The sequence below is a fragment of the Chelatococcus asaccharovorans genome, assembly GCF_003201475.1.
Taxonomy (GTDB): Bacteria; Pseudomonadota; Alphaproteobacteria; order Rhizobiales; family Beijerinckiaceae; genus Chelatococcus; species Chelatococcus asaccharovorans.
On the sequence record NZ_QJJK01000005.1, the window covers coordinates 173,015 to 230,685 of the forward strand.

General features: G+C 63.8%; 49 protein-coding genes (1 of these 49 cut by a window edge). 18 read left to right on the forward strand and 31 right to left on the reverse strand.

The features are described 5' to 3' along the window. The 5 genes from htpX to C7450_RS13035 all read left to right on the forward strand — a co-directional run. A protein-coding gene (gene htpX / locus C7450_RS13015; RefSeq protein ID WP_110374884.1) for a zinc metalloprotease HtpX crosses the window boundary here: on the forward strand, window positions 1-85 show its end. 857 nt of this gene lie to the left of the window's left edge; the window shows 85 of its 942 coding nt (coding positions 858-942); the start codon falls outside the window, past its left edge; its stop codon occupies window positions 83-85. A gap of 213 nt (window positions 86-298) precedes the next feature. Continuing rightward, complete coding sequence (locus C7450_RS13020; RefSeq protein ID WP_245449688.1) at window positions 299-1,717, forward strand: RsmB/NOP family class I SAM-dependent RNA methyltransferase; 1,419 nt, start codon at window positions 299-301, stop codon at window positions 1,715-1,717. A 150-nt stretch (window positions 1,718-1,867) separates the two neighbouring features. Continuing rightward, window positions 1,868-3,601 carry a heparinase II/III family protein gene (locus C7450_RS13025; protein ID WP_245449689.1) on the forward strand — a complete coding sequence of 578 codons (1,734 nt, stop codon included), beginning with the start codon at window positions 1,868-1,870 and terminating at the stop codon, window positions 3,599-3,601. Window positions 3,602-3,822: 221 nt separating this feature from the next. After that, on the forward strand, window positions 3,823-5,415 hold the full coding sequence (gene purH, locus C7450_RS13030) for a bifunctional phosphoribosylaminoimidazolecarboxamide formyltransferase/IMP cyclohydrolase (protein ID WP_110374886.1): 1,593 nt from the start codon (window positions 3,823-3,825) through the stop codon (window positions 5,413-5,415). 63 nt (window positions 5,416-5,478) lie between these two features. After that, entirely contained in the window at window positions 5,479-6,144 is a 666-nt protein-coding gene (locus tag C7450_RS13035; protein WP_110374887.1) for a carbonic anhydrase, read from the forward strand. Window positions 6,145-6,234: 90 nt separating this feature from the next. On the opposite strand, the gene C7450_RS13040 is transcribed toward C7450_RS13035, so the two are convergent. Continuing rightward, window positions 6,235-7,269 (reverse strand): aspartate-semialdehyde dehydrogenase, encoded by a 1,035-nt coding sequence (locus C7450_RS13040; protein ID WP_110374888.1) that lies wholly within the window; start codon window positions 7,267-7,269, stop codon window positions 6,235-6,237. Between the two features lie 494 nt (window positions 7,270-7,763). Here C7450_RS13040 and C7450_RS13045 point away from each other — a divergent pair, with 494 nt between their 5' ends. The 6 genes from C7450_RS13045 to C7450_RS13070 all read left to right on the forward strand — a co-directional run bounded on the left by C7450_RS13045 (window position 7,764) and on the right by C7450_RS13070 (window position 14,668). After that, window positions 7,764-8,807, forward strand: a complete 1,044-nt coding sequence (locus C7450_RS13045) for a hypothetical protein (RefSeq protein ID WP_110374889.1) — start codon at window positions 7,764-7,766, stop codon at window positions 8,805-8,807. Window positions 8,808-9,387: 580 nt separating this feature from the next. Continuing rightward, window positions 9,388-10,971, forward strand: coding sequence for an ABC transporter substrate-binding protein (locus C7450_RS13050; protein ID WP_245449734.1), 1,584 nt, complete (start codon window positions 9,388-9,390; stop codon window positions 10,969-10,971). A 9-nt stretch (window positions 10,972-10,980) separates the two neighbouring features. Further along, a complete protein-coding gene (locus tag C7450_RS13055; protein WP_110374890.1) occupies window positions 10,981-12,066 on the forward strand; it encodes an ABC transporter permease in 1,086 nt (361 codons plus the stop codon). A gap of 54 nt (window positions 12,067-12,120) precedes the next feature. Continuing rightward, window positions 12,121-13,047 carry an ABC transporter permease gene (locus C7450_RS13060; RefSeq protein WP_170147235.1) on the forward strand — a complete coding sequence of 309 codons (927 nt, stop codon included), beginning with the start codon at window positions 12,121-12,123 and terminating at the stop codon, window positions 13,045-13,047. Further along, window positions 13,044-13,925 carry an ABC transporter ATP-binding protein gene (locus C7450_RS13065; RefSeq protein ID WP_245449690.1) on the forward strand — a complete coding sequence of 294 codons (882 nt, stop codon included), beginning with the start codon at window positions 13,044-13,046 and terminating at the stop codon, window positions 13,923-13,925. Before C7450_RS13060 ends, C7450_RS13065 begins: the two co-directional genes overlap by 4 nt. Beyond that, entirely contained in the window at window positions 13,922-14,668 is a 747-nt protein-coding gene (locus C7450_RS13070) for an ABC transporter ATP-binding protein (protein ID WP_110374892.1), read from the forward strand. The genes C7450_RS13065 and C7450_RS13070 overlap by 4 nt, the downstream gene beginning before the upstream one ends. A gap of 197 nt (window positions 14,669-14,865) precedes the next feature. Here the strand turns inward: C7450_RS13070 and holA are convergent, their stop codons facing one another. From holA to leuS, 3 genes are read right to left on the reverse strand one after another with little or no spacing between them, the layout of a single operon-like run. Further along, entirely contained in the window at window positions 14,866-15,897 is a 1,032-nt protein-coding gene (holA, locus tag C7450_RS13075; protein ID WP_110374893.1) for a DNA polymerase III subunit delta, read from the reverse strand. 6 nt (window positions 15,898-15,903) lie between these two features. Further along, window positions 15,904-16,461 carry an LPS assembly lipoprotein LptE gene (gene lptE, locus C7450_RS13080; protein WP_110374894.1) on the reverse strand — a complete coding sequence of 186 codons (558 nt, stop codon included), beginning with the start codon at window positions 16,459-16,461 and terminating at the stop codon, window positions 15,904-15,906. Then, window positions 16,448-19,087: a leucine--tRNA ligase gene (gene leuS / locus C7450_RS13085; protein WP_110374895.1), complete on the reverse strand. Its 2,640-nt coding sequence runs from the start codon at window positions 19,085-19,087 to the stop codon at window positions 16,448-16,450. The genes lptE and leuS overlap by 14 nt, the downstream gene beginning before the upstream one ends. A gap of 227 nt (window positions 19,088-19,314) precedes the next feature. On the opposite strand from leuS, the gene C7450_RS13090 reads away from it, so the two are divergent. After that, window positions 19,315-20,031 carry a YggS family pyridoxal phosphate-dependent enzyme gene (locus C7450_RS13090; protein ID WP_110374896.1) on the forward strand — a complete coding sequence of 239 codons (717 nt, stop codon included), beginning with the start codon at window positions 19,315-19,317 and terminating at the stop codon, window positions 20,029-20,031. Between the two features lie 244 nt (window positions 20,032-20,275). Here the strand turns inward: C7450_RS13090 and C7450_RS13095 are convergent, their stop codons facing one another. Both C7450_RS13095 and C7450_RS13100 read right to left on the reverse strand, forming a co-directional pair. After that, the gene (locus C7450_RS13095) at window positions 20,276-20,941 is read right to left on the reverse strand and encodes an HAD family hydrolase (RefSeq protein WP_110374897.1); all 666 of its coding nucleotides are present in this window, start codon (window positions 20,939-20,941) and stop codon (window positions 20,276-20,278) included. Between the two features lie 22 nt (window positions 20,942-20,963). Continuing rightward, entirely contained in the window at window positions 20,964-21,494 is a 531-nt protein-coding gene (locus tag C7450_RS13100) for a L,D-transpeptidase family protein (RefSeq protein WP_110374898.1), read from the reverse strand. A 480-nt stretch (window positions 21,495-21,974) separates the two neighbouring features. Here C7450_RS13100 and C7450_RS13105 point away from each other — a divergent pair, with 480 nt between their 5' ends. Further along, window positions 21,975-22,661, forward strand: coding sequence for a response regulator transcription factor (locus C7450_RS13105; RefSeq protein ID WP_110374899.1), 687 nt, complete (start codon window positions 21,975-21,977; stop codon window positions 22,659-22,661). Window positions 22,662-22,771: 110 nt separating this feature from the next. Then, on the forward strand, window positions 22,772-23,266 hold the full coding sequence (locus C7450_RS13110) for a cyclic nucleotide-binding domain-containing protein (protein WP_110374900.1): 495 nt from the start codon (window positions 22,772-22,774) through the stop codon (window positions 23,264-23,266). On the opposite strand, the gene xth is transcribed toward C7450_RS13110, so the two are convergent. From xth to C7450_RS13125, 3 genes are all read right to left on the reverse strand, one after another. After that, window positions 23,250-24,065 carry an exodeoxyribonuclease III gene (xth, locus tag C7450_RS13115; protein ID WP_110374901.1) on the reverse strand — a complete coding sequence of 272 codons (816 nt, stop codon included), beginning with the start codon at window positions 24,063-24,065 and terminating at the stop codon, window positions 23,250-23,252. The genes C7450_RS13110 and xth overlap by 17 nt on opposite strands. 387 nt (window positions 24,066-24,452) lie before the next feature. After that, on the reverse strand, window positions 24,453-25,403 hold the full coding sequence (locus tag C7450_RS34885; protein WP_170147236.1) for an outer-membrane lipoprotein carrier protein LolA: 951 nt from the start codon (window positions 25,401-25,403) through the stop codon (window positions 24,453-24,455). 236 nt (window positions 25,404-25,639) lie between these two features. Then, entirely contained in the window at window positions 25,640-28,153 is a 2,514-nt protein-coding gene (locus tag C7450_RS13125; RefSeq protein WP_110374903.1) for an FtsK/SpoIIIE family DNA translocase, read from the reverse strand. A gap of 234 nt (window positions 28,154-28,387) precedes the next feature. Here C7450_RS13125 and C7450_RS13130 point away from each other — a divergent pair, with 234 nt between their 5' ends. Then, on the forward strand, window positions 28,388-28,930 hold the full coding sequence (locus C7450_RS13130; RefSeq protein ID WP_110374904.1) for an ATP-binding protein: 543 nt from the start codon (window positions 28,388-28,390) through the stop codon (window positions 28,928-28,930). 136 nt (window positions 28,931-29,066) lie between these two features. On the opposite strand, the gene C7450_RS13135 is transcribed toward C7450_RS13130, so the two are convergent. The 3 genes from C7450_RS13135 to tesB all read right to left on the reverse strand — a co-directional run bounded on the left by C7450_RS13135 (window position 29,067) and on the right by tesB (window position 31,903). After that, on the reverse strand, window positions 29,067-30,425 hold the full coding sequence (locus C7450_RS13135; protein ID WP_110374905.1) for an ammonium transporter: 1,359 nt from the start codon (window positions 30,423-30,425) through the stop codon (window positions 29,067-29,069). Between the two features lie 37 nt (window positions 30,426-30,462). Beyond that, window positions 30,463-30,801, reverse strand: a complete 339-nt coding sequence (locus C7450_RS13140; protein WP_110374906.1) for a P-II family nitrogen regulator — start codon at window positions 30,799-30,801, stop codon at window positions 30,463-30,465. 217 nt (window positions 30,802-31,018) lie between these two features. Next, entirely contained in the window at window positions 31,019-31,903 is an 885-nt protein-coding gene (tesB, locus tag C7450_RS13145) for an acyl-CoA thioesterase II (protein WP_110374907.1), read from the reverse strand. Between the two features lie 440 nt (window positions 31,904-32,343). On the opposite strand from tesB, the gene C7450_RS13150 reads away from it, so the two are divergent. After that, entirely contained in the window at window positions 32,344-33,549 is a 1,206-nt protein-coding gene (locus C7450_RS13150) for a ubiquinone biosynthesis hydroxylase (RefSeq protein ID WP_425351192.1), read from the forward strand. A 75-nt stretch (window positions 33,550-33,624) separates the two neighbouring features. Here the strand turns inward: C7450_RS13150 and C7450_RS13155 are convergent, their stop codons facing one another. The 3 genes from C7450_RS13155 to trxA all read right to left on the reverse strand — a co-directional run bounded on the left by C7450_RS13155 (window position 33,625) and on the right by trxA (window position 35,503). Further along, on the reverse strand, window positions 33,625-33,858 hold the full coding sequence (locus C7450_RS13155) for a Trm112 family protein (protein WP_110374908.1): 234 nt from the start codon (window positions 33,856-33,858) through the stop codon (window positions 33,625-33,627). Between the two features lie 6 nt (window positions 33,859-33,864). Beyond that, on the reverse strand, window positions 33,865-34,530 hold the full coding sequence (locus C7450_RS13160) for an LON peptidase substrate-binding domain-containing protein (RefSeq protein ID WP_110375129.1): 666 nt from the start codon (window positions 34,528-34,530) through the stop codon (window positions 33,865-33,867). Window positions 34,531-34,606: 76 nt separating this feature from the next. Further along, window positions 34,607-35,503 (reverse strand): thioredoxin, encoded by an 897-nt coding sequence (gene trxA, locus C7450_RS13165; protein WP_110374909.1) that lies wholly within the window; start codon window positions 35,501-35,503, stop codon window positions 34,607-34,609. A 585-nt stretch (window positions 35,504-36,088) separates the two neighbouring features. On the opposite strand from trxA, the gene C7450_RS13170 reads away from it, so the two are divergent. Further along, window positions 36,089-36,292, forward strand: a complete 204-nt coding sequence (locus C7450_RS13170; protein ID WP_110375130.1) for a hypothetical protein — start codon at window positions 36,089-36,091, stop codon at window positions 36,290-36,292. 69 nt (window positions 36,293-36,361) lie between these two features. Here the strand turns inward: C7450_RS13170 and C7450_RS13175 are convergent, their stop codons facing one another. From C7450_RS13175 to mnmE, 12 genes are all read right to left on the reverse strand, one after another. Continuing rightward, complete coding sequence (locus tag C7450_RS13175) at window positions 36,362-37,345, reverse strand: energy transducer TonB (RefSeq protein ID WP_110374910.1); 984 nt, start codon at window positions 37,343-37,345, stop codon at window positions 36,362-36,364. After that, window positions 37,342-37,854, reverse strand: coding sequence for a TonB system transport protein ExbD (gene exbD / locus C7450_RS13180; RefSeq protein ID WP_110374911.1), 513 nt, complete (start codon window positions 37,852-37,854; stop codon window positions 37,342-37,344). The genes C7450_RS13175 and exbD overlap by 4 nt, the downstream gene beginning before the upstream one ends. Before the next feature lie 6 nt (window positions 37,855-37,860). Further along, the gene (gene exbB, locus C7450_RS13185) at window positions 37,861-39,078 is read right to left on the reverse strand and encodes a tonB-system energizer ExbB (protein ID WP_245449692.1); all 1,218 of its coding nucleotides are present in this window, start codon (window positions 39,076-39,078) and stop codon (window positions 37,861-37,863) included. A 270-nt stretch (window positions 39,079-39,348) separates the two neighbouring features. Continuing rightward, on the reverse strand, window positions 39,349-40,437 hold the full coding sequence (locus C7450_RS13190) for a siderophore-interacting protein (RefSeq protein ID WP_110374912.1): 1,089 nt from the start codon (window positions 40,435-40,437) through the stop codon (window positions 39,349-39,351). A gap of 292 nt (window positions 40,438-40,729) precedes the next feature. Beyond that, a complete protein-coding gene (locus tag C7450_RS13195) occupies window positions 40,730-41,017 on the reverse strand; it encodes an Rdx family protein (protein ID WP_110374913.1) in 288 nt (95 codons plus the stop codon). Window positions 41,018-42,068: 1,051 nt separating this feature from the next. Further along, window positions 42,069-43,136 carry an enoyl-CoA hydratase/isomerase family protein gene (locus C7450_RS13200; RefSeq protein WP_245449694.1) on the reverse strand — a complete coding sequence of 356 codons (1,068 nt, stop codon included), beginning with the start codon at window positions 43,134-43,136 and terminating at the stop codon, window positions 42,069-42,071. After that, on the reverse strand, window positions 43,123-45,072 hold the full coding sequence (acs, locus tag C7450_RS13205) for an acetate--CoA ligase (protein WP_110374914.1): 1,950 nt from the start codon (window positions 45,070-45,072) through the stop codon (window positions 43,123-43,125). The genes C7450_RS13200 and acs overlap by 14 nt, the downstream gene beginning before the upstream one ends. A 204-nt stretch (window positions 45,073-45,276) precedes the next feature. Further along, the gene (locus C7450_RS13210; protein WP_110374915.1) at window positions 45,277-46,164 is read right to left on the reverse strand and encodes a ParB/RepB/Spo0J family partition protein; all 888 of its coding nucleotides are present in this window, start codon (window positions 46,162-46,164) and stop codon (window positions 45,277-45,279) included. A 30-nt stretch (window positions 46,165-46,194) separates the two neighbouring features. Then, window positions 46,195-47,067 carry a ParA family protein gene (locus C7450_RS13215; RefSeq protein WP_110374916.1) on the reverse strand — a complete coding sequence of 291 codons (873 nt, stop codon included), beginning with the start codon at window positions 47,065-47,067 and terminating at the stop codon, window positions 46,195-46,197. 8 nt (window positions 47,068-47,075) lie between these two features. After that, window positions 47,076-47,726: a 16S rRNA (guanine(527)-N(7))-methyltransferase RsmG gene (gene rsmG, locus C7450_RS13220; RefSeq protein ID WP_110375133.1), complete on the reverse strand. Its 651-nt coding sequence runs from the start codon at window positions 47,724-47,726 to the stop codon at window positions 47,076-47,078. Between the two features lie 85 nt (window positions 47,727-47,811). After that, complete coding sequence (mnmG, locus tag C7450_RS13225) at window positions 47,812-49,680, reverse strand: tRNA uridine-5-carboxymethylaminomethyl(34) synthesis enzyme MnmG (protein ID WP_110374917.1); 1,869 nt, start codon at window positions 49,678-49,680, stop codon at window positions 47,812-47,814. A 78-nt stretch (window positions 49,681-49,758) separates the two neighbouring features. Next, entirely contained in the window at window positions 49,759-51,093 is a 1,335-nt protein-coding gene (mnmE, locus tag C7450_RS13230; protein WP_110374918.1) for a tRNA uridine-5-carboxymethylaminomethyl(34) synthesis GTPase MnmE, read from the reverse strand. Window positions 51,094-51,199: 106 nt separating this feature from the next. Here mnmE and C7450_RS13235 point away from each other — a divergent pair, with 106 nt between their 5' ends. Continuing rightward, the gene (locus tag C7450_RS13235) at window positions 51,200-53,203 is read left to right on the forward strand and encodes a thioredoxin domain-containing protein (RefSeq protein ID WP_110374919.1); all 2,004 of its coding nucleotides are present in this window, start codon (window positions 51,200-51,202) and stop codon (window positions 53,201-53,203) included. A gap of 178 nt (window positions 53,204-53,381) precedes the next feature. Here the strand turns inward: C7450_RS13235 and C7450_RS13240 are convergent, their stop codons facing one another. The 4 genes from C7450_RS13240 to hemE form a co-directional block, all read right to left on the reverse strand. Then, complete coding sequence (locus C7450_RS13240) at window positions 53,382-54,317, reverse strand: DUF4214 domain-containing protein (protein ID WP_110374920.1); 936 nt, start codon at window positions 54,315-54,317, stop codon at window positions 53,382-53,384. A 214-nt stretch (window positions 54,318-54,531) separates the two neighbouring features. After that, window positions 54,532-55,797, reverse strand: a complete 1,266-nt coding sequence (gene rho / locus C7450_RS13245; RefSeq protein ID WP_110374921.1) for a transcription termination factor Rho — start codon at window positions 55,795-55,797, stop codon at window positions 54,532-54,534. 212 nt (window positions 55,798-56,009) lie between these two features. Beyond that, window positions 56,010-56,432, reverse strand: coding sequence for a protoporphyrinogen oxidase HemJ (hemJ, locus tag C7450_RS13250; RefSeq protein ID WP_110374922.1), 423 nt, complete (start codon window positions 56,430-56,432; stop codon window positions 56,010-56,012). A gap of 4 nt (window positions 56,433-56,436) precedes the next feature. Continuing rightward, window positions 56,437-57,501: a uroporphyrinogen decarboxylase gene (hemE, locus tag C7450_RS13255; protein ID WP_110374923.1), complete on the reverse strand. Its 1,065-nt coding sequence runs from the start codon at window positions 57,499-57,501 to the stop codon at window positions 56,437-56,439. Window positions 57,502-57,671: the final 170 nt, after the last annotated feature.

A 57,671-nucleotide genomic window follows, 5' to 3' on the forward strand; every position in this document is an offset into this window, starting at 1 on the left:
GCGCTCATCCTCCTTCCTCGGGGGCGCCGGGCGTGCCGCCGGCCCTTGGGGCAACGCGGCGCGTCCGCGCGGTCCCTGGGGTTGATCCCGGGGCCGGCAAACCACGTCCCGCGATTAAAGGTCGACAAACGCCGCCGCTTCGCGGAAAAGGCGTGCGGATGGCATGATTTGGTGCGCTTCCGGCATCTCCCGCCTGCAGGTATCGCACCGCCCCCTGCCGCCCAAGGTCCTCCTCAGCGTTCAATCGTCTCCTCAGAGTTCAATCCATGACAGATCCTGCCACCGGGGATCGGCCCAGTTGAAACCCTCTGTTCCCGCGCACCGCGGCCGCTCACGGCGGGATGATCCACCCGGCCTCGCCGCGCGCCGCATGGCGGCGGTCGCGCTCACGCGTATCCTCGGGCATAGCGAGGGCCTGGACGATCTCTTCGAGAGTGGCGCCGGCCGCCGTGGCACGGCGCGCGACAAAAAACCGGCCGGCAGCGGACCGGCCGGCACGGAGCTCGATCCGCGCGACAGGGCGCTGGCCCGCGCCATCACAACAGCGGCCCTGCGCCGTCTCGGCACCTTGCGCCAGGCGATCGGTGAGCGCCTGCAGAAGGGCCTGCCGCGCAACTCCGGCGCATTGGAAGCCATCCTGCTCGTCGGGGCGGCTCAACTTCTCCTTCTCGACGTGCCAGACCATGCGGCGGTCACAACCGCTGTCGACCTTGCTCGCCGCGACAGCCGCGCCTTCCCCTATGCCAAGCTGGTCAATGCCGTGCTGCGCCGCATCGCGGCCGACCGTGACGCCATCCTGGCAACGTCAGATCCCTTCGACATCGACACCCCGCCCTGGCTGCGCGCCCGCTGGAGCGACGCCTATGGCGAGGCGACAGCACGGCAGATCGCCAGCGCCCACGGACGCGAGCCCTCGGTCGACATCACCGTCAAGGCCGACGCGCCTTCCTGGGCGGAACAGCTCGGCGGCATCCTCCTGCCGACGGGGTCGATCCGCCTGACGGCGCGGACGCCCGTCGTCGACCTCCCCGGCTACGGCGAAGGCGCCTGGTGGGTGCAAGACGCAGCGGCGGCGCTTCCGGCGAAGCTCCTGAAGGTCAAACCTGGTGAGACGGTCCTCGATCTCTGCGCGGCGCCCGGCGGCAAGACGGCCCAGCTTGCGGCGGCCGGCGCCAAAGTGACCGCCGTGGACAGGGCCGAAGCCAGGCTCGACCGCCTCAAGGCCAATATGCATCGGCTCAAGCTCGCCGTGACGTGCCTCCGGGCCGACGTCGGCAGCCTTGACCACGCACCCGCCGATGCGGTGCTGCTGGATGCCCCGTGCAGCGCGACCGGCACCATCCGCCGCCATCCCGATGTCGCCTGGACGAAGCGCCCGGACGATATCCCGGCCCTCGCCGCCATCCAGTTCCAACTCCTCGACCATGCCGCTGGCCTTGTGAAGCGCGGTGGCGTTCTGGTCTATTGCACCTGCTCGCTCGAGCCCGAGGAAGGCGAATTGCAGATCAGCGCATTCCTTGCCCGGCACCCGGACTTCCATCGTGAGGCGATCACGGCAGCCGAACTCGGGGGTCTTGGCGATCTCGTGACCCGCGACGGTGATCTCCGCAGCCTGCCGAGCGCAAGCATTCCCCTGGCCGATGGAACCATCCTCGACGGTCTCGATGGTTTTTATGCCGCCCGCTTGCGGCGCGCCACCCCGGCGGAGATCAACTGAAACGTTAACTTCTGCCCGCTATCTTCGCCGTTTGGTAACGATGCTGGCGCATTGAGCGGTCATACGCATCGGCCGGTCGGACGATACGGGACGGGATGAGTGGACGCGGTCGCCGTGAGGAGAGCTGGAGTACAGAGGACCAAAGCGGTCGTGGCTCAAGGAACCGACCGTTGGCGTCTCTATGGCCTCGCCCTTGGCGAAGCCTGGCGGCGGCTGCGCTATTGCGCGGCCAGCACCTGGCGCAGCGTGTTCTCCCTGCACCGGTTTGTTCCCGACCGCATTCTCATTGTGCCACAGGACCTGCGCACCGCTGATCCGACGGTGGCCGGCGATATCTACTCCGGCTACTACGCCCTTGCCGGCCGGGTCGTTAACACGCGCGGATCCTCCCCCTTCAACGAGACCCCGCCGAGCCGCGCCTGGGCCGAGGCGCTCTACGGATTCGGCTGGCTCCGCCATCTCCGGGCCGCGGATTCGGCGCTGTCCCGGGCCAACGCGCGCGCCCTGGTCGATGATTTCTTCAATCACGCTTCGTCCCGGCGCGGCATCGCAATCCGGCCGCGCGTGGCCGCGCGTCGGTTGATTTCGCTGCTCGATCACTCGCCTCTTGTGCTGGATGGCGCCGACCGCAATTTCTATCGGCGCTTCACGCGGACCCTGGGGCGCACGGCAGGGCAGCTCCAACTCTCCGTCGCCGGTGGGCTGCGCGGCAACGACAGGCTCATCGCGGCCATCGCGCTCGCCTATGTCGGGCTCTGTCTGAACGCTCCGGGCCGCGTGTTGCGTCAGGCCAATCGCCTCCTGACCGACGAACTGAACCGTCAGGTCCTGCCGGACGGCGGCCATATCAGCCGCAATCCCCGCCTCGTGGTGGAACTGCTGACCGATCTCTTGCCGCTGAGCCAGACCTATGCCGCGCGCGGCGCCGAGCCGCCGCCCGGTCTCATCGGCGCTATCGACCGGATGATGCCGGTGCTGCGCATGTTCCGGCATGGGGAAGGGTCGCTCGGCCTGTTCAACGGCATGGGCCTCACCCAGCCAGACCTTGTCGCGACCTTGCTCGCCTATGACGACGTACGCGCCAAGGCGATGGAACATGCGCCCCACTCGGGTTACGAGCGCCTCGAGGCCGGCGAAACGATCGTGCTGATGGACGTCGGCGGCCCGCCTCCCGCCGAATTCTCGCACGAGGCTCACGCCGGCTGCCTGTCTTTCGAGATGTCCGTCAACGCGTTTCGCCTCGTCGTCAATTGTGGGGCGCCGCGCCCCGGCACAGGCCAGTCGACAGTCGCCGCGCGGTCCACCGCCGCCCATTCGACCGTCACCATCGGCGACGTCTCCTCATGCCATTTCGCAGGCACGACCAGCGCCGGCACGATCGGCCGATGGCTCGGCCGCTTCATCGGCACTCCAGTGCTGTCGGGCCCCCGTCACGTCGCGGCGACGCGCGAGACCATGCCGGACGGGCTCAGCCTCAAGGCCTCCCACGATGGCTATCTCGCCCGCTTCGGCCTCATCCACGAGCGCCGGCTCGATCTGGGCAGCCACGGCGACAGGCTCGAAGGCGAGGACAGCTTCATTTCGGAAGAGCGCCCGACGCCCCCAGGGACTGAGGCGACGCTGCGCTTCCATCTGCATCCTTCGGTGCGCGCATCGCGCATTGCCGACGGCCCCGGGATTTTCCTGGTCTTGCCGAACCAGGATTGCTGGAGCTTCGAGGTGGACGCCGGCGAGCTCAGTCTCGAAGAAAGCGTCTTTTTCGCCGCGTCCGACGGCATCAGGCGGACGGCACAAATTGTCGTGACCATAGACGTCAGCTCGACGCGGAGCGTACGCTGGCGCTTTCTCCACCTCGGCCACAGGTCCACGGCGGGTGACAGCTGAAGCCCGTTGGCCTTCGCCAGGGAGCCATTTCCAAGGGATAGTTTCCAAGGGATAGTTTCCAAGGGACCGCTTCCAAGGGACGATTTCCAAGGGACAGCATCCCACGGGTCAGATGCGGCACCCGCGTCGATGCAGCCGCTTTTGCCGAACATCGCTTTCGTGCTAATCCGCGACGCATCCACGCATAAGGTGGACCGCAGCGACATTTTCGACGGAAGCCGATGCTCGAACATCCAAAGCCTCTGACACGCGCCCTTTTATCGGTTTCGGACAAGACCGGCCTCGTCGATTTTGCCCGCAGCCTTGTCGAACTTGGCGTCTCGCTGATTTCGACCGGCGGCACATTCAAAGCCATCACCGAGGCCGGCCTGCCGGTCAAGGAAGTATCCGATGTCACGGGCTTCCCCGAGATGATGGATGGCCGCGTGAAGACCCTTCACCCCGCTGTCCATGGCGGGCTTCTCGCCATCCGTGAGAACCCGTCCCACCAGGCGGCCCTCCTGGCCCACGGCATCGCGACCATCGATCTCCTCGTGGTCAACCTCTACCCCTTCGAGGCGACGCTCGCGCGCGGCGGCTCCTTCGACGATTGTGTCGAGAACATCGATATCGGCGGACCCGCCATGATCCGCGCCGCCGCCAAGAACCATGCGGATGTGGCCGTCGTCGTCGAGCCGTCCGACTATGGTGCGATCATTGCGGAGCTCACGGCCCACGACGGCTCCACGACCCTGCCGCTACGCCGCCGCCTTGCGCAGAAGGCCTATGCCCGCACCGCAAGCTATGACGCGGCTATCTCCAACTGGCTGGCCCGTGAGATCGGCGAGGAGACGCCGGCGTTCCGTGCGCTGGGCGGTTCGCTGATCCAGCCGATGCGCTACGGCGAGAACCCCCATCAGTCGGGAGCGTTCTATCGCACAGCGGAGGTCCGCCCCGGCGTGGCGACCGCCCGCCAGCTCCAAGGCAAGCAGCTCTCCTACAACAACATCAACGACACCGACGCCGCATTCGAATGCGTCGCGGAATTCGACCCCGCGCGCACCTCCGCGGTGGTGATCGTGAAACACGCCAACCCCTGCGGCGTGGCGGAAGGCGCCTCGCTGCGCGAAGCCTATGAGAAAGCGCTGGCCTGCGATCCGGTTTCCGCCTACGGCGGCATCGTCGCCCTCAACCAGACCCTTGACGCCGACGCGGCCCGCAAGATCGTCGAGATCTTCACCGAGGTGATCATCGCCCCCGACGCGACCGAGGAGGCCATTGCGCTGGTCGCCGCAAGGAAGAACCTGCGGCTCCTCCTGACCGGCGGGCTACCGGATCCGCGCGCGCCCGGCCTCGGTTTCAAAACCGTGGCCGGCGGTTTCCTCGTCCAGGCCCGCGACAATGCCGTCATCGACGACATGCCGCTCGAGGTTGTGACGAAGCGTGCGCCGACGGAGGCCGAACGCGCGGACCTTATCTTCGCCTTCCGCGTTGCCAAGCATGTAAAATCCAACGCCATCGTTTACGCCAAGGGCGGCGCGACCGTGGGCGTCGGCGCCGGGCAGATGAGCCGCGTCGATTCCTCGCGAATCGCGGCCTGGAAGGCGGCCGAGGCAGCCCGCACCGCCGGATTGCCGCGGTCCCTGGCCGAGGGCTCGGTGGTCGCGTCCGACGCCTTCTTCCCCTTCGCCGACGGGCTGTTGGCAGCGGCCGAGGCGGGCGCCACCGCTGTCATTCAGCCTGGCGGCTCGATGCGCGACGATGAGGTGATCAAGGCGGCCGATGCGGCCGGCCTGGCGATGGTCTTCACCCGCCATCGCCATTTCCGGCACTGAGCCGGGCTTGCACCGATGCCGGTCGCAGGCCGGCATCGCGGTTTGCGTAACAGGGAGACGAGAATGTTTCCGGAACGACTGACGGCTGGCTATCGGGCTTTCCTCGATGGCCGTTTTCCCGGCGAGCGGAGCCGCTACAAGCAACTGGCGGAAAAGGGTCAGAAACCGGAGGTCATGGTCATCGGCTGTTGCGATTCACGCGTCTCGCCGGAAGTGATCTTCGACGCAAGCCCGGGCGAACTCTTCGTCGCCCGCAACGTCGCCAATCTGGTGCCGCCCTACGAGACGGACGGCGACTTCCACGGCACCAGCGCCGCGCTCGAATTCGCCGTGCAGGCGTTGAAAGTCAAGCATATCGTCGTGCTCGGCCATGCGAGCTGCGGCGGCATCCGTGCCTTCGCCGACGATGCCGAACCCCTGTCACCGGGCAACTTCATCGGCAAATGGATGGCCTTGATCGAGCCCGCCGCCGTCAAGCTCGGCCATCCCGCCGGCGACCGCAGCACTTACCTGACGAAGCTCGAACACGCCGCCATCGAGATGAGCCTCGCCAATCTCATGACCTTCCCGTGCATCGAAATCCTGGTGAACCAGGGCCGCCTGCAGTTGCACGGCGCCTATTTCGGGGTGGCGAGCGGCCAGTTGCTCGTACGGGACCCGGCAACCGGCGTCTTCGAGGCCGCCATACCCGGCCATCCGGGCCGGGCTTCGCTGTTCGACTGCCGTTAGACCTGTCCCGCCCGCCCGGAGAGGGACTCCAAAAAACAAAAGCGCGGCCATCACGCCGCGCTTTTCTCATGACAGCCCGGTGGCGGAATTTTACGCCGCCTTGGCCTTGGGCTTGATCAGCTTGCGGTTCACGAGCGCCTCGGCAATCTGCACCGCGTTGAGTGCTGCGCCCTTGCGCAGGTTGTCCGCCACAACCCACATGGCAAGGCCGTTCTCCACCGTGCCATCCTCGCGAATGCGCGAGATATAGGTCGCGTCCTCGCCGGCCGCCTCATGCGGGGTGATGTAGCCGCCGTCCTCGTGCTTGTCGATGACGACGCAGCCCGGCGCCGAACGCAGGATCTCGCGCGCCTCATCGGCGGTGATCGGCTTTTCGAACTCGATATTGACCGCTTCCGAATGGGAGATGAACACCGGAACCCGCACGGCGGTAGCCGTGAGCTTGATCTTCGGATCGAGGATCTTCTTGGTCTCCGCGACCATCTTCCACTCTTCCTTCGTGTACCCGTCCTCCATGAACACGTCGATGTGGGGGATCAGGTTGAAGGCGATGCGCTTGGTGAACTTGGTGGTCTTGAGCTCGCCGGCGGTGAAGATGGAACGGGTCTGGTTGAACAGTTCATCCATCCCGTCCTTGCCGGCGCCCGACACGGATTGGTAGGTCGCCACCACAACGCGCTTGATCACCGCGTGGTCGTGAAGGGGCTTAAGCGCCACCACGAGCTGCGCCGTCGAGCAGTTGGGATTGGCGATGATGTTCTTCTTGGTGAAGCCGGCGACCGCATCGGCATTCACCTCGGGCACCACCAGTGGCACGTCCGGATCCATGCGCCAGGTCGAGGAATTGTCGATGACGACAGCGGCCTTTGCGCCGATCTTGGGCGACCATTCCTTCGACACGGCACCGCCGGCCGACATCAGGCAGATGTCGACATCGGAGAAATCGTAGGTCTCGAGATCCTTGACCTTCAGCGTCCTGTCGCCGAAGGAGACCTCCTGACCGATGCTGCGACGGGAAGCGAGAGCGACAACCTCGTCGGCGGGAAAGGCCCGATCGGCGAGGATCTCCAACATCTCACGGCCCACATTGCCCGTGGCGCCGACCACGGCGACCTTGAACCCCATCATCATCTCCTGTTGCGCTTCTCTCCCCGTCACCTATCGGCGCCCTGGGGCACCGCCCTCTCGCCCCGCGGGAGAGAGAACGGGGAACGAGCGGAGGCTCAGCCGGTCGCTTTGGCGACCGTCGTGACGGTTTTCCGTTTCGTCGTGGTGTGAAGCGCCACCATGGCGTGTTCCGTCGCAATCCAGCTCAAGTCCGGTGAGTGAGCAACATCAGACGGAGGCTTCTGTCAAGGGGGCAGATGCGAAAGGGCCAGGCGTGCGGCACGGAATCGCAAGTCGATTGCATAACATGCCACTGGCGTCCGAACGGGGTGAAGCGCTCAATCCATATCTGATTATCCGCAATCATTTGTTCACCCTCCGCGACAAAAAGCGGGCACCAATAGGGGGTGAACAACGTTGAGGGTCCAAAGTCGTCGCGTCGATATGGCATGAGTGGGCAGTCACCCTTGGCTATGGCGTCTGGACCAACAGCAACGGATTTCGGTTACGCTATGAATTCTCGTTACGGCGATACGAATTGGGACGAGGATTCGGAATTCACCCGACTGGCCGACGCCATCGCCGGTAAACACGCTGCGTCCAAAGGCACGGGCAGCAACGCCCAAGGCCGCAACATCCAAGGCCGCAACATCCAAGATCGCAACGCCCAAGGCCGCAGCGCCCAAGGCAGCAGCGCCCAAGGCGCAAGACCCGAGCGGATAGCAACGCCGCATCATCCCCGCGTCCACCTGCGTGCCGGCTCTGGACGGCGTAACCCGATCAAGGCCGCCGCGCGCAATCGCGTCAATGGGGGGCTGATCGCGCTTGGCCTTCTGGCCGCCATCACCGGGGCGCTCGTCACCCATCAACTGCTCGACCAGCCCGTCGCGCCCGACGCCCAGGAGGAACGCAGAGATCCGCAAGACTACACGTTGAAACCGACGCCGGCGGTCGATGCGCTGGGCAAGGCGCTCCCCATATGGGTCCGCGTCGTGAAACCGGCGGTCACCGTGATCAATCCGGCCGCATCGCTGAAGGGCGTCGAGATTTCCTATGAAACCTGGCAGCACGGGCTCGGTGGCCAGCGCGACATCGCCATCTTCGGACGTTTCGTCAGCGGTCCCTATCTGTTCATTGCCTTCTACCGGCAGGGTGAGGAAGCACAGATCGCTCCCACCTTCTTCGTCGATGCCGCTCGCCAGGCGGCCGAAGCCGGCATCGGCGTCATCCGCACGGATGTTCCGGTGGCCCGCTCGACGAAATTCGGGCCTGCGGAAATTGCCAACGGCATCCTGACGAACGGTAAGCTGCGCCGGGACTGCCTGGTGTTCCGTAATCGCAGCTTCGACAGAGGCATGACGATATCAGGCTGGGCCTGCGGAACGACCGACCGCCCCATCGATGCCGACACCCTGGCTTGCATGATCGATGGTACGGGCTTCGCAGCCGGCGACAGCGCGCTTCACCAGCTGCTCGCGGCATCGGAGGCAAAGAGGCGATCGGCCTGCGTTGCCCCGCCAGCCGCGCCCGCGAAACCGCCCCAGCGCCGCTCCTGATCACGACGGTCTCTGCATGCCGCCCTGGCAGGCGATACATCCCGCGGCAGGCACGAAAACGCGCGATCTCTTTGTTCATCAGTCGTTTCAAGCGAAGGGCCGTTTCACGCAGTGTTGGAGCACTTCTCCTCGCATGCGCAATGCCAATCATCATTTCCACCGCGCGCCGCGTACCGTTTGACAACGATGCGCCAACGGTTACGATCGCATCAGAACAGTTGCATGGGTCGTAAGCATGCATCGGATGTATTAAAGCGAACGTGCATTAGGCTTTAGTATTAAGAACAATAGCTCAGCGCCTCGCTAAAGCGTTGATAACTGCCGTATTTGCGAATTGTTTTGACGATATACCCAAGGACAGCGGCGAAGAGTGAGCGATATTCCAGTATAGCTCCGCCATCCGGCTGGCAGGCGTCATCATTTTGAGCGCAACAGCCAGGACAGATTGTCCGCGATCGTCTTTGACAACCCACGCAGACGGCATTGATATTCGATGCGGCGAGGCGACCATCGTCAAAGCGAGGGGAATATTATGATCATGATGCGCAAGAACTGGAAAGGCGCCGCGATGGCCGGCGCCATGGCAGGCCTCTTGGTAGGCGTCCCGGCGGGGCTGCTGGCCAGCGCGTCGCCGGTTGCGGCCGCAACGCCCAAGGACACGCTGGTGCTGGCCTGGGCGATCGATGACATCATCACGCTCGACCCGGCCGAGGCCTTCGAGATCAGCGCCGGCGAGATCATGGGCAATACCTATGATCGTCTCGTCCGTTTCGATATCAACGACCCGTCAAAGCTTTATGGTGACATCGCCTCATCCTGGACAGTCTCCGACGACGGCAAGCTCTATACCTTCAAGCTGAAGCCGAATCTGAAATTTGCATCCGGCAACCCGCTGACGGCCGATGACGTCGTCTATTCGCTGCAGCGGGCCGTCAAGCTCGACAAGACGCCGGCCTTCATCCTGACCCAGCTCGGCTGGTCGAAGGACAACGTCGATGGCAAGGTCAAGAAGGTCGATGACCTCACGGTGACGCTCGAAACCGACAAGCCCTATGCGCCGAGCTTCGTCCTGAACTGCCTCACCGCCAACGTCTCGGCGATCGTCGACAAGAAGCTCGTCGAGGCCAACGCCAAGGACGGCGACATGGGCTATGGCTGGCTGAAGACCCATTACGCCGGGTCCGGTCCGCTCAAGATCCGCGACTGGCGGGCGAACGAAATCCTCGCCATGGAGCGCAACGACAACTACTACGGCGAGAAATCCAAGCTGCCGCGCGTCATCTACCGCCATGTGAAGGAGAGCGCCACGCAGCGTCTGCTCCTGGAAAAGGGCGACGTGGACGTCGCGCGCAACCTGGAGCCGGGCGATATCGAGGCCGTCTCAAAGAACGCCGATGTGGCGGTCACCAACACGCCGAAGGGCACGATCTACTACTTCAGCCTCAACCAGAAGAACCCGACCCTGGCCAAGCCCGAGGTTCGCGAGGCGATGAAATATCTCGTCGACTATGACGCGATTGGCCAGACCTTCATCAAGGGCATCGGCGAGATCCACCAGACCTTCCTGCCAAAGGGCCTGCTCGGCGCCTCCGACGAGAAGCCCTACAAGCTCGATGTCGCCAAGGCGAAGGAACTCCTGGCGAAGGCAGGCCTGAAGGATGGCTTCACCATCACCATGGACGTGCGCAACAACCAGCCGGTGACGGGCATCGCCGAAGCCGTGCAGCGCAGCTTCGCACAAGCCGGCATCAAGATGGAGATCATCCCGGGCGACGGCAAGCAGACGCTGACGAAATACCGCGCGCGCAATCACGATCTCTATATCGGCCAGTGGGGTGCGGACTATTGGGACCCCCACACGAACGCCGACACCTTCGCCCGCAATCCCGACAACTCCGACAACGCCTCCTCGAAAACCCTGGCTTGGCGCAACGATTGGAATATCCCGGAATTGACGAAGAAGGCCGACGCGGCCGTGCTGGAACGCGACACCGAGAAGCGCGCGCAGCTCTACAAGGACATGCAGAAGGACGTCCTCGCGACGAGCCCCTATGTCATCATCTTCCAGATGATCGAGACGGCCGGCGTTCGCAAGGACGTCAAGGATTTCAAGCTCGGGCCGACCTCCGACACGACCTACACCTTCAAGGCCTCGAAGAGCTGACGGCTCGTCATGGCCGTCGTTGAGACGCACCGGCCGGGTGACATCAAGCCCGGCCGCCCCCGCGCCAGATCGCGCTCGCTTGCGGCTGCCTCCGGCATCGGCCGCTTCCTCGTGATCGTTGTCCTGACCTATCTGGGTCTCCTGGCCGTCACCTTCTTCATCGGCCGGGTCATCCCCGTCGATCCCGTACTCGCCATCGTCGGTGATCGCGCACCGACGCATGTGGTCGAACGCACGCGGGAGGAGCTCGGCCTCAACAAGCCGCTCATCGAGCAGTTCGCAATCTATGTGCGCAACGTGCTCACGGGCGACCTCGGCACGTCGGTGCTGACGTCGAACCGCGTGATCGACGATATCCGGCGCGTCTTCCCGGCGACGCTGGAACTCGCGACCCTCGGCACCCTCATCGGCGCGGTGTTTGGCATTCCGCTCGGCGTGCTCGCTGCGGTGAAGCGCGACAGCCTCGTCGACCAGATCGTGCGCGTCATCGGGCTGGTCGGCTATTCCGTACCGATCTTCTGGCTCGGTCTGATGGCCTTGCTCGTCTTCTACGCCCGTCTGGGCTGGACGGACGGCCCCGGCCGCTTCGACATCATCTACGAATACACCATCACGCCGGTGACCGGCATCCTGCTCCTCGACACCGCCATGGCGGGAGAATGGGATGCCTTCCGCAATGTGGCGGGCCATCTCATCCTGCCCTCGGCGCTGCTCGGCTATTTCTCGCTGGCCTATATCAGCCGCATGACGCGTTCCTTTATGCTGAACGAGCTCGGCCAGGAATATATCGTCGCGGCGCGCGCCAAAGGCATTTCGGAATCGCGCGTCATCTGGCGTCATGCGCTGCGCAACGCCGCTGTGCCGCTGGTGACGGTGATCGTCCTCTCCTATGCCGGCCTGCTCGAGGGATCCGTCCTGACGGAATCCGTCTTCGCCTGGCCAGGCCTCGGGCTCTACATCACCAACTCCCTGCAGAACGCCGACATGAACGCCGTGCTCGGCGGCACCATCGTCGTCGGCTCGGTCTTCATCGGGCTGAACCTCCTGTCGGACCTGCTTTACCGCTTCCTCGATCCCAGAACGAAACGGAGATGATGAAACGGCGATGAGACTGAGCGTCCAACCGCACGCCACCCCGGTGGAGATCCGATGACCGACATGGCTCAGCCCCAGCATTGGCGGGCATGGCTCTTGAGCGATCGACCGGCCTCGCGCAGGCAGGCGCGCCTCGGTCGCGCCTACGCCGGCTGGCAGCGTTTCACGACGAACAAGCTCGCCATGGTCGGCTTGGCAATCGTCCTCGGGCTCGTCCTGGTGGCGGCCTTCGCCAATGTCATCGCCCCCTATTCCCCGGTGGAAGGCGGCGACCTGCGCACGGAAAGGCTCTTGCCGCCGAGTGCCGCCCATCTCTTCGGGACCGACGATCAGGCGCGCGACATCTTCTCGCGCGTGGTCTACGGCTCACGCATCACGCTGTTCGTCGTCGTGCTGGTCGCCATCATCGCGGCGCCCATCGGCCTCGTCGTCGGCACGGTGGCCGGCTATGCCGGCGGCTATCTCGATGCCATCCTGATGCGCATCACCGACATCTTCCTCGCCTTTCCGAAGCTCATCCTGGCACTGGCCTTCGTGGCCGCGCTCGGGCCGGGCATCGAGAATGCCGTCATCGCCATCGCCATCACCTCATGGCCGCCCTATGCGCGCATCGCGCGGGCCGAGACGCTGACCATCCGCTCCAGCGAGTACATATCCGCCGTGAAACTGATGGGCGCCTCGCCCTGGCGTATCGTGCTGCGCCACATCATGCCGCTCTGCGTGTCCTCCCTGATCATTCGCGTCACGCTGGACATGGCCGGCATCATCCTCACCGCCGCCGGCCTCGGCTTCCTCGGTCTAGGCGCTCAGCCGCCGCTCCCGGAATGGGGCGCGATGATCGCCTCGGGCCGGCGCTTCGTGCTGGACCAGTGGTGGGTGGCCGCCGCGCCGGGCGCCGCGATCTTCATCGTCAGCCTCGGCTTCAACCTCCTCGGCGACGGCCTGCGCGATACGCTCGATCCCAAGGCGTCAGACCAATGAGCCTCCGAGCCATGGGCGAAAGCCACGCAACGGATGCGCGCCTCAGCAAGCCTCTCCTCGAGGTCGAGGATCTGCGGGTGAGTTTCCCCAGCCGCAACGGCCCGGTGGAAGCCGTGCGCGGGGTCTCGTTCACCCTGGGGCGCGAAAGACTGGGCATCGTCGGCGAATCCGGCTCGGGAAAGTCCCAGACCGGCCGCGCCATCATGGGGCTGACGCCGCCCCATGCTCGGATCACCGCCAGGCGCCTCGCCTTCGCCGGAACGGATCTGATGCAGTTGTCAGCCCGCGAGCGACGTAGTTTTCGCGGCGAACGCATCGCCATGATCCTGCAGGATCCGAAATATTCGCTGAACCCGGTCATGACCATCGGCCAGCAGATCACCGAGACCTTGCGCGCCCACAGCAATGTGACGCGCGCGGTTGCGCGCGACCGCGCGCTGGACATGCTGGAGGCGGTGCAGATCCGTGATCCCGCCCGCATCTTCGGACTCTACCCGCACGAGGTATCCGGTGGCATGGGCCAGCGCGCCATGATCGCCATGATGCTGATCGCCGACCCCGAGCTCTTGATCGCCGACGAGCCGACGTCCGCGCTCGACGTCACCGTGCAGCTGCAGGTGCTCGCCATTCTCGACCGGCTGGTGAGCGAGCGCGGGATGGGGCTGATCTTCATCTCGCACGATCTGCGGCTCGTCTCATCCTTCTGCGACCGTGTCCTCGTGATGTATCGCGGGCGGATCGTCGAGGAGGTCGCGGCGAACCGCCTCAACGACGCGACGCATCCCTATACGCGCGGCCTCATCAATTGCCTGCCGAAGATCGGCGAGGACCGCCACCCCCTGCCCGTGCTCGACCGGCGGCCGGAGTGGGCGGAATGACCGACGCTCTCGCCGTCAACAACCTCACCATCTATTTCGAGGACTTCGCCGCCGTCGACGACGTCTCCTTCAATGTCTCGGCCGGCTCGTCCTTCGGTCTCGTCGGCGAATCCGGCTCCGGCAAATCCACGGTGCTGCGGGCCATCGTCGGCCTCGCCCCATCAAGTGGCGGCGAAATTCTGCTGGACGGCAAGCCGCTCGCGACGCCGCGGAGCAAGGCGTTCTATCGCCATGTCCAGATGGTGTTCCAGGACCCTTACGGATCGCTGCATCCGCGGCAGACGGTCGACAGGACGCTCGCCGAGCCGCTTGCCATCCACGGCATCGGCGACGGCGAGCGGCGCATTGCCCGCGCCCTGGACGAGGTTGGGCTCGGCAAGGGCTTCCGTTTCCGCTATCCGCATCAGCTCTCCGGCGGCCAGCGCCAGCGCGTCGCCATTGCGCGTGCCCTGTTGCTGGAGCCCAAGGTTCTCCTGCTCGACGAGCCGACCTCCGCCCTGGACGCCTCGGTCCAGGCGGAGGTGCTCAACCTGCTGGAACAGCTGAGGCGCGAGCGCCAACTGACCTATGTGCTGGTCAGTCATGATCTCGCCGTCGTCACGCATATGTGCGAGCGGCTCCTCGTCATGCAGAAGGGGCAGGCGGTCGAGGAACTCTCCGCGCAGGCTCTCGCGGCCCGCCAGATCGGCACTGCCTATACCCGCGACCTCATGGCGGCGAGCACCGGGTTCAAACGGGAATGATCCTGGTACGTCCCCCACCCCTTGTAACTTACCCGCAGGGGGGAGGGGCGTTTCCCACGTTGCGCTTTCTGAACACGGCATCCGGCTCACCGTCCGCTTCACGACACGCCGCGCTTAATCCTGAGACCGCCAGGGCTGCCGCTCCCCTCCCCCTTGCGGGGAGGGGTAAGGGGTGGGGGTAGAACGGCGGCCGACGCTTACCGCCGTGCGGCGCGCCGCGCCGCGAGCGCCACCGACCACAGGCATTTCAGCGCCAGCTCGCTGGCAAGGCCTGCCTGCCGGCGCGTCGCCGCGACACCGGCGCCGAGATCGACAACCGCCCCGCGCAGCATGGGCGTCGTCCAGACCCGCAATTGCCGCTCCACCGCGCTCTCACGCTTGAAATAGAGGCCGCGGATCGTCTTGACGGCGGCCGCTGTTGGCGCCCCGCGATCGACACCAACCCGCGCCTGCGCCAGGGCCAGCGCATGCCGCAGCGCGTAGCCCAACAGGGTTCCGGCATCCACGCCCTCGCCCATGAGCCTGGTAAAGGCTCGGTCAAGCTCGGCGAGGTTGCCGGCGAAGGCAGCGTCGATGGCAGCGTCCATGGCCAGGGCCGAGACATCGCCGATGACAGCCTCGATATCCTCGACCGTGACGGCGCCCTTTCCGTGGGCATAGAGCACGAGCTTGTCGATCTCGCCGCGCGTCGCGCCGCGGTCGGCCCCCAACAGGCCGAGCAGATGCTCCTTGGCCTCGCTGCCGATGGTGAGGCCGGCGTCCCTGACGCTGCTGTCGATCAAAGCCGCAAGGCTGCGGGCGTCATCGGCATAGCAGGCGATCGCGAGCGCCGCCGGGGATTTCTCGCAGAGGACACGCAACGGCGAGGATTTCTGAAGTTCGCCCGCCTCGATGACGATGATGGCATCTTCAGGCGGCGTGGTCAGCACCGTCGCCACGGCGGGGGCGAGATTGCGGCTGCCGACCCTGACGCGAATGGCGCGCTTGCCGCCGAACAGCCCGATGGTATTGGCCTCGTCCGCCAGACGCAGAGGATCGCCCGCGATGTCGTCGCCGTCCATCTTGACGAGCTGGAAGGGGTCGCCCGGGTCGCTGACGCAGCGCTCCGCCAACGCGCGGGCGCGCTCGGAGACGAGCCCGCCATCAGGCCCGTAGAGGAGCACCACGGCGGCGCGGAGATCCGGCCGCCGCAGCACGTTTTCGGCATCGCTGGCCTTGACCGCCACCATCCGCGGTCAGTGGCCCGCGACCTGACGATTGGTCAAGCGGGCTGCGAGCTGCGTCTTGATCTGTTCCGCAAGCTGCCTGGAAACCAGGATTTCCGCGCTGCGGGCTGCGCGAAGCGAAGCGAAGCGCTGCGGGCTGCGGTCGTAGGACGCGGAGGCGACGGCCTTGCCGGTGAAGATGGGATCGCCGCCGGCATATGGCCTGAGGATATAGTTCGCGGTGCCGATCAGCGTGGCGGACTGCGCGTTTCCGGTCGAGGAATCGACGATGGCCGTCTGCACGCGCTCGGACGCCGTCAACTCCAGCCGGTAGCGCTTGTCGCCGGGGGGCGCACCACCGCTCAGCGCGAACACGACATCGTTGCGCAGATAGTGCGCCATGCGCTCCTGGCCGACGCCTGCGGCCATCGGCGCGACCTCGATGGCGGCGAGATCCGACCGCACCGACGTGCCGGCGGATGTCGTTCCATAAAGCGGACGAAAACATCCGCCCAGCGACACGGCGATGGCCAGGGTGAGCACAACGGGGAGAAGCGGTGCTCGACGCTTCACGTCAGGCGACGACATTCACGATCCTTTGCGGAACCACGATGATCTTCTTGATCGGCCGCCCCTCAACGGCACGCTGCACGGCCTCCAGCGCGAGAACGGCAGCCTCCACGGTTGTTGTATCCGCGTCACGGGCGACGGTCACATCACCGCGGCGCTTGCCGTTGACCTGCACCGGCAGCGTGATCTCGTCCTCGACGAGGAGAGCATCATCGGCCACCGGCCACGGGGTTTCGGCGACGAGATTGGTATAGCCGAGAACCGACCAGCATTCTTCGGCGAGATGCGGCATCATTGGGGCCGCGAGCTGCACGAGGATCGTCGCCGCCTCATAAAGCGCGAACCGCATGTCGGCCGAGATGTCCTCGATGCCGCCGGTCTCCGCCGCCTGCCGCGCACCGACGGCCGCCGCCTGGAGGGCATTGGTCAGTTCATAGAGCTGGGCCACGGCGCGGTTGAAGCGCAGGCGTTCGATGTCGTCCCCGGCCGTCGCCAGAGCACGATGCGCGGCCTTGCGCAGTGCGAGCGAGGCGGCATCGAGCTCGGTCGCCGCCTCATCGTCCTTCACGATGCCCGTGATGGTGGCCACTTCGTTCACGAGACGCCAGACACGCTGGACGAAACGGTGGGAGCTCTGCACGCCATCTTCCGTCCAGATGACGTCGCGTTCCGGCGGCGAATCCGACAGCATGAAGAAGCGCGCGGTATCCGCACCGAAGGTGCCGATGATGTCGTCGGGGTCGACGGTGTTCTTCTTTGACTTCGACATCTTCTCGATCGAGCCGATCTCGACGTCCGCGCCGTTCGCCAGCTCGATGGCGCGGCGTGCACCGCCCTCCGTGCTGATACGGATCTCGGAGGGCTGCAGCCACCGTCCATCGGCGCCACGGTAGGTCTCATGTACGACCATGCCCTGGGTGAACAGGCCGGCGAAGGGCTCATCCAGCCCGGAATGGCCGGTGGCGCGCATGGCCCGCATGAAGAAGCGGGAGTAGAGGAGATGCAGGATCGCGTGCTCCACGCCACCGATATACTGGTCCACCGGCAGCCAGCGATCGATCACCGCCCGGTCCGTGGGCTCGGTTTCCAGGAACGGATCGGTGAAGCGCGCGTAATACCACGACGAATCCACGAAGGTGTCCATGGTGTCGGTCTCGCGCACCGCCGGCTTGCCGCAGTTCGGGCAGGCCACATGCTTCCAGCTGGGATGGCGGTCGAGCGGATTGCCCGGGACATCAAAGCTGACGTCTTCCGGCAGCGTCACGGGCAGGTCCGTCTCCGGCACCGGGACGACGCCACAGCTCTCGCAGTGGATGATCGGGATCGGACAGCCCCAGTAGCGCTGCCGCGAGACGCCCCAGTCGCGCAGGCGATAATTCACCTTGCGCTCGGCCACCGGGAAGCCGTCGCGTTCATGACTTTCCAGGCGCTTCGCCACCTCCTCCTTCGCCTCGGGAATGCCGAAGCCGTCGAGAAAGGCCGAGTTGAACAGCCGCCCGTCGCCGTCGTAGGCCGTGTCGCTCACCGCGAAATCGTCGTCCGCCCCTTCCGGGCGCACGACCGCCTTCACCGGCAAGCCGTAGGCGCGTGCGAAATCCAGGTCGCGCTGGTCGTGCGCCGGGCAGCCGAAGATGGCGCCCGTGCCGTAATCCATCAGCACGAAATTGGCCACATAGACCGGCAGCTTCCAGTTGGGATCGAACGGATGCACGGCCTTGAGGCCGGTGTCGAAGCCACGCTTCTCCGCCTTGTCGATGATTTCCTGGGCGGTGCCGGTGCGCTTGCAGTCCTCGATGAAGGCGGCGAGGTCCGGGTTGCCTTCGGCCGCCTTGCGCGCGATGGGGTGGTCAGCGGCAATCGCCACGAAACTCGCGCCGAACAAGGTGTCCGGCCGCGTCGTGTAGACCTGCACCTCCGGGATGTCGCCGCCCTCGAGCGCGAAACGCACCAGCAGGCCTTCCGACCGGCCGATCCAGTTCTTCTGCATGATGCGGACTTTGTCCGGCCAGCGCGTCAGCCCGTCGAGCGCGGATTCCAGGTCCTGCGCAAAGCGGGTGATGGTGAAGAACCACTGCGTGAGCTCGCGCTGCTCCACCAGCGCGCCCGAGCGCCAGCCCCGGCCGTCGATAACCTGCTCGTTGGCGAGCACGGTATGGTCGACGGGGTCCCAGTTGACGCGCGCGGTCTTGCGCGAGACGAGCCCGGCCTTCAGGAAATCGATGAACATGCGCTGCTGGTGCCGATAGTAGGCGGGATCGCAGGTGGCGATCTCGCGGCTCCAGTCCAGCGACAGCCCCATGGACTTCAACTGGTCGCGCATGGTCGCGATATTGGCGTAGGTCCATTCGCGGGGATGCACGTTGTTGGCCATGGCCGCGTTCTCGGCGGGCATGCCAAAGGCGTCCCAGCCCATGGGGTGCAGCACGTTGAAGCCTTTGGCGCGCTTGTAGCGCGCAACCACATCGCCCATGGTGTAGTTGCGCACATGGCCCATGTGGATGCGTCCCGAAGGATAAGGGAACATCTCGAGCACGTAGTACTTCGGGCGCGGATCCGCATTATCGGTGCGGAAGAGCTGACGCTCGTCCCACACTTGGCGCCATTTCGGCTCGGCTTCCTTCGGGTTGTAACGCTCCACGCTCATTGCTGTCGTCGGTCCGGTCGTTCGCTCCCTGAGGGAGCGGAAAATGAAGGGAATCGGCTGGGAAAGATGCCGTACGCAGCAAAAGCGACGTAGCAGCATTGCCTCACCGAGGTCGATCGGACTAGGACACGAATGAGGGAAGCGGTCAACAATGGGCCGCCTTTTAACGCCCTCTGTGGCCGGATGGACAAAGACGGATTCAGTGAAGGGTTTCTCAGGGGAGCATCATGGCAAGCGCATCGTCCACTGATACGCATTCCGGGAACGAGGCGGCTGGCCGGCTTGCAGCGGTTCGCGATGCGATTACGCGCACCGCCCGCGAGGAAGGGCGCGCGCCCGCCGACGTGACGCTGGTCGCCGTCTCCAAGACATTTCCCGCGGACGACATTCTGCCCGTGCTCGAAGCCGGCCAGCGCGTCTTCGGCGAGAACCGCGTCCAGGAGGCCAAGGCGAAATGGCCGGCGCTCAGGGAGCGGTATCCGGATGTCGAGCTTCATCTGATCGGCCCCCTGCAGAGCAACAAGGCCCGCGAGGCGGTCGCGCTGTTTGACGTCATCCACACGGTCGACCGCGAATCGCTCGCGGCGGCGCTCGCCAAGGAAATTCCGCGCGAGGAAGCGGCCACCGGTCGCAGGCCGCGCCTCCTCGTCGAGGTCAACACGGGCCTGGAGCCGCAGAAGGCCGGCATCGCCCCCGCAGAGCTCGGTGCCTTTCTCGCCCGCCTGCGCGATCACCACGGCCTCAAGATCGAGGGACTGATGTGCATCCCGCCCGCCGATGAGCCGCCCTCGCCCCATTTCGCCCTGCTCGCCAAGCTCGCTCATGATCACGGACTGCCGCTCCTGTCCATGGGCATGAGCGGCGATTTTGAACAGGCAGTCATGTTGGGTGCGACGCACGTGCGCGTCGGCAGCGCCATCTTCGGACACCGCCCGCCTCTTTAGCAGGCTGTTGAAAAACTCAGCATGTGCCGAGGGATGTCATGTCCGGGCGGTGTCATTCCCGGCCAAGGGCCGCAAGGCCCGAGGGGAAGGGAATCCAGGGAAATGGCATAAGCTTTGATAGTTCTGGGTCCCCTTCCCGCGATCGGCTTTGCCAATCGCGCCGGGGATGACACGTGGGCGGCTCGAACAGCCGTTTTTCAACAGCCAGCTGGAGCAGGCTGATTGAAAGACGGGACCTCGGCGGTTAGCTGACCCCGAGATGGTCGCGGATCAAAGCGTTGAGACGCGGATCCTTGAAATCCGCAACGGCGAGGGAGGCCCCGGCCTCCATCAGCGCCGCTTCACCGAGGGAGGTCGTCAGGCCGACCGTCAGGATGCCGGCGGCGGCGGCGGCCGTGACGCCGGAGCGCGAATCCTCGAAGGCGAGTGCCCGGCGTGCGTCACCTTTCAAGAGCCTGAGCCCGGTGAGATAGGGCAGGGGATCAGGCTTCTGAGCGGGCAATTCGTCGGCAATCACCACCGCTTCGAAGCGTGCCTCGAGCCTGAGGCCCTTCAGGAGCAGCATGGCATTGTCGCGCGGTGCGTTGGTGACCACGGCGCAGCCGATGCCCCGTGCAAGGGCGAAGTCCAGCAGGTCGGGTAGCCCCTGTGTCGGTTCCAGATCCTGCACCTTGCTGCGGAACAAGGCCTCCTTGCGTGCCGCCATTTGCTCCTGCTCCGCCGGGGAGAGTGCAGGGAACAGGCCCGCCATGATGTCGGCGTTGGCGCGTCCGATGACATCGCGCTCGAACACGTCCCACTCCATCGTGCGATCAAAATCGCCCAGCAGGTCCTGGAAAGCGCTGTAGTGCAGGTGATCGGTGTTCACCAGCGTGCCGTCGAGATCGAACAGAAGCGTAGCGGGGGTCATGGATGTCACGGGATGGTACCGGTCAATGGATGGCGAGGATGGTATCAGGGCCGATCACGGCCAAAAGCCGGCGGATGGCCTTGGCGTCAACGGCCACGCAGCCCTCGGTGGGCTTGAAGCCGGGACGGGCGATGTGCAGGAAGATGGCGCTGCCGCGCCCGGGAATCCGCGGTCCGCGGTTCCAGGCGATGTCGATAACGGCATCGTAGAGGTGATCGTCACGCCACATGGCCTCAGCGCTCGCGGGATAGGGCAGGACGACCGGGCAGTTGTAGCGGCGATCTCCCGGCGCGTCGCACCAGCCGTCATCCCGGCGCGTCACCCGCATGGGGAGGCTCGAGCGGGGACGTGGGCCGCGATCAGCGCGGTAGGTCAGGCACTTGAGCCGGAAGCGCCCGCGCGGCGTGTGGCCGTCCCCCTCGCGCTTCACGGTGGCGATGCCGGAGCGCCCAAGGGCACAGGGCAGACGCAGGGCGCCCGCAACGATCACGCCGCGCGCGGGGTCGAGCGGGGATCCGTGGACGTGGAGAACGTGAATTGTTGTGCGCTTCATGCCATCAGGAGCCCAGACAAGCGGCGCTGGGCCGCTTCAGCACTTGTTTGGTGCTTGAGGCGTACATAGTCTAGTGGTTCGTTTCCAACATTTGCATCCCATTCGTATCGGCTCCGCGGGCAAATGTTGGAAACAGGAGAACCACTGGGATGTTAATGATTCGAGTGGAATTTCCGAATTTGACATGCGGTCTCGCGGTCGCCATCGAGCGGGCACCGAATGTCAAATTCACTCCACTAGGAATTCCACGGTGCTGCCGGTGTAAAGGAGCCTTGTCCCTGTCTATCTCGATCCTTCCCAATTCCAAGACAACTTACTGCAAGACAAATTCCTGCAAGACAAACTCCTGTAAGACACGTTCCCGCAAGACACGTTCCCGCAAGACAGATTCCGGCAATACGGCCCTTCCCGAACGGCTCTCCACACAACAATTTCCCCGCCTCGATCCTTCCGTCGCCTCACTCTAAGGAATCCCCCCACATGCCAAGTGCTCGCCACCTCCTGATTGTGGACGACGAGCAGGACCTTCGCGAAACCCTCGCGGAGCAGCTCGCGCTTGTTGAGGAATTCACCGTCGCAACTGCGGCGAATGCCACGGAGGCCATCGCGGCCGTCACTGCCAACCGGATCGATCTCGTGATCATGGACGTTGGCCTGCCCGACAAGGATGGGCGCGATGCCGTCAAGATCATGCGGGAAAGCGGCTTCCGCGCGCCCATCATCATGCTCACCGCGCTCGGCGGCGATGCCGATACCGTGCAGGGCCTGGAAGCCGGGGCCAACGACTATGTGGTGAAGCCGTTCAAATTCGCGGTGCTGCTTGCCCGTATCCGCGCCCAGCTCCGCCAGCACGAAGCCAGCGAGGACGCCGTCTTCTCCATTGGCCCCTATACGTTCCGGCCGAGCGCCAAGCTCCTGGTCAATGCGCGCGGCTCGAAACTGAAGCTGACCGAGAAGGAAACCGCCATCCTGCGCTTTCTCTATCGGGCGGATCAGAAGGTCGTCGGCCGCGACACGCTCCTGGCGGAGGTTTGGGGCTACAACGCGGGCGTGACGACCCACACGCTGGAAACACATATTTATCGGTTGCGGCAGAAGATCGAGGAAGATCCTTCGGACGCGCGGATCCTCGTCACCGAGGCCGGCGGATACAAGCTCATCCCGTAGCCGGCCCTGCTGGATCATGCCCCCGCGCTGTGGTGGGCCCGACACGTATGGTATGACCCGGTATGGCCGTGTCGTCACGGGATCAGGAAAGATTTGCAGGCGGCGCGGGCATGGGACTGAACGACGACCTCGAAACGTTGAGCCGGGTACCGCTCCTCTCCCTGATCGAGCCGGATGGCCTGCGTCTCCTCGCCTTTGCAGCCGAAACGCGCATCCTGCGAGCGGGCGATGTGCTGTTCCGGCGCGGCGACGATGCGGACGGCGGCTATATCGTCGTCTCGGGCGCGATAGCGCTCGACGCGCGCGATAATGGCGCCCCCGCAGACTACGTCGCGAGGCCAGGAACACTCATCGGCGAATCCGCGCTCCTCACGGACTGTATCCGCCCGGCAACGGCCATCGCGCGCGAGCCATCCAGCGTCATGAAATTGCAGCGCAGTCTCGTACACCGTGTGCTCGGCGAGTTCCCCGCGTCCACCCGCGCGCTCCACGCTGCCATCGCAGCCCGGCTCGTCGCCTTCTCCAGTGAACTCGGCGCAGTGCGCGACAGCATCGATGCCGCCGACATCGCGCCGGATCGCGGTGATCCTACAGGTCAAGCGTGATCGACACGGGCACATGGTCGGACGGCCGCTCCCAGCCACGCGTTTCACGTGAAATGCTGCTGTCCGTTACGCTTGATGCGAGCGCCGGTGCCACCCAGACGTGATCGAGGCGGCGCCCTTTGTCGGCGGCGGCCCAATCCGGTGAGCGGTAGCTCCACCACGTGAACACCTTTTCCGGGATGGGACGGAGCTGGCGGATCGCATCGACGAAGCCCGACGTCTGGCGAAATTCCTCCAGCCGGGCTGTCTCGATCGGCGTGTGGCTGACCACATTGAGCAGCGCCTTGTGATTCCAGACATCGGCCTCGTAGGGTGCGATATTGAGATCACCGAGGAGAATGCTGGGCGAGGCCGTCGGCTTGGCTCGGTCCTGCCATTGCATCAGCTCGTCAAGGAAAGCGAGCTTGTGGGCAAACCGCGGATTGAGCGCGGGATCCGGGATATCACCGCCGGCCGGCACATAGAAATTGTGAATGGTCACGCCGGCGGCGGCCTTCGCGCCGGTGCCCAGCGTCACCGCGATATGCCGCGAATCGTTCTTGTCGCAGAAGCCCATGACGTTGGTCGATGTGAAGGGAAGCCGCGAGAGCACCGCGACGCCGTGATAGCCCTTCTGTCCGTTGATCGCCATGTGATGATAGCCAAGCGCCTTGAAGGCCGCTGACGGGAAGCGGTCGTCCGGACATTTCGTCTCCTGCAGGCACAGGACATCCGGGCGTTGGTCCGTCAGGAAGCGGGTGACATGGTCCAGCCGCATGCGGATGGAATTGACGTTCCAGGAGGTGACAACGAGCTTCATGCCCCGGCTTTCGGCTTGTCGTGGCCGAGACGCCGGCCAGCAGGAAATTGAGCGGTTCGCACTGCGGTCCAGCGACAGGGCGAGCCGAACAACGGAGACCTGCGCGGGCTGCCATGCGCGGGTGATGCTTTCGCAGAAAATTGCGCCCGCCGCAAACCGGCAGCTTTCGTCGGCCTGCGCCGGTTGGTGGTGCTGGGCGAGCGATGGACAATCTTCGCGGAACGTGATGTCGGCGGCTCTGCCTGAGCCGCAACGGCCAGATCTATCTCGGTTACCGCACGGACTGTTCACCATTCCAACGGTGCTCAGGGTCGGCTACCGCGCCCCGATGCGCAGGAACGTATCGCGGCCGGTGAATCGGCCGATTCACATTGATCGGAAAGCGCTCTATTCGACGCCCTGGCCGCGGCTCGCCAAGCGCAGGTCGGACAGCGCGATCGATGTCTCGTAGCCCTGGGGATCGACAACGGTCCATTGCCGCAAGGCATTGTTGCGGGCATCGAAGCGTAGCGTGATGCGCGAGGTGCCGCCGATCGTGGCACTGTCCTCGAAACTGACGGTCACCACACCATCATTGCCGATATCCACCGCGCGCACCTTGGTATCACGCGTCAGGTCAAAGCGATCCTTCAGGAGAAACTTCAGCGGCGTCTGGCCAATGGGATAGACGTCGTTGGTCTTCAGCTTGGAATCGCGGATGGCGACGGAGCGGCCATCCGCCACGATCTCGAGGGTGGAGGGCGGATTATAGGCGAAGCGCAGGCGCCCGGGACGCTGGATATAGAGCGTGCCTTCGGCGCGGCGGCCATCGCCCCCATACTGAACGAACCGCCCCGTCAAGGTATCGATGCTGTTCACATAGGCGTTGACGCGCTCGATGGCGGCCGCCTGATTCGTCGGCACCGTATTAACAGCAGGACGTGGCGCGGCTGCCGATGCAATCGACGCGACCGGCGCCGTGGCGGGAGCCACAGGGGGCGCCGGAGCAGCCGTCGTGACCGGCTGGATCGATCCGCCTTCACCGCCTCCCAAGGCGGCTGGCCGGCGCGGCGGCAAAGGCGGTCCGCCGGACGCGGCCTGGATAGGAGCTGCAGGCGGCGTGACCTGTGGCACATCTTGCGGAGCGGCCACATTGCCACCGCCCGGTGATACGGGCGCTGCTGGTGGCGCGGCCCGCGGCGGAGCGGGGGCCCGCGCGGGCGCCTCCGCTGGCGTCTTGTTGAACATGCCGTCGAGAAAGCGTGTCAGGGGATCGTTCTGCGCCTGCGCAACGGACATGCCACTGCCGGCCGCGAAAGCCGCCACAACAGCCAATGTCCTGTAACTCAAACGCTTCATATCATCATCCGCGCCACTGCCCGGCATCAAAGCGATGCCCCATCGTCCCGAAGATAGGGGCCGACGGACCGGTCATGCCCTCTAGATCGTGAATCATACGACAGATTCCAAGAACCTTCACATAAACCTGCGTTATGGCGAAAGCGGGACGGATAAGCGCCTGAGTGTCCAGTCAGCTTTCGGCTGACGGTTGGCGCGCAATCGCTGTCTGCCCGCGGCATCTCCGGCCGGCCCGCTCAGCGCTCGTCATCGTCGTCGAGGCCGCGATCGCCACGTTCCATCAGGATCTCGCGCTTGCCGGCGTGGTTGGCCGCGCCGACGATACCCTCGTTCTCCATCCGCTCCATCAATGAGGCAGCGCGGTTGTAGCCGATCTGCAGGCGGCGCTGGATGTAGGAGGTCGAGGCCTTCTGGTCCTGCAGCACGATGGCGATCGCCTGGTCGTAGAGATCGCCGCCGGGCGCGCCGAACGACGATTTGTCGAACACGGCGCCGTCGCCGCCCGCCTCGCCGCCGTCCTCCTCGCCGGCCGTGACCGCGTCGAGATATTGCGGCCGGCCCTGGCGCTTGAGATGGGCGACGATCTTCTCGACCTCGTTGTCGGACACGAAGGGACCGTGGACACGCATGATGCGGCCACCGCCCGCCATATAGAGCATGTCGCCCTGCCCCAGGAGCTGCTCGGCGCCCTGTTCGCCCAGAATTGTGCGGCTGTCGATCTTCGACGTCACCTGGAAGGAGATGCGCGTCGGGAAGTTTGCCTTGATCGTGCCGGTGATGACATCGACCGACGGCCGCTGCGTGGCGAGAATCACATGGATGCCGGCCGCGCGCGCCATCTGCGCGAGACGCTGGATCGTGCCTTCGATCTCCTTGCCGGCGACCATCATCAGGTCAGCCATCTCGTCGACGATGACGACGATATAGGGCAGCGTCTCGAGATCCATGAGCTCTTCCTCATAGACCGCCTCGCCCGTTTCCTTGTCGAAGCCCGTCTGCACCGTGCGGGTGATGACCTCGCCCTTCGCCTTGGCCTCGGCGACGCGCGCGTTGAAGCCGTCGATGTTGCGCACACCGACCTTCGACATCTTCTTGTAGCGCTCCTCCATCTCCCGGACCGCCCATTTCAGGGCGACGACGGCCTTCTTCGGATCGGTGACGACGGGCGTGAGGAGATGCGGAATACCCTCATAGACCGAGAGTTCGAGCATCTTGGGGTCCACCATGATCAGGCGGCATTCTTCCGGCTTAAGCCGATAGAGCAGCGACAGGATCATGGTGTTGATGGCGACCGACTTGCCCGAGCCGGTGGTGCCGGCGACGAGCAGATGCGGCATGCGTGCCAGTTCGGCGATGACAGGCTCACCACCGATCGTCTTGCCGAGGCAGAGCGCCAGCTTCAGCTTGGTCTTCTCGAAATCCTCCGAGGCCAGCAGCTCGCGCAGGAAGACGGTCTCGCGCTTGGCATTGGGCAGCTCGATGCCGATCGCGTTGCGGCCGGGGATGACGGCGACACGCGCGGAAACGGCGCTCATCGAGCGCGCGATATCATCGGCGAGGCTGATGACGCGGGATGACTTCGTCCCCGGCGCCGGCTCGAGTTCGTACAGCGTGACGACCGGGCCGGGACGCACGTTGACGATGTCGCCACGCACGCCGAAATCCGTGAGCACGCCTTCGAGTAGCGCCGCATTCTGGTCAAGCGCCTCCGGGGAGACCGGCATCAGCGTCTTCTTCGGCTCGGCCAGCAAGCCGAGCGGCGGCAACTGGTAGTGCTCGGAATCGAGGAAGGAGGGCTGCGCCTCCCGCGCCAGCCGCCGGCCCGGCTTGGGGGCGGGCGCGCGCGGCGCGACGCGGCTCGGCAGCACATCCGGCACGAAATCTCCGTCGGTCGCAAAGCGCGGGTCGTCGCCGTCGTCCACGTCGTCATACTGTGGATAGGGAGAAGCGGCCCGCCGCGGTGCGCCGGCCGCTGCCAACGCGGGCTCGTCGCGCTGCCGGGACGACGTCCGCGGCGCTGCGAAACGGCGGGCGAGGGCCGCCTTCGTCGCCATCACGCTGTGGGCGATGGCGCCGAGCGAAATGATGCCCCAGCCCGGCTCACTGCTGCCATCGGCATCGTCGTCATTGTCAGCCGCATCGTCGCGGATATCTTCGTCCGCACTGTCGAGGTGGTCATCGGCGAGGCCGACGCCGCAGGCGGCCGTCAGCGCGAGGATGGCGACACCCGCGTAGATCAGGGCGACCAGCGCACGCTCCGGGCCGCCCCCGAAAGGAATGATGCCCCGCGCCGCGAACACGAGGGCATCCCCCACCACGCCGCCGAGGCCTGTCGGCAGCGGCCAGCGCGCGGTAGACGGCAAAGCGCTGGCAACGGCCGCGGCGGCAGCGCCACCGAGGAGCCAGAGGCCGATCTTCAAGGGCAGGCGCGGCAGGGCCTTGCGCGTCATGAGGCCGAGCCCCCAGGCCGCCACCGGCAAAAGGAAGGCGATGGCGCCGAGGCCGAAGACCTGCATGGCGAGATCTGCGGTGATTGCCCCGGGCAGCTTCAGCAGGTTGACCGCGGGTTGGCTCGTTGCATGCGTCAGGCTCGGGTCGTCGACCGACCATGTGGCCAGCGCGAGTGCGGTTGCGCCCGCGACGCCCAGCAAGGCGAGGCCGACCATCTCCACGGCGCGCCGCGCGAAAAAACGGCGCAGGGCGTCGGAGAGACCGTCGGTAGGGGACGAAGGCCGGCGTAATGTTCGCATATCGCAGTGGGACCCGGAAAAGCCACGCTAACAGCCTTCAGCCTAAGGCCCGGCGGTTAAGGCGCGATTAACCTTCCCAGCAAAGTCGCAGCGCCTCCCTTATTCAGTATGGCCCGGTGCCAGGTATGGCCCAAGGGAGCAGAACAATCAGCTCATGACCCGGAGCGGGTATTCCGACATCCAAGCGTCATTCCCGGTCGATAGTTATACGTGTCGTTAGGAGCAGATTGGCCGATGGTTCGAATTCATATCTTGGGTGCATCCGGATCAGGTACGAGCACTCTTGGAGCAGCGGTTGCCAGTACCCGTGCCGTTCCTCACCTCGATTCGGATAACTTCTACTGGCTGCCGACAGACCCGCCATTCACGTCTCCCCGACCAAGGACAGACCGCATTTCGATGCTCATGGACAGGATCGGTACGGAGCGCGGCTGGGTCCTTTCCGGCTCTGCCATCAGCTGGGGGCAGCCTCTCGAAGAGCTCTACGATCTTATCGTATATGCCCGGCTCGATCCCAGCCTTAGAATGGCGCGGCTACGCGAGCGCGAACAACAACGCTACGGCCAACGTATCGCACCAGGCGGAGATATGGAAAAAGCTCATGCCGAGTTCCTCGCCTGGGCCGCCAAATACGATACCGCCGGGCTGGAACAGCGTAGCCGCGTAGCGCACGAGGCATGGCTTTCGAAACAGACAGCGCCGATCCTCCGGCTAGACACATCCAAGCCTGTCAGCGACCTCGTCGCTGAGGTTCAGGCTGCGACGGCGTCCTTGTAGCGCCGGGATCGTCCACCACCCGGAACCTATCCAACTGAGATATTCGCCGCACCGGGAGCAACGACTTGCCGCGCAAAAAAACCCCGGCCTCACGGCCGGGGTCAAGTCTCAGGAGAAGAGAGAAGGAAGGTCGGTCTCAGAAATTGTAGGCGCGCTCGCCATGGTCGGCGAGATCGAGCCCTTCGCGCTCGCCCTCGACGGAGATCCTGAGGCCGATAACGACGTCAACCACCTTGTAGAGGATCGCCGATCCGATGCCGCTCCAGACGAGCGCCACGACCACCGCCACGAACTGCGTCCAGAGCTGGCCGCCCATGGTGTAGCCGGCGACGCCGACACCGCCGAGGGCAGGAGCGACGAGAATGCCGGTGAGCAGCGAGCCGATGATGCCGCCGATGCAGTGGATGCCGAAGACATCGAGCGAGTCGTCATAACCCAGGGCATTCTTGACCGAGGTGGACGCGTAGAAGCAGATGACACCCGCGATAATGCCCAGGATGATCGAGCCCATCGGGCCGATGAGGCCGGCAGCCGGCGTGACCGCCACAAGACCGGCGACTGCGCCTGAAACCGTGCCGAGCAGCGAGGGGTGGCCCTTGGTGCCCCATTCCGTGAACTGCCAGGCCATACCCGCCGCGGCCGTCGCCACGAAGGTGTTGAGCATGGCAAGCGCCGCACCACCGTTGGCCTCGAGGTTAGAGCCCGCGTTGAAGCCGAACCAGCCCACCCAGAGGAGCGAGGCGCCGATCATGGTCATCGTCATGGAATGCGGCGGCATCGGCTCCTTGCCGTAGCCCGTGCGCTTGCCGAGCATAAGGGCGCCGACGAGACCCGCCATACCGGCGTTGATATGCACGACCGTGCCGCCGGCGAAGTCGAGCGCGCCCATCTTGAACAGGAAGCCTTCGCTGAACCACACCATATGCGCCATGGGGAAATAGACGAAAGTGACCCACAGGACGGTGAACAGCAGGAGTGCGGAAAACTTGATGCGCTCTGCAAAGGACCCGACGATCAGCGCCGGCGTGATGCAGGCGAAGGTCATCTGGAAGCAGATGAACACGAACTCGGGAATGACGACGCCCTTGGTGAAGGTGTCGGTCGTTGAATCGCCGGTGATGCCAGCAAGGAAGGCCTTGGAGAAGCCGCCGATGAAGGCACCCGTGCCCGTAAACGAGAGGCTATAGCCGTAGATCACCCAGATCAGGGTGACGACGCAGACGATGGAGAACACCTGCGTCAGGACGGACAGCATGTTCTTGGTGCGCACGAGGCCGCCGTAAAACAGCGCCAGTCCCGGAATGGTCATGGCGAGCACGAGGATCGCGGAAACCAGCATCCAGGCCGTATCGCCCTTGTTCGGAACCGGTGCGGCCGCCGGAGCCGCCTCTGCAGCAGCCTGGGCAAATGCCGGCCCGGCCCCCGCAAAGGCGCCGGCGGCAAGTGCAAGGGCGAGTGCCGCAAGACCCGCCTTATGCTCGCGCTTGAACGTCATGAAACAAACTCCTCGAATGTAGCAGACAGGCGGATTGTCAAAGAGCGTCGGCGTCGGTTTCACCCGTGCGGATGCGGACTGCCTTTTCAATGGACGAGACGAAAATCTTTCCGTCGCCGATCTGGCCGGTACGCGCGGCGCCGACGATGGCATCCACCACCTTGTCCGCAATGTCGGCTGCGACAGCGACCTCGATCTTCAATTTGGGAAGAAAGCTCACCGCGTATTCCGCACCGCGGTAGATCTCGGTATGCCCCTTCTGGCGCCCGTATCCCTTGACTTCCGTCACGGTAAGCCCGTTCACGCCGATGGCTGTCAGGGCGTCGCGGACCTCCTCGAGCTTGAAGGGCTTGATGATGGCCACCACGAATTTCATGTCTCGGCTCCCTCGCGGATGGTGCTGGACGCTTTGTGGTGCGCCCCTGACCAGCTAATCCGTCGAAGGGATATCAAGCTTCGTGCCACATACGGCGAAGATGGCGCAAAGCGCACTTTTTCAGGGCAAATGTCCGGTGTCGCCCGCAGGTTGCCTGCGAGGGCCCTCTGATACTGCACAAATCTCGATCATGATGATCGAAAAATAGGCAATAATCCTATGCCGCAGCGCCTGCAAGGTCGGGACGTGGGCGGATCAGGCCTTCCTGGGCCACCGAAGCGACCAGTGCCCCCTCGCGCGTATAGATCAGGCCGCGCGAAAAGCCCCGTGCCCCGCCGGAGAAGGGCGTGTCCTGCGCATAGAGAAGCCATTCATCCGCCCGGAACGGCCCGTGGAACCAGAGGGCATGATCGAGGCTTGCGCCCTGGATATCCCGTTCGAATACAGTGCGCCCGTGGGGAATGAGGCTGGTATCGAGCAGTGTCATATCCGAGGCATAGGCCAGCACGCAGCGATGGATGGCGGGATCATCCGGCAGGCGCCGGGTGGTGCGGATCCACACGTTGAAGCGCGGCGCCATGGGTGTGCCGGACTGCTGGTAGCGCTGGTATTCGACCGGCCTGAGCTCGATCGGCCGCGCGCGTTCGTAGTAGGTCCGCATGGGATGCGGCATCGCCGGCAAAAAATTGGCGCGCAGTTCATCCTCGTTCGGCAGATCCTCCGGCATCGGCACGTCCGGCATGGGCAGGTGGTAGGCCAGCCCCGGCTCCGGCGTATGAAAAGACGCCGACATGGAGAAGATCGCTTCGCCATGCTGGATGGCGACAACCCGGCGCGTCGTGAAGGAGCGCCCGTCGCGGATCCTGTCCACCTCATAGATGATCGGAACCTGGGGATCACCGGGCCGCATGAAATAGCCGTGGAGCGAGTGGATATCCCGCCCCGGATCCACCGTCCGCGAAACCGCCACGAGGGCCTGGCCGATGACCTGCCCCCCGAACACCCGTTGCCAGCCGACCTTGGGGCTGCGCCCGCGGAACAGGTTGCGCTCTAGGGGCTCGAGGTCGAGAATATCGAGCACTTCGTCTACGGGGTTCTCCATCGGTCACCCATTTCTGCTGCGTGCCATGGCTAAATGGCGGAATGGAGCGGGCGTTTCCACCCATCCCCTATGCACTTGCTCTGCCCAGGAGATCTCCCATGAGATCTGCCAGGAGATCTGCCATGAGATCTGCCCAGGAGATCTACCCATGAGATCTACCATGAGCTCTACCCATGTGCGCCTGACGGGTGGGAGCGTCAAGCGCAGGCCGCGCATGCCCCGGAAGGGACGCGTCCCGATGCCATGGTTCGGTTCGCCGCGAAAGATGCTAGAGGCTGTCGGGACCTGCCGCGCCGCGCCATTGATCCGAGACAAAGGTGATGGTCGCTGCGCAGGCGAATAGCCTTTGGTAGAATGGTGAGATGATGGCGGGCAACACACAGCAGGCGGTTCCACGGCCCAAAACCCCACGGCCCAAAACCCCACTGCCCGAGACCCCAATGCCCATGACGGATGTCACGATCGCCGGAGGTGGCATTGTGGGCCTCAGCCTCGCGATGGCGCTGCGGCGGGGTGCCGGTCTTTCGGTGCAGGTCATTGATCCCCTGCCCGCCGGCAAGGACATCGGACGTGCCTCGGCCGTCGCGGCGGGCGCCCAGCGCATGCTGGCCGAGCTTGGTGTCTGGGATGCGATCGCACCCGCCGCGCAGCCCGTATCCCGGATGGTGGTGACCGACAGTCGTCTGAGCGACCCCGTGCGCCAGGCCTTCATCACCTTCGACGGCGCGATCGCCCCGGACGAGCCCTTCGCCTATATCATCGAGAACGCGGTCGTCACAAACGCCCTGCGCGACGCGGCCCACGCCGCGGGCGTCGTCTCGGCCGCGACCGCCGTCAAGGGTTTCGCAACGCGCGGCGCCGGAGTGGATCTCACCCTCGCCGACGGGAGCAGGCAGCGCACAGCCCTGCTTGTCGCGGCCGATGGCGCGCGTTCGGCGCTGCGCTCCTATGCCGGCATCCCCTGGAGCGGCCATGACTATGACCAGTCCGGCATCGTCGCGACCGTCGCGCATGAACGGCCGCATGACGGTTGCGCGGTCCAGCATTTCCTGCCGCCGGGACCCTTCGCCCGGCTGCCTTTGACCGGCAACCGCTCCTCCATCGTCTGGACGGAGCGACGGGCTGACGCGGAGGCCCTGCTGGCGCTCGACGCGGACGACGTCGTCGACGAACTCGAGCGCCGCTTCGGCCTCGATCTCGGGCGCCTGACACTGGAAACGGAGCTGCGCGCATTCCCGCTGGGCGTCGGGATGGCGCGCCGCTTTGTCGGGGACCGCTTCGCGCTCGTCGGCGACGCCGCACATCTCGTGCATCCCCTGGCGGGACTTGGTCTCAATCTCGGCCTGCGTGACGTAGCCGTGCTCGCCGAGGCCATCGTCGACCATGCGCGCCTGGGTCTCCCGCCCGGCGATGCCACGGTGCTGGAGCGTTACCAGCGGGCACGGCGATTCGATACGCTGACGCTCGGCATCGCGACGGACGGCCTCAACCGGCTGTTCTCCAATGATCGGCTGCCGTTTCGGCTCGCGCGCGACCTTGGCCTCGGCATCGTCGACCGGATGCCCGGGCTGAAGAATTTCTTCATCCGCGAGGCGGCGGGCGTCGTCGGCGCCGTGCCGCGGCTGATGCGCGGCGAGCCACTCTGATCGCGAGGCGTCAGCGACAGACGAAGGCGATTCCGGATTGGGAGCGTCCGTCGGAGAATGGGCAGCAGCGCCGTTTCACTCGATGGAGCGGGCCTCTTCCGGCAGCATGATCGGGATGCCGTCCCGGATAGGATAGGCGAGCTTCGCCGGCCGGCTTATGAGCTCCTGACGTGCAGCATCATATTCCAGATTTGCCTTGGTCAGAGGACACACAAGGATCTCGAGGAGCTTGGGGTCAACCCGCGTGCCTTCGGCTACGGAAGGCTCATCGCTGGCGGGGTTGGCCGGGGACGTCGGTTCGTTGGTCATGGAAGCTCACTGCAATGTCGTATCAGGATTTCCGGATTCGCGTACCAGTTCGATTTCGGTGATCGCGATCAGCATTTCGGCCCGGCTCTTGAGATCAGGCGCTTCAAGCAGCGCCTGCTTCTCGCGTGGGCCGAACGGACTCATCATGGAGAGCGCATTCACGAGTGCCTCGTTGGGCGCTTCGTTGATGCCCTTCCAGTCCACCTTGAGGTCATTGGCCTCGGCGAATTCCCTCAGCGTGCGGATCACGCCCGCGCGGTCAGTCTCGGCTTCCCCGGCGCGTGGCTCAAAATCCACCTTGAACGGCTCATAATCGACCCGCGCCTGGCGATAGGGCGTTGCGACGGTCAACTCCTCGACCACCCGGAAACGCGAAACACCCGTCAGGGAGATCACGTAGCGCCCATCGCCCGCCTCGGCAAACTGGGTGATTCGCCCCGCGCAGCCCACCGGATAGAGCCGCGGTATCGCCGCCTCCTCTTCGTCATCCGGCTGAATCATCCCGATCACACGATGCGTGGCGATCGCCTCGTCGATCATCGCGACATAGCGGGGTTCGAAAATGTTCAGCGGCAATTGCCCACGCGGCAGAAGCAGCGCGCCGGCCAGCGGAAAGAGCGGGACGACAGCGGGGCAATCCTTTGGACCACGGTAGGTCTGGTGAGTTGACATCTCGATCAGCACCTAAATGTTCAATGCCGATGCCGATCGCGGGCCGCGCCACGATGAGCGGCGAAGCCGGTTGGCATCAGGCAAACAGCAATGATGACAGCCGCCGACGCCCCGCCAGCGTTGCCTCATCCATCGGCCCCCAGGCCTCGAAGAACTGCAGGAGCTGCTTGCGCGCGCCGTCGTCGTTCCATGTGCGGTCCCGACGAAAGATTTCGAGCAACTGATCGGCTGCCTCCTCGCGCTTACCCTTCGCGTTCAGGGCCAGAGCAAGGTCGAAGCGCGCCTGATGATCGAGCGGATTTGCGGCCAGCCGCTGTTCGAACTCGGCGAGGTCACCCAGGGAGGCAGCCTGCTCGGCGAGCTCGAGAGCGGCGCGCGCCGCCGCGATAGCAGGGTCGCCGGCCTTGTCGGCAGGCACCATGTCGAGAAAACGCCGCGCGCCTTCAAGGTCATCGAGCTCCACATGGAGCCTGGCCAGCGCCGCGATGGCGCGAGCGTTGTCGGGCTCCTGGGCCAGCGCCTCGGCATAGAGGCCGGCCGCGCCGGCCGCATCCCCTGCCGCGGCAAGCTGGTCCGCCTCGTCGAGCAGTTCGGCGATTGGACCCGGCCCGAGCGGCCCCACGAGACGCTCGATGAAGGCCTTGACCTGGCTTTCGGGCAACGCGCCGACAAAACCGTCGGCCGGCTGGCCGCGGCTGAAGGCAATGACGGCTGGAATGGACTGGATGCCGAGCTGGCCGGGGATCTGCGGGTGCTCGTCGATATTGAGCTTGACCAGCTTCACCTTGCCTTGCGCCGCATTCACGGCCTTCTCGATAACCGGCCCGAGCTGTTTGCAGGGTCCGCACCACGGTGCCCAGAAATCCACCAGAACCGGCTGGCGCATCGACTCCGCGATCACATCCTGCCGGAAATCCGCGGTGGTTGTGTCCTTCACCAGGGGATCGGCCTGGCCGGTCGTATCTGCGAGCATGAAGTCCTCATCTCTCCTAGTGCATCCCGCGGGCACACCCCCGGACGCCATCCTCACCTGACGAGCGATCGCATTTCATCGCATGCGAACCCCATGCGGCTCCCGCCCATGATTCGCTGACTCATCAAACAAGTCACCGCATAAGTCCACCCGATAACGCAAACTGAACCGATGTCCGATGACCCATGCCGCACGGAGGCCTCATTTCAGATAGGAAGCCACGGCCATTCCGCAACAGCAGCAGGCCCCGCCGCCCGCCATGTGGACGGCCCCGCCCCCTTGCGGGACCGCTCGGAGCGATTCGCGCGGTCCTGCGTGATCACCGCGTGACCTGCGGCCGGTCGCAGGATTTCCAGGCAGATCCCTTGGGGGGCGCCATGGAAAGCCGACGGGTCAAAACACATCTTACCGCTGCCCCGCAAGGTGACCCAAGTTCATCCCATGCGCGACAGTCCAGGTGTGACAGTCCAGGCGTGACAGCAAAAACGCGACATCGCATCTTGACCGATTCTAAATTATAATTATTCTAATGAAAGATTGATCGTCCGGCGTTACGCTGCGAAATGGAGTTTGCAAACCATGGATATGACCACGTCCTGCACGAGCTGCATCTTCTTTGACAACCATGCCGCCAATGGCAAGGCTCCGGCTGCCGACGCGGGTCTGTGCCGCTTCAATCCCCCGGTCTCGCAGCCCGGCCCTGACGCCCATGGCCTCTGGCCCGTCGTCACCACCAATGACTGGTGCGGGCATTTCACGGCGCAGCGCCAGACGAGCCGCGCGGCCTGATGTCCTGACCGCGCTCAAACGGAAAAGCCCGCCGCTGGGTCCAGCGGCGGGCTTTTTTTTTTGCGAGAGCTACCTCAGGTTGAACACGAGCGGTACCGAAAGGGACACGGTCGCGCCCCGGATCTCCGGCGGAGGCGCCGGGACCGGACTTGATCGCTGCAAGGTGGCCACTGCCTCCTGATCAATCATCGACGATCCCGAACCCCTTGCGAGCCTTGCCGATAAAACCCGCCCGGCCCGATCGATTGTGAAAGCAACGTAAGCCGTGCCGCGTTGATTTCGCTCCAGCGCCTCGCGTGGATAGCGCTGGTGACGTTTCAAATGCGCACTGAGAAGGCTTTTCCACGTCGCGGGCGCTTGCGACGGCGCTTGCGTCACGCCTTGTGACGGCGCGGCAGCGGTCTGTCCGCGTGGCGCATCATGGGTCGGCGGCGCCGAGGTTCGGTCCGCGCGCTTATCCCTGCGCTCGACCTCACGACGGCGCTCGACGCGACGGATCTTCGGCGGTTCTTTCTTTTCGGCTTTCTTCACCTCCTTCTTGATCTCCTTGGGCGGAGGCGGAGGTGGTGCCGGCGGCGTCAGGACAGCCGCGGCATTGGGCACGTCCGGCAGCTCCGGCACATGGATATCCTGCGCCTCCACGACGGGGCGCGGCGGCGCGGGCTCTGGCGGCACAGGCTCCATCTCCGGCGGAGACGGTACTGGCTCAGGCGCAGGTGGAGGTGGCTCAGGCGGAGGCGGGAGCGGTTCCGTCTCCGGCGCTTCGACGGGCGGCTCGATCGGCCTCTCCGGCTCGGGCTCGGCTTCCGCCATCTGCGGCCCGGCTTCCGTTTCCGAAGGGGCCTCAGGGGACAGGGGAAGCGGCGCGAGCTCGATCAATACGGCGGCGCCGGTCGGATCGCTCGGGCCGGGGTCCTTCGGCCATTGCATCACGCCCCAGGCGCCGGCCACATGCGCGGTGGCAACCAGCACCGCGGCAAGCCCCCAGCGAGCGGCCTGACGCGTCGTCCCCTCTTCCCAACGGAAGGAGCCCGAGGACAGATGCGCACTCACCGAGCCGCCCCGGAACCGACCTCAGGCGGAACGTTCGCGGCGGCGGGAGACGTGCCCTGACCTGATGTACCTTGATCCGGTGAACCTTGATTCGGCGCCGCCTCCAGGCCAACCAGGCCGATCTTGAGATAGCCGGCCGATCGCAGGAGGTTCATCACCTCCATCACATCGCCATACGGCACCACCTTGTCGGCGCGTACAAAGATGCGTTCCTCACGGTTGTTCTGGGTCTGCGCGTCGAGCGCCATCGGGAGCAGGCCGCGCTCGATGGGTGTGTCGCCGAGGGCGAGCGTCAGGTCTTCCTTGACGGTCAGGAAAAGCGGCTTTTCCGGGCGCGGCTGGGGCCGCGCGTTCGAGGCCGGCAGATCCACCGCCACGTCGACCGTCGAAAGCGGCGCAGCCACCATGAAAATGATCAGCAGAACCAGCATCACGTCGATGAAGGGCGTGACATTGATCTCGTGGTTGTCGGCGAGTTCCTCGTCGCCATGATCCAGCCGGACACCCATGTCGGCTCACTCGGCCGCGGCGAAGAGGCTGGGCTTGCGGCGATGAGGCGCTGCCGCCCGGCGGTCGAGATCGCGCGAGAGATGGCGCATCACTTCGGTCCCCGCATCCGCGAGCAGCGCCCGGTAGCCGGTGATGCTGCGGGCGAAGACGTTGTAGATGATCACGGCCGGGATCGCCGCGACGAGACCAATGGCCGTCGCCAGGAGCGCTTCCGCGATGCCGGGCGCGACGACCGCCAGGTTCGTCGTGTTCGACCTGGCGATGCCGATGAAGGAATTCATGATGCCCCAGACGGTGCCGAACAAGCCGACGAAGGGCGCGGTGGCGCCAATGGTCGCGAGAAGTCCCGTCCCGCGCGTCATCAGCCGGCCGGCGCGCGCCTCGATGCGCGACAGCGACGCTGAGGCGCGCTCCTTGATGCCATCGGCAGGAAGGTCCGCCGAAACATCGTCTTCCTGCTTGGCGGCCTGCACCAGCGCGGCGACCACGTCCTTCCCGAGTTGCGCCGACCGGAGCCTATCCTCTGCCTCGTCGAGGCTGCGTGCTGCGATGAGACCGCCGAGCGAGCGGCGAACCCGGCGCTTGGCCGCTGCAATCTCGATGCTCTTCGCGAGCCAGACCGTCCAGGTTGCCAGCGAAGCGAAGGCGAGCCCGATCATGACCGCCTTCACAACGACGTCGGCCTGCATGAACATGCCCCAGGGCGACAGGTCATGCGGCAGCCCGGCAGTCGTGGCACCTTCCAGGATGCGCTGCTCCGGCAGCGCCGCCTCTCCCGTTGGTGCGGAGACGCTGGCCGACGTCTGTGCCGGAGACGCGGGCGCCTGTCCGGTGGGGACGCTTTGGCCTTGGGATGGGGCGTAAACCTGCGGCGCCGCTGTCGCAGCTGCAGGCGGCATCGCCACGGGATTCTGTCCTAGCGGCGACGGGCCAACGGCTGGATGCCCCTGGGGCAGCGGGTTCGACGGGGTACCCGGCCTGTCCTCTTGGGCTCGCAGGGGCTGTTGCGCGGCGAGCGGGCTCAGGCTTGCGGCGGCGAGCCAGATGGCGCTTGCGAGGATGGCTCTTGCGAGCCCGGTTCTCGCAACGGCCCCCCCGCGAGCGAACCGGTCCGGCCGGGGCATCATGGTCCACCGGGAGATCATGGCCATCCGCTTCACCACGCCCGCCGCGTCAGGCGAGCGAGAATGATGAAGCGGCGTCAGTCCGTGAATCGCAGGCATGAGCCAGACCCCTATTGGCATCTAGAAGATTGGCCACTGGCTGGCTGCCCCGGCCGAAGCGGGAATTGGCTGGCTTGCGGTATGTCTCAGTCGTCGTGAAGCACGGGACGCAGTTACCCCTGGTCCTCGCCCGTTCTCACATACGCCAAATATGAGGATTAGGAATAGTCCAAGAGAGCATGATTGCCTAGTTTCTATATCACATTAGATATATTCAAAACTATCAACGCCGCTCAATACCTTAGAAGACGTCTAATATAACGAGGATCACTAGTCCTCAGCTGGAGCTTTCTTGAAATCACCTTCATTGAAGCCGCGACGCCAATAGGCAACAGCCAGATGGCTGCTGCGATCAAGCTTCATGTCCTTGCGCCAGTGGCTTCGGATAGCGCGGAAAGCCTCGAACTCGACCCCCGCCCACGCGAACATGCTGCCGCCCGACGGCCATTCGACCGCGCGCACGGCGTCCTGCAGAAGCGTGGTGGTGCCGGGCTCCGCGCCGTTGCGATGGAGGAAACGCAGGAAGATGCCCGGCGGGTGCTGGATGGCCTGCTCCTCGCTGGCATCACTGACCTCGACCAGGGCAACACCCCGCGCGGTGGCCGGCATGGCCTCCAGCATGCGCGCGATGGCGGGAAAGCCCGTCTCGTCACCGACGAGGCAATACCAGTCTGCCGCGGCCATACCGCGCCCACCGGGACCCATGAGGCCAACGACATCCTTCTCCTTCGCCCGCAGCGCGAAGGCCGCGCCGGGGCCGGCGTCCTCATGCATGACGAAATCGATGTCGAGCTCGCCCGCCGTCGCATCGACCCGTCGGATCGTATAGGTGCGCACCGTTGGCCGCCGCTCTCCCTCCGGCCAGATCGGCAGGCCGTTTCGCCCCATGACCGGCCAGGCCGGTTTTTGGCCGAGCGGCGGGATCAGGAGTTTCACGTGAAAATTCTGGCTGTCGAACCGCCCGAGATCCTGGCCCGTCAACGTGATCCGCCGCAGATGCGGTGTGATATCCGCGATCCGCGACACATGCATCTCGCGAAAATTCAACAGTTCCGTGCGGTCGCACCCATCGCCCGTCCAGACAATGTCCGGTTTCTCGGCCTTCGCGCATTCCTCGAAACGCATGGCCAGCATAAATTTCACGCGTGCGAGCGACGCCTCGTCGGCGGCCTCTGCCCGCAGCGTGACAGCGCCCTCGCCGGCCTCCAGGATTCCAGACCCGAAGCTGAATTCCGCGCGCCCGCTGGTCGCGCTCCAGGTCGCCTGCACATCGTCCTGCATGAAACGCTCACAAAGCGTCGCGATGACGTGGGACGAGAGTTCGGTGCGCACCCTCGCTTCGCAGACAAGTGTTGTCATCGGGTTCGATCTCCTCAGCACTGACCGGCCCCGTCGCCGATGCCAGGGGCCCATTCCGCCGGTCGACCACCAAGGCGGCGGTATCCGTGCGGGAATTGAGGGCGCAAGCCACTGCATTGCTGCAGGGGGCGAGCCACCTGTGCAGGCTTTTTGCGCGCATTCAGCGCCGCAGCGCAAGTGCTAAGTCACGGAAATCGTTAGATTTTAACTGTTCTACATTGAAACCGGCCGATGAACGCGTGCGATTTCACCGCCGTAGCGCCACGACCGGGAAAGCTGAAAGTCAGGGCGCTCAGGTCCGGTCGACATGTCCAAGGCTGCGCCCTGGATCAAGCTGGTCGCGGACGCGCTGCTTCAGTGTTTTTACGTCCGGAAAACCGCCATCCTTCTGGCGCTCCCATATGACAACGTCATTGTAGTCAATCTGGAAAACCCCGCCCGAGCCCGGAACGAGAGCGACCTCTCCAAGATCGGAGGTGAATGTCGAAAGCAGTTCCTGCGCCATCCAGCCGGCGCGCAGCAGCCACTGGCACTGGGTGCAATAGGTAATGACGATGCGCGGCTTGCTCGGCTCGGTCATGGCGTTCCACTCGCAACCTGTTCGGCGATAGCCATCGCCCGTGATCGTCAAGGATGCCCATGCGAAGGATAACGCGCAAGTGCCGGGCGGAACGGGCTGGCGCATGCGGCCGAGCCGGCCATCTCCGATGATGTCGCGCAGCCGGTAAACGTCCCTGGCCGCCCGCCTCCAGCCGGCGCCACGCTTCCAACAGGCTCGTCCTCCCGCCGGAGCTGAATGGCTCTTTGGTACACCGAACGCATCGCGCTTGCGGACTGTCCAAGACGATTCCGCGACGGGCATCGCGTGCACTTTTGCCGGTCGCGCCGGATCAAATCCAGAGAATTGGATGTCCAGATGACCTCGACCATAGTGGCGCCATCGGGATCGACCTGCAAACAGCCGTGGTGACGCGCACCCATCCGAGGCGCCTTTGAAAGAATTGTGATCAGGACGCGCGGGACGAAGAACGCTCAGTCACGATCCAGCAAAACGCATTGGTAAGATTAACGACTACTGAAAACACAGATATGTATCTGTCAAGCGGCCAGGATCCGGCGAAATTATTTCAACACGGCATGTGGAATGAAATCGAAATTCTCATGGAGCGATAACGACCATATAATTTCACATATACACAAAGCCTGGAAGTTCACATCTCCGCGGGAAAATCAGTATAGTTCACCTTTTATACTCAAGCGCGTTTCATCAAAACTATAGTCTATATTATTATCCTTTCCTTCATCACGATAAGATAGGGCTTTCGAATATTTAGAGTGAATCGATAGGTGCTTCCAAAAGCTGCGCTGAAGCGAGGATATCTCATGCTGCGGGCCAGAACGATTGCGGCGACGCGCCTCCTCCTCGGTTAGTGAGTAACCATCAATCGTTGGATACGGCACCACCGTTCATTCAGACCCCAGCTTTAAGATAATTTGGCCGAGCATTCATTGTACCATACAGAAGATCGCCCGGATCATAGCGTTGTTTGAATGGACGTCCATCGGCATCGAATTCGAATCACTTATACTGCAATTTGGATACATTGAATACCGGGTTTACTACTGTTCTCCTAGTGAAGATGTGCTGCAACAACTGCAGCATTCACCTCAGATAGCGTCGCCGGCGACCAGTTTGGATGCCTGTCCTTGTCGATCACCGCCGCCCTCACGCCCTCATAGAAATCATGCCCCCGGAGGGTTTGGCAGGCCGCCGCATATTCCCGGGCGAGACAAGCCTCAAGCGAAGGCGACTGCCGGGCGAGACGCAGCAAAGCCAGCGTGACCGTCACGCTGGTTGGCGAACGACTGAGGATGGTGTCTGCTGTCTCCAAGGCGAAAGCCGAACCATCGGCCTTCAGACTGTCAACAATCCCTGACGGATCATCCGCGCGCATCGCACGGTCGATCAGGGATTGCTGCTCGGACAGCAGGGATTGCCCGGCTGGCTCGCTGAATGCGGCAATGACCGCGTCCACATCGCCTGCCGCCGCGGACGATGGTAGCGCCAGCAGCGCGGCCAGCAGGGCAGGCCAATGCGCTGACGGCACGACCGAATCGGCGAAGCCGGCGAAAATGGCATCCGCCGCCCCCACGCTGTTGCCGGTGAGCCCCATATAGGTGCCGGTTTCACCTGGCGCCCGCGCCAGCAGCCAGGTTCCGCCAACATCCGGAATGAAGCCTATACCGGTTTCCGGCATCGCGAGGCGGGTCCGCTCCGTAACGATCCGATGGCTGCCATGGGCGGACAATCCAACGCCGCCGCCCATCGTAATACCATCCATGAAGGCGACATACGGTTTGGGAAACGCAGCGATGCGCGCATTCACGGCGTATTCGGCGCGCCAAAAAGCCTGCGCGATGCCGTCACCGGCCCGACCGCTTTCGCTGACGGAGCGAATATCCCCACCTGCACAGAAACCACGCTCGCCTGCGCCGTCGATGACGACAAGGCCCACCGCCGTGTCCTTCTCCGCCACGTCCAGCGCCGCGGCGATGATCCGGATCATCTCCAGCGTGAGGCTGTTGAGCGCCTTGGGACGGTTGAGCCTGATATGGAGAACAGCCCCCCGACGCGCGACTAAAACAGGCGCGTCGGTTCCATCCCAAGTCAGCTCTGCTTCGCTGTCAGGTGCCCGCACGCTTGTTCAGCCGGTTTGTGACCAGATCGTCGACGACGCCAGGATCGGCGAGCGTCGAGGTATCGCCGAGGCTACCATGTTCATCCTCGGCGATCTTGCGGAGGATGCGCCGCATGATCTTGCCGGACCGAGTCTTGGGCAAGCCCGGCGCAAACTGGATCAGATCCGGCGTTGCAATCGGGCCGATCTCGTGACGAACCCAGGTCACTAGATCCTTGCGCAACTGGTCCGAGGCCTCGACGCCGACCATCAAGGTTACATAGGCGTAGATCCCCTGCCCCTTGATGTCGTGGGGATAACCGACGACAGCCGCCTCCGAGACATACTCATGGGCAACCAGGGCCGATTCGACCTCCGCCGTGCCAAGCCGATGGCCCGACACATTCAGCACGTCATCGACACGGCCGGTGATCCAGTAGTAGCCGTCCTCATCGCGCCGGCAGCCATCACCCGTGAAATAGCGATTGGGATAGGCGGAGAAATAGGTCTCCATGAAGCGCGCGTGGTCCCCGTAGACCGTGCGCATCTGTCCTGGCCAGGAATCCTTCAGTACGAGATTGCCAGCCCCGGCCCCCTCGATGACCTTGCCGTCCGCGTCGAGAAGCTCCGGCTGCACGCCAAAGAACGGCAGCGTAGCCGACCCCGGCTTGAGATCCGTTGCGCCAGGCAACGGCGAGATGAGCGCACCGCCCGTTTCCGTCTGCCACCAGGTGTCGACGATCGGGCAGCGGTCGTCGCCGACGACGCGATGGTACCACTCCCAGGCTTCCGGGTTGATCGGCTCGCCCACCGAGCCGAGGAGGCGCAGGGACGCACGTGACGTCGATTTCACAGGCTCGTCGCCGGCCTGCATCAGCGCACGCAGCGCCGTAGGCGCGGTGTAGAAGATATTGACCTTATGCTTGTCCACCACCTCCCACATGCGGGATTTCGTGGGATAGGTCGGGATGCCCTCGAACATGAGCGTCGTGGCACCATTGGCCAGCGGCCCATAGACGATATAGCTATGCCCGGTGACCCAGCCCACGTCGGCAGTACACCAGAAGATCTCGCCGCCGTGATAATCGAAGATATACTGGAAGGTCATCGACACGTAGACGAGATAGCCGCCTGTGGTGTGCAGAACGCCCTTGGGCTTGCCGGTCGAACCCGACGTGTAGAGGATGAAGAGCGGATCTTCCGCCCCCATTTCCTCGCAAGGGCATTCGGTCGTCACCAGCGCGGCGGCATCATGCCACCAGACATCGCGGCCCGGCACCATGTTGACCGGCGAGCCTGTCCGGCGCACCACCACCACATGCTCGACACCGCCCGCGATCGCGATGGCTTCGTCGACATTGATCTTCAGCGGGATTTTGCGGCCGCCGCGGAGGCCTTCGTCCGCGGTGATGATGACCTTGGAACCACAGTCCGTGATGCGGCCGGCCAGCGAATCGGGTGAAAAACCACCGAAGACCACGGAGTGGATGGCGCCGAGCCGCGCGCAGGCGAGCATCGCATAGGCCGCCTCCGGGATCATCGGCATGTAGATCGTGACGCGATCCCCCTTCTCGACGCCGCGCAGCCTCAAGACATTGGCGAAGCGCGCCACCTCGTCGTGAAGTTCCTGATAGGTAATATGCTTCTGTTCGCTCGGATCGTCGCCTTCCCAGATGATCGCGACTTGATCCGCGCGCTCCGGCAAATGCCGATCGATGCAGTTATAGGCGACATTGGTAATGCCGTCCTCGTACCACCGAATCGAAACCGCGCCGGGCGCAAAGCTCGTGTTCTTCACCTTGGTATAGGGCGCGAACCAGTGGATGCGACGCCCGTGTTCACCCCAGAAGCCTTCAGGATCTTCAATCGAAGCCTGGTACATGGCCTCATAGCGCGCCTTGTCCACATAAGCGCGTGCAGCCCAATCCGCGGGCACCGGATAGATCTTGTCCGACATTGGTTTCCTCCCGGTCGGCTTATGAAACGAAGGCTGACGCAACCAACCGTGGCTTAGTTGATTATGCGAATCGAGCCGTCGCTCGGCAAGCGCAACGCACGCCGAACGATATTGGAATAATGGCTAGGAATGGATTGAAATCACTAGAACATTAGTCGATGGTGCGAAGTGTCGCATGCATGCGACACTCATTCGCTGCGGATATCATCCCTGCAGACGGCGGCAAAGCGCGTCGAGCTGATCCAAGGTGAGATAACGGATGCGCATCTCACCGCCGCGCGCCTGGTGACTGATCGTTACGGCCAATCCAAGGACGTCTTCGAGCGCCTTTTCGAGGGCGCGCGTGTCAGGATCCTTTTCGGCCTTCGTACGGCTGCGCGGAATGCTGGCCTTCCCACTGTCGCGCGCTTCGTCCTGGGCGATGCGCTCGACATCACGGACATTCAAGCCCTTCTCGATGACCTGGCGTGCGACGGCCTCCGGATCTTCCAATCCGAGCAGAGCGCGGGCATGGCCCGCCGACAACTGCCCGTCATTCACCAGATCCTTCACGCCGACCGGCAGTTTGAGCAGGCGGAGCGTATTGGCAACATGGCTCCGGCTCTTGCCGATGACCTGCGCCAGATCATTCTGGGAATACGCGAATTCGGCGATGAGTCGCTCATAGCCCGCCGCCTCCTCCATGGGATTGAGGTCGGCACGCTGGACGTTTTCGATGATCGCGATTTCAAGCGCGGTCTTGTCGTCCGCTTCGACAACGACCACCGGGACCTCATGCAGGCCGGCGCGCTGCGCCGCTCGCCAGCGCCGCTCACCCGCGATGATCTCGAAGACGTCGATGAGATGCGGCAGAGAGCGCACGACAATGGGCTGAATCACCCCACGCTGCCGGATGGAATCCGCGAGCTCGGTAAGGTCCTCTTCGACAAAAGCTTTACGCGGGTTCCGCGGATTGGGGCGCAAGAATTCAACCGGGACGAGACGCTGGCCCGGCGTGCGCGTACGCTCCAGTGCGCCAAATTCCTCCCCGACATCACCGATGAGGGCCGCAAGGCCACGGCCAAGGCGGGAGCGTGCGGGATCATCGGCCATAGGTCTTCTCCAGAACGGCACAGGCTGCAGTCACGCTGCGCACAAGCTACGCTCGCGCTGAATGACTTCCGACGCCAGCTTCAGATAGGCCTGAGCGCCGGCACATTTGAGATCATAGAGCAAGACCGGCTTACCGTGGGATGGCGCCTCGGACACCCTGACATTGCGCGGTATGACCGTGTCATACACCTTCTTGCCCATGAACTGCCGCACGTCGGCCACCACCTGGCCCGCCAGATTGTTCCGCGGATCATACATCGTCAGTACAACGCCGTGGATGGTCAGGCGGGGATTGAGCGCAGCACGCACCTGATCCACCGTCTTCAAGAGCTGGCTCAACCCTTCCAACGCGAAGAACTCGCATTGCAACGGCACCACGACCGCGTCGGCAGCCGTCAAGGCGTTGATCGTCAGGAGATTGAGGGAGGGCGGACAATCGATGAGGACATAGGTAAAACCGCCGGTATGGCCATCGGGCGTTACCGGTTCGGACACCGACTTGATCGCCTGGGTCAGTCGATGCGCCCGATCACGCGACGACGCGATCTCAAGTTCAACCCCGAGGAGATCAAGCGTCGAAGGCGCGACGGCCAGATTGGGGACCGCCGTTTCGATCACGGCATCCACGAGCCGGGCCGCACCGGTCATGACGTCATAGGTCGAAATTCGCCGGCTTCGGCGATCGATCCCCAGACCCGTCGTCGCATTACCCTGGGGGTCGAGATCGACAATCAAGACGCGCTCGCCGATGGCGGCCAGCGCGGTGCCAAGGTTGATGGCTGTCGTGGTCTTCCCAACCCCGCCCTTCTGATTGGCCAGGGCAAGAACACGCACGTTCTGGGTATGGAGTCTCCGAACGACCGGTTCGGCCTGCGGCGGTTCAATGGTATGGCTATCGGTCATGGCGTGGCCTATTCCCGGTCAAGCTCGCGGGCCTCGCTTACGATCAAGATGCCAGCGTCGGCATCCGTCAAGCTCGGTGCGATATCAGCGACGATTCTCCAAGATTTAGCCGCTTCGGTCAATTCAACATCTAGATCTTGGCCCTTGGGAAAGATCCCCACCGATCCGGTTCTCAACAGATCTTTGACCATAGGCAACAGTCGCACCACCGGCGCCAGCGCGCGCGCCGTGACGACATCGATCCGCCCGACAAACTGATGGGCAACATCTTCGATGCGTCCCTCATGAACCGTCGCCGGCGCACCCGTGGCCCGAACCGCCGCGCGCAGAAAGGCGCATTTGCGGCCATTGCTTTCGACGAGATGAACCGCGGCCCCCGCGGTGTCGGCAAGAAGGATTGCGATGACTAGGCCGGGCAAACCCGCGCCCGATCCGAGATCGAGCCACCGCCGCGCGCTTGGCTGGACGCGAAGGAGCTGAGCCGAATCAGCGATATGCCGCCGCCAGACATCATCAAGCGTGCCGGGGCCCACGAGATTCTTGACCGCCTGCCAACGCTGCAACTCATGGACATAGGCCCGCAACCGATCTCCCGTTTCACGTGAAACATGGGAAAGTCCGGCATGCTCCAGATCGGCTTTATGGCCAACGGCCGTCATGAATATGCGCTGCCCGAATCGTTGCGGAGAAGAATCGATCACATCGTGTATAACACCACCCATGTTTCATGTGAAACAGGGTCAACTACATAACGGGTACGAATCGATTCGTTTTCCCAAGGGCAATTGCAGCGAGAAGCGTCATTGCAGCAGGCGTCATCCCTTCGATGCGCGCCGCCTGACCCAATGTCGCGGGCTGAATCTGCATGAGTTTCTGCCTTAGCTCGTTGGATAGTCCAGGCATGATCAGAAAATCGATCGTCGGCAGCTTCACCGATTCATCAGCGCGGTAGGTCGCGATATCCAACGCCTGGCGCTCCGTATAGACCGCATAGGTGGCGTCCGCCTCCAAGCGTGCAGCCACACGCTCCGAGACCCCGGACAATTCGGGCCAGATCGCTGCGAGCCGGCGCATATCGATGCCCGGATAGGACAGGAGCTGAAAGGCCGATCGGCGCTGCCCATCCCGGTTGAGAGACAGGCCATGGCGCTCGGCCTCATTCGGGGTGAGATGCAGCGCCTCGAGCCGACCCCGGAGGCCAGCGAGGACCTCCTGCGACAAACGGAAGGAATCTGCCCTTTCAGTTCCGATACAGCCGATCGCCAGGCCGCGGGGCGTCAGCCGTTCGTCCGCATTATCGGAGCGAAGCGTCAAGCGATACTCCGACCGCGACGTGAACATGCGGTATGGCTCGCTCACACCCTGTGTGACCAGGTCATCCACCATGACTCCCATATAGCTTTCGGCGCGATCGAAGACGATGTCCCCCTGGTCACCGGCATGGCGGGCGGCATTCAACCCCGCAATCAACCCCTGCGCGCCCGCTTCCTCATAACCGGTTGTGCCGTTGATCTGCCCCGCGAGGAACAAACCGCGACAAGCCTTGACCTCGAGCGTTGGCCTGAGGTTGCGCGGATCGACATAGTCATACTCGATCGCATAGCCCGGCCTCAGCACCGACGCGTTTTCCAGGCCAGGAATCGTCGCAATGAAGGCGCGTTGAACATCCTCGGGCAGGGAGGTCGAGATCCCATTGGGATAGACCGTCGGATCATCCAGTCCCTCCGGCTCCAGGAAAATCTGATGCCCGTCGCGATCGCCAAAGCGGGTGATCTTATCTTCCACGGAGGGGCAATAGCGCGGACCGCGGCCGGTGATCGATCCCGAAAACATCGCGGAGCGATGGATATTCTCACGGATGATCGCGTGCGTCGCTTCGGTTGTTCGCGTGATGCCGCAGGCGATCTGCGGTGTCGTTATACGTTGGGTCAAGGTCGAGAAGGGCTCGGGCGGATCATCACCCGCCTGCATCTCCACCGCCGACCAGTCGATTGTCCGGCCATCCAGTCGCGCCGGGGTTCCTGTCTTCAGTCGGCCCAGCGACAGACCCAGCCGCGTCAGGCTGGCGGACAAGCCGTTGACCGGCGGCTCGCCGTAGCGCCCGCCGGCGCGCTTCACGTCGCCAATGTGAATGAGACCACGAAGAAATGTCCCCGTCGTGATGACGACCGCACCGCAGTCCACATTGCGGCCATCCGCGAGCCGAACGCCGGACACGCCGGCACCCGAAATGATGATGTCATCGACCTCGGCCTCAAGGATCGTCAGGTTTGCCGTCGCCGCCAGGGCGTCCTGAACGGCCTGCGCGTAAAGCTTTCGATCCGCCTGGGCGCGCGGGCCGCGTACAGCCGGCCCCTTCCGGCGGTTGAGGACACGGAACTGGATTCCTGCCGCATCGGCCGCGCGGGCCATGACCCCGTCGAGGGCATCGATCTCGCGCACGAGATGGCCCTTCCCAAGCCCACCGATAGCCGGGTTACACGACATCGCGCCGATGGTCGCCTGGCGATGGGTAATGAGCGCTGTCTGCGCGCCGAGGCGTGCGGAGGCGGCGGCGGCCTCTGTGCCCGCATGCCCTCCACCGACGACAACGACATCAAATTGACCCAACATATGGATCTCCTGCGATCCCAACGCCGCCCCGCTTGTAGCAAGCATGCGTTTCACGTGAAACAGAACAACGGAGCGATATTACTTTCCGATGCAGAAGGATGAGAAGACACGATCGAGAATGTCTTCAACACCAACGTGGCCGGTTACCCGTCCCAAACCACGAAGCGCGAGCCGCAGATCTTCCGCGAAAAGTTCCGGCGGCTTATCAAGCTCGACGCCGCGATCAAGCGCCGCAAGAGCCGTGACCAGCGCCTCGCGATGGCGCTCCCGCGTCACAAGGGCCGCGCCATTCCCCAAGGCTTCCCGCGCACGATCCGCGATGGCATCCAGGAGTTCGGCTATGCCTTCACCCGCAGTCGATGAAACGGCAAGCCCTTCGAAGGCGTCCGGCGCCTGGCGGAGATCGGATTTTGTCCAGAGGCGCAGGGTGGGCGCGGCCCAGGACGATGGTTGCGGTGGCGAATCGAAGGCCTCCAGCGCCAGGACAAGGTCGGCGCCTTCAGCGCGGAGGAGCGCCCGGCGGATGCCCTCCTTCTCCACCACATCCTCCGTCGACCGTAAACCTGCGGTGTCGATGAGGATCACTGGGAGACCATCGATATCAAGCGAGGTCTCCAGTACATCCCGCGTCGTGCCGGGGATCGCCGTGACGATAGCCGCCTCTCTCTGAAGAAGACGATTGAACAAGGTGGACTTGCCCGCGTTCGGCGCGCCGGCAATCACAACAGTAAAACCCTGACGCAAGCGTTCGCCGCGACGTCCGTCGGCCAATGCCGCGGCGATCTCACATCGAACCGCGGCGACACGCGGCCGGACCGCGTCCGCCAGATGATCCGGGACATCGCCCTCATCGGAAAAATCGAGTTCCGCCTCAACCTCGGCCAGACAATCAACCAATCGATCGCGCCATCCCTGAACGGCTGTCGAGAGCGCGCCGTCCATCTGACGCAGCGCCTGCCGGCGCTGCAGCTCCGTCTCCGCATCCACCAGATCCGCGATGCCTTCCGCCTCGCTCAGGTCCAGGCGTCCCGCGAGAAAGGCGCGGCGGGAGAATTCGCCGGGTTCGGCGAGTCGGCAACGCGGTATGTCCAGTATGGCCGCGATCACTGCCCCGATGACCGCGGTGCCGCCATGGACATGAAATTCAGCCATGTCTTCGCCACTGAAACTCCCCGGTCCCGGAAACCAGAAGACAAGCGCGTGGTCGAGGATCTCGTTGGTGGTGGGTGAACGCAGATGACGTAAGGACGCGCGGCGTGGGTCCGGGCAGGTCCCGGCAATTGTTTCGAGTACGAATCGGCTTGCCGGGCCGGAAAGACGCAGAATCGCGACAGCCGATCGGACAGGACCCGTTGCGAGCGCGAGGATCGTTTCCCGCGCGGCGGCGTTTTCATTCAGATCTCTCGAAGCCATGGGCGTTATCACAAAGCGAGGTCTTCCTGCCCGACAAGCGCAGAAGCCGCCTGATTTGGCGAGCAAAGCGTGTCACAGTTCTTACGACGCAAGGACGGAGCACAGCATGAACCGCCTGGGTAACCAGACCAGCCCCTATCTGTTGCAACACCGCGACAACCCCGTCGATTGGTGGCCGTGGGGCGCTGAAGCGCTCGCTGAAGCCCGCCGACAGGGCAAGCCCATCCTGTTGTCTGTTGGCTATGCCGCCTGCCACTGGTGCCACGTGATGGCACACGAGAGCTTCGAGGATGCGGCAACCGCCATGGTGATGAACGAACTTTTCATCAATATCAAGGTCGACCGGGAAGAACGGCCCGATGTCGACCAGATCTATATGCAAGCTCTACATATGCTCGGCGAGCAGGGCGGCTGGCCATTGACGATGTTCCTGACCTCCGACGGCGAACCCTTTTGGGGCGGAACGTATTTCCCGCCGACCGCGCGCTTCGGTCAGCCCTCCTTCACAACCGTACTCAAAGAAGTCGCGCGGCTTGTGCGTGATGAGCCGGGACGCATCGCTCACAATCGCAATGCTCTGCTGAGCGGCCTGCGCGCCCGGGTCGCCGCCGACCCGGATGCCACCCTCGGAGGGGAATGGCTCGCCCGTGTCGGCGCTACGCTCGGGCGCGCGTTTGATGCGACCTATGGCGGTCTGAAGGGCGCCCCCAAATTTCCCAATCCCATGCTTCTCGAATTGCTCTGGCGTCACGCCAGCCGGGAAGGCGATACGGAATCCGAGGCGTTGTTTCACCTCACATTGGAACAGATGGCCCGCGGTGGCATCCATGATCACCTGGGCGGGGGTTTTGCGCGGTACTCTGTCGACGACAGATGGCTCGTGCCGCATTTCGAGAAGATGCTCTATGACAATGCGCAACTCCTGCCCCTCTTCGCGCTTGCCGCAGCACGTACCGGCCAACCCATCTTCGTGAATGCGGCGGATGGAATTGTTCGTTGGCTCGACCGTGAGATGCGTATGCCCGGCGGCGCCTTTGCGGCAAGCCTGGACGCCGACTCCGAGGGGGAAGAAGGCAAAGCCTATGTCTGGACCGCAGGCGAAATCGACACAGTGCTTGGGGATGACGCCGATCTCTTCAAGACCGCCTACGGTGTCACGGAGGAGGGTAACTGGGAGGGCCGGACGATTCTGAATCGTCAGGGCGCCTTTGAGCCGGATGCGGAACAGAATGCCAAATTGACGGATCTCAGGGGAAAGCTCCTCGACCACCGCAATCGACGCCCCCAGCCGGCGCGGGATGACAAGGTTCTCGCCGACTGGAACGCCTTGGTCATCATCGGGCTCGTGCGTGCGGCATTGCTCCTCGATCGCCCGGAGTGGCTCGAGACCGCACGGCAAACCTATCGTTTCATCGCCGAATCGATGGTGAAGGACGGGCTGTTGGGCCACAGCTGGCGCGATGGCAACCTGCTGGTCCCCGGCTTCGCGACCGACTATGCCGCCATGATGCTGGCGGCCCTGACGCTCTACGAAGCAATGGGAGAAGATGGCTACCTGGACGATGCCAAGCGCTGGCATATGGCGTTAACAGATCATTACGCTGACGAATCGGGTTTGCTGTTTCTTGTTGCCGACGGGGCTGAGGACCTCGTCGTCCGCCCCCAGCCAACACTGGATGAGGCCACACCGAATGCCAACGGGCTCTATGCGGAGGCCCTGGTCAGACTAGCGGCAATCGCCCCGACGGGATCGATCGAGGAGACACTGTCGATCATCGCCGGCCGCGCAAAGGCGGCCCCCCTCAATCACGCCTCCATTCTCAATGCCCTGGATCTCCATCTGAATGGTATGGCTATCGTGGTGGCGGGATCCGAGAGACGGGCCCTGCTCGAGATTGCCCGATCTGTTCCCTATCCGAATCGGACTGTGGCGGACCTGGACAATGGTCGTGATCTGCCAGCCGGTCATCCCGCAACGGCGCGGATCGCCCAGGCAGGCCAAGGCGCTGCCTTTATCTGCCGCGGACAGACCTGCTCGTTACCGATCCGTGACCCGGCCGAGTTCACCCGTGCTTTGCAGCCATCGGGCCGCGCGATGGTTAGGCCGTGAGCGCCTGGAACAGATCCGAATTGCAGGAAATCGTCTGATGCCATCCAGATCACTGAATCGGCGCAACAATTTTTTGCGCGGAGGAAGTCCGCAACGAGCGAACTTGCTCTGACCGCGCAACCTGGGCTCCGGGTCGCAGCGAGCCCTGTGTGGGACTCAATCCGGCCGTTCCCGGCAATCAGGCAAAGTACCAGTCGCCGGTCGAGGCATTCCATGCAAGCGAATGCAGGTAATCGCTCTGGCTCAGATTCTCGGCACTATCAGCGAAGGCGACGAGAAGATTTTCCCGGCCGTATCCGCTCTCCAGCTGACCGATCCAGAAGGCCGCTCCCTCACCATCGCTACCGCGGCCGAGCACGTTCTCATACATGGCCTCGACCAGATCACGATTGCTCATCGTGGACGCGTTGCCGAAGTTTTTTGTAAATTCGGCACTCTTGAGAAATTCGCGCGCAATGACGAGTTCGGAATTTCCATCAGCGTGAACGTCGTACCAGAAGTTCAGCCCGGCGATATCCGCCTTCCGCCCAAGGCCCGCTTCATAGAGGCGACCGACAGCCTCGGCATCCGCCTTGTTTGAGCCATAGGCTTCCTGTTCCCGGTGGAAGTTGATCGTGTCGTTGGCATCGTTGGATAGGACCCCATTGAGGCCCAGCCCGCCCAGCCCTTCCCAGGAAATGTCACCGATGAAGCTGTCCTTGCCTGGCAGATAATAGGCGATCTCGCCCCAGCTCAGCGTGACATCATTGAAGTGGTAGAGTTCCACCTGTTTACCGGGATCGAGCCAGTCAAGCACAATGACCGATGTGTCGCTCGCGGTATCCCACAGGACGAGATGGCGGTTGTCGATCGTCGCGACGTGACTGGTCGCGGATGACCAGGAGATGCCGTGCATCGTGACGTAGTCATACCCGCCGCTATCGGCCACGATCATATCGCCGTTCACGATATAGCCGTCCTCGCCCTTGCCTCCCATGGCAAGGTTGAAGCCACCGCGCGCGTTGCCCTCGATCGTGTCGTTGCCGCCATAGGCGTAGGCCACGGAATAGGAATTTCCAAGTGTCAGGTAATCCCGAAACGAAACACCGCTCGTCGGCGTCAAATCGATAACCATGCCATAAACCCCGCTTTGAATGCTTCGTTGTTCCGTTACGGGAAAGCCGAAAGCTCTTATGGCTGGGGGTTGCAACGATCGCGCCGGATGTCACGGAATTGGCAGTAAGCCCCAGGACGCAAAAAAGCCGCCGGAACGGGATGCCCGGCGGCTTGTGAGGCAAAAGACAACTTGACCGTCGAGCCGGCCGGGTTGTCCTCTTGTCCGTCGTTCTTCAGGTATTCATGGAATCGAAGAATTCCCCATTGGACTTGGTCTGCCGCAGCTTGTCGAGCAGGAACTCGATGGCGTCGACCGTGCCCATCGGGTTCAGAATGCGTCGGAGCACATAGGTCTTCTTGAGGATATCCGCCGGCGTGAGCAGCTCTTCCTTACGCGTACCGGAACGGGTGATATCGAGCGCCGGGAAAACGCGCTTGTCGGAAACCTTGCGGTCGAGAATGATTTCCGAATTGCCCGTACCCTTGAACTCTTCGAAGATCACCTCGTCCATGCGGCTGCCGGTATCGATCAGAGCCGTCGCAATGATGGTGAGCGAACCGCCCTCCTCGATATTGCGGGCCGCACCGAAGAAGCGCTTCGGCCTCTGGAGCGCATTGGCATCCACACCGCCCGTCAGCACCTTGCCGGATGACGGCACGACCGTGTTGTAGGCACGGCCGAGACGGGTGATGGAATCGAGCAGGATGACCACGTCCCGGCCATGTTCGACCAGACGTTTCGCCTTCTCGATCACCATTTCAGCGACCTGCACGTGACGCGAGGCTGGTTCGTCGAAGGTCGAGGAAATCACCTCACCCTTCACGGAGCGCTGCATGTCGGTGACTTCCTCAGGCCGCTCGTCGATGAGCAGGACGATGAGGTAGCACTCGGGGTGATTCGTGGTGATCGACTGGGCGATGTTCTGCAGAAGGACGGTCTTACCGGTCCGCGGCGGCGCAACGATGAGGGCACGCTGGCCCTTACCGATCGGCGAAACGATATCGATGATTCGCGCCGAGTAGTCCTTCTTGGTTGGATCCTCGATCTCGAGGCGTAGCCTCTCATCCGGATAGAGCGGCGTCAGGTTGTCGAAGTGCACCTTGTGCCGGATCTTCTCGGGATCCTCGAAATTGATCGTATTGACCTTGAGCAGCGCAAAATAGCGCTCACCTTCCTTGGGACCGCGGATAGGTCCTTCGACGGTGTCGCCGGTCCTCAGGCCGAAGCGGCGGATCTGCGAGGGCGAGATGTAGATGTCATCCGGCCCCGCCAGATAATTGGAATCGGAAGAGCGGAGAAAACCGAAACCGTCCTGTAGAACCTCGACGACGCCTTCGCCGATAATCTCGATTTCGCGCGCAGCCAGCTGCTTCAAGATCGCAAACATCAATTCCTGTTTGCGCATGATGCTGGCGTTTTCGACCTCGAGCTCCTCAGCCGAAGTCAAAAGCTCGGTTGGCGTCTTGGACTTGAGGTCCTGAAGCTTGATCTCCCGCATGGAGACTCTCTCAAAATGTAAGGGCAGGCCCGAAGAAGGCCGGCCACGAAAGAAGGGGAACTGACAGGTAGAGGGGGTAGCGCTAGGGATAACTTGCTACCGGAAAGAGGCGACGCATGGTGGAGCCCATGGCGCACGCCAACCTGTTCAAAGGAAGGATGGGATTTCCATAGCCGCTTTTGAGGCGGCTCTCAAGCCCCGACGTCATGAAATCAAAAAGGTTTGACCACAACGAGGATCACGATGCCGATCATCAGGAGGGTCGGTATCTCGTTCACAATACGATAGAATCGCGCCGTGCGCTTGCGAATGTCGCCGGCAAGCCTGCGCTGCTCGCCAGCAAAAAAACCGTGAACGCCAGACAGAAGAACGACCAGAAGCAGCTTCCCGTGCAGCCATCCGAAGGAAAACCAGCCGCCGAGATAGGCGATATAGAGGCCGGAAACCCACGTTGCGATCATGGCCGGGTTGATGATGGCCTTCAGCAGGCGCCGCTCCATGACCTTGAAGGTTTCCGAGCGATCCGAACCGACCGGGGCATCCACGTGATAAACGAAGAGGCGTGGCAAATAGAGCATGCCCGCCATCCAGGCGATGACGGAAATAACGTGGAAGGCTTTGATCCATTCATACATGGGCTCAACCTAACCCGCCACGCACCCGCTTGACGAGCCTTTCCACGTGCTGGATGGGGGTCTGCGGCAGAATGCCATGGCCAAGGTTGAAGATATGCGGCCGGCCGCCCAAAGCCTCCAGAATGGCGTCAATAGCCCGATCGAGCCCATCGCCACCCGAGAGCAGCACTTCAGGGTCGAGGTTGCCCTGGACCGGTCGGATCGCCTGGACGGCGCGGGCGTCATCCAGCCCCAAGCCTTGATCGAGCCCCACCGCATCGACACCGCTCTCCTCCGCGAAAAGCGGGTAGAAGCGGCTGCTGCCCTTGGGAAAACCAATGATCTTCGCATCGGGCACTTCCGCACGAACGCCGCTGACAATCCGCGAGATCGGTTCCAGACACCAGCGGCGGTAAAGCGCTTCATCGCCGATAAGCGCGCCAGCCCAGCTGTCGAAGATCTGGACCGCGTCGGCGCCCGCCTGAAGCTGGCTGACGAGATAGCGCGTCGATTGCCCGACAAGACGGTCGATAATCGCCTTGAAGAGCTGCGGGTCCCTGGCGGCGAGATCGAGCGCGGGCGCCTGATCGGGTGTCCCTCTGCCGGCGACCATATAGGTCGCCACCGTCCAGGGAGCCCCGCAGAAGCCGAGCAGGGCCGTCTCGCGCGGCAGGATAGCCCGCACTTGTGCGACGGTCTCCAGGACCGCTCCGATCCGGTCAGGGTCCAGATCCTCCCGCAGCTGCGCGAGATCGGCCGCCGTCGTGACCGGCGCGAGACGCGGACCCTCACCTTCGGCAAACCAGAGCTCCTGGCCGAGCGCGTGGGGAACGACAAGGATGTCGCTGAACAGGATGGCCGCGTCAAAACCGAAGCGGCGAATGGGTTGAAGCGTGACCTCCGTGGCCAAACGCGGCGTGTAGCAGAGGTCGAGGAACGACCCGGCCTCGGCCCGCAGGGCGCGATATTCCGGCAGGTAGCGCCCGGCCTGGCGCATCATCCAAAGGGGAGGTGGGGTCGTCGCTTCTCCGGAAAGCGTTCTCAGGATCAAGGGGCTCTGGCTTTGGGAGGTTCGCAGGACGCTGGTCACACCATCTCTCTCTTCTCAAATATTATCTTATTCTAGATTCTGGATTCTGTTGTTTCTACTGGGCAGGGCATGACCCATGCTCCAACGCCGTCCACAGATCGTCCCCAGCTTCCTCGGCAAGGGCGATACGCCACAAGGCCACAGGAGGGCCAGCCACAGATCTTAACAAA

Bases quoted from the DNA above. Each gene is read 5' to 3' on its own strand.
- purH (WP_110374886.1), top strand. From the start codon at position 3,823: ATGCTCGAACATCCAAAGCCTCTGACACGCGCCCTTTTATCGGTTTCG.
- C7450_RS13035 (WP_110374887.1), top strand. From the start codon at position 5,479: ATGTTTCCGGAACGACTGACGGCTGGCTATCGGGCTTTCCTCGATGGC.
- C7450_RS13040 (WP_110374888.1), bottom strand. From the start codon at position 7,269: ATGGGGTTCAAGGTCGCCGTGGTCGGCGCCACGGGCAATGTGGGCCGT.
- C7450_RS13045 (WP_110374889.1), top strand. From the start codon at position 7,764: ATGAATTCTCGTTACGGCGATACGAATTGGGACGAGGATTCGGAATTC.
- C7450_RS13050 (WP_245449734.1), top strand. From the start codon at position 9,388: ATGGCAGGCCTCTTGGTAGGCGTCCCGGCGGGGCTGCTGGCCAGCGCG.
- C7450_RS13055 (WP_110374890.1), top strand. From the start codon at position 10,981: ATGGCCGTCGTTGAGACGCACCGGCCGGGTGACATCAAGCCCGGCCGC.
- C7450_RS13060 (WP_170147235.1), top strand. From the start codon at position 12,121: ATGACCGACATGGCTCAGCCCCAGCATTGGCGGGCATGGCTCTTGAGC.
- C7450_RS13065 (WP_245449690.1), top strand. From the start codon at position 13,044: ATGAGCCTCCGAGCCATGGGCGAAAGCCACGCAACGGATGCGCGCCTC.
- C7450_RS13070 (WP_110374892.1), top strand. From the start codon at position 13,922: ATGACCGACGCTCTCGCCGTCAACAACCTCACCATCTATTTCGAGGAC.
- holA (WP_110374893.1), bottom strand. From the start codon at position 15,897: ATGGTGGCGGTCAAGGCCAGCGATGCCGAAAACGTGCTGCGGCGGCCG.
- lptE (WP_110374894.1), bottom strand. From the start codon at position 16,461: ATGTCGTCGCCTGACGTGAAGCGTCGAGCACCGCTTCTCCCCGTTGTG.
- leuS (WP_110374895.1), bottom strand. From the start codon at position 19,087: ATGAGCGTGGAGCGTTACAACCCGAAGGAAGCCGAGCCGAAATGGCGC.
- C7450_RS13090 (WP_110374896.1), top strand. From the start codon at position 19,315: ATGGCAAGCGCATCGTCCACTGATACGCATTCCGGGAACGAGGCGGCT.
- C7450_RS13095 (WP_110374897.1), bottom strand. From the start codon at position 20,941: ATGACCCCCGCTACGCTTCTGTTCGATCTCGACGGCACGCTGGTGAAC.
- C7450_RS13100 (WP_110374898.1), bottom strand. From the start codon at position 21,494: ATGAAGCGCACAACAATTCACGTTCTCCACGTCCACGGATCCCCGCTC.
- C7450_RS13105 (WP_110374899.1), top strand. From the start codon at position 21,975: ATGCCAAGTGCTCGCCACCTCCTGATTGTGGACGACGAGCAGGACCTT.
- C7450_RS13110 (WP_110374900.1), top strand. From the start codon at position 22,772: ATGGGACTGAACGACGACCTCGAAACGTTGAGCCGGGTACCGCTCCTC.
- xth (WP_110374901.1), bottom strand. From the start codon at position 24,065: ATGAAGCTCGTTGTCACCTCCTGGAACGTCAATTCCATCCGCATGCGG.
- C7450_RS34885 (WP_170147236.1), bottom strand. From the start codon at position 25,403: ATGAAGCGTTTGAGTTACAGGACATTGGCTGTTGTGGCGGCTTTCGCG.
- C7450_RS13125 (WP_110374903.1), bottom strand. From the start codon at position 28,153: ATGCGAACATTACGCCGGCCTTCGTCCCCTACCGACGGTCTCTCCGAC.
- C7450_RS13130 (WP_110374904.1), top strand. From the start codon at position 28,388: ATGGTTCGAATTCATATCTTGGGTGCATCCGGATCAGGTACGAGCACT.
- C7450_RS13135 (WP_110374905.1), bottom strand. From the start codon at position 30,425: ATGACGTTCAAGCGCGAGCATAAGGCGGGTCTTGCGGCACTCGCCCTT.
- C7450_RS13140 (WP_110374906.1), bottom strand. From the start codon at position 30,801: ATGAAATTCGTGGTGGCCATCATCAAGCCCTTCAAGCTCGAGGAGGTC.
- tesB (WP_110374907.1), bottom strand. From the start codon at position 31,903: ATGGAGAACCCCGTAGACGAAGTGCTCGATATTCTCGACCTCGAGCCC.
- C7450_RS13150 (WP_425351192.1), top strand. From the start codon at position 32,344: ATGCCCATGACGGATGTCACGATCGCCGGAGGTGGCATTGTGGGCCTC.
- C7450_RS13155 (WP_110374908.1), bottom strand. From the start codon at position 33,858: ATGACCAACGAACCGACGTCCCCGGCCAACCCCGCCAGCGATGAGCCT.
- C7450_RS13160 (WP_110375129.1), bottom strand. From the start codon at position 34,530: ATGTCAACTCACCAGACCTACCGTGGTCCAAAGGATTGCCCCGCTGTC.
- trxA (WP_110374909.1), bottom strand. From the start codon at position 35,503: ATGCTCGCAGATACGACCGGCCAGGCCGATCCCCTGGTGAAGGACACA.
- C7450_RS13170 (WP_110375130.1), top strand. From the start codon at position 36,089: ATGACCACGTCCTGCACGAGCTGCATCTTCTTTGACAACCATGCCGCC.
- exbD (WP_110374911.1), bottom strand. From the start codon at position 37,854: ATGGGTGTCCGGCTGGATCATGGCGACGAGGAACTCGCCGACAACCAC.
- exbB (WP_245449692.1), bottom strand. From the start codon at position 39,078: ATGCCTGCGATTCACGGACTGACGCCGCTTCATCATTCTCGCTCGCCT.
- C7450_RS13190 (WP_110374912.1), bottom strand. From the start codon at position 40,437: ATGACAACACTTGTCTGCGAAGCGAGGGTGCGCACCGAACTCTCGTCC.
- C7450_RS13195 (WP_110374913.1), bottom strand. From the start codon at position 41,017: ATGACCGAGCCGAGCAAGCCGCGCATCGTCATTACCTATTGCACCCAG.
- acs (WP_110374914.1), bottom strand. From the start codon at position 45,072: ATGTCGGACAAGATCTATCCGGTGCCCGCGGATTGGGCTGCACGCGCT.
- C7450_RS13210 (WP_110374915.1), bottom strand. From the start codon at position 46,164: ATGGCCGATGATCCCGCACGCTCCCGCCTTGGCCGTGGCCTTGCGGCC.
- C7450_RS13215 (WP_110374916.1), bottom strand. From the start codon at position 47,067: ATGACCGATAGCCATACCATTGAACCGCCGCAGGCCGAACCGGTCGTT.
- rsmG (WP_110375133.1), bottom strand. From the start codon at position 47,726: ATGACGGCCGTTGGCCATAAAGCCGATCTGGAGCATGCCGGACTTTCC.
- mnmG (WP_110374917.1), bottom strand. From the start codon at position 49,680: ATGTTGGGTCAATTTGATGTCGTTGTCGTCGGTGGAGGGCATGCGGGC.
- mnmE (WP_110374918.1), bottom strand. From the start codon at position 51,093: ATGGCTTCGAGAGATCTGAATGAAAACGCCGCCGCGCGGGAAACGATC.
- C7450_RS13235 (WP_110374919.1), top strand. From the start codon at position 51,200: ATGAACCGCCTGGGTAACCAGACCAGCCCCTATCTGTTGCAACACCGC.
- C7450_RS13240 (WP_110374920.1), bottom strand. From the start codon at position 54,317: ATGGTTATCGATTTGACGCCGACGAGCGGTGTTTCGTTTCGGGATTAC.
- rho (WP_110374921.1), bottom strand. From the start codon at position 55,797: ATGCGGGAGATCAAGCTTCAGGACCTCAAGTCCAAGACGCCAACCGAG.
- hemJ (WP_110374922.1), bottom strand. From the start codon at position 56,432: ATGTATGAATGGATCAAAGCCTTCCACGTTATTTCCGTCATCGCCTGG.